Source organism: Agrobacterium sp. InxBP2, from assembly GCF_026191755.1.
GTDB classification, from domain to species: domain Bacteria; phylum Pseudomonadota; class Alphaproteobacteria; order Rhizobiales; family Rhizobiaceae; genus Agrobacterium; species Agrobacterium pusense.
The window spans coordinates 57,672-115,342 of the sequence record NZ_JAINDY010000026.1; the positions used below are offsets into that span (position 1 = coordinate 57,672).

The window sequence follows — 57,671 nt, forward strand, 5'->3', positions numbered from 1 at the left end:
TCAAGCCTTTGAATATGCTGGCTGACAGTAGATTGGCCAATGCCGAGCCGTTCGGCAGCAAGGGTAAAACTACCGGTTTGCTGGAGCATGACGAAGCTGGCAAGATGTTGAAGGTTCAGCATTATCTCAAATCATGATAACTGTTAATCTTTGCATCCGAAATCATGATGAGCGATAGTGGCGCGCGTTTCAAGCAAAACCGCTGCCGGAAAGACCTCCCATGACCCGCTTCCTGCCCGACCGTTTCACCATGATGCTGGTGGCCACCGTAATTCTGGCTTCCATCCTGCCGATCAGCGGCGAGCCGGCAGAATATTTCGGGCTTGCGACAAAACTCGCGATCGCTCTGCTGTTCTTCCTGCACGGCGCGCGGCTTTCGCGGGATGTGGTGATTGCGGGCATCCTGCACTGGCGTCTGCATCTGGCGATCCTGCTCGTGACCTTCGGCCTTTTCCCGCTTCTTGGTGTGGCGATAGGCTTCATTCCCGAAAGCATCCTGCCGGCACCGCTCTATATGGGCGTGCTGTTTCTCTGTGTGCTGCCATCCACCGTGCAGTCATCCATCGCCTTCACGTCAATGGCGGGCGGAAACGTGCCGGCGGCGATTTGTTCAGCCTCGGCTTCGAATATTTTCGGCATGTTCCTGACGCCGTTGCTGGTTGGCCTGCTGTTCACGGTCGGCGGCCATGGCGGCGGATTTTCGCTGGATGCTTTCCTGCAAATCTTCCTGCAGCTGCTTCTGCCTTTCATCGTCGGTCAGGTCCTGCAGCCCTGGATTGGTGACTGGATCAGGGCGCGCAAGAAATTGCTTTCTCCGGTCGATCGCGGCTCCATTCTTATGGTCGTTTATTTCGCCTTTTCCGATGCGGTCATCGAGGGCATATGGCACACGTTTTCGCTCCGGGATATCGGTGTGGTCATCGTCATCAATATCCTGCTGCTGGCGCTTGTCCTATGTGTGACGATGTTCGGCAGCCGGCTATTGGGTTTCGACAAGGCCGATGAGATCACCATCACCTTCTGCGGCTCGAAAAAGAGCCTCGCCAGCGGCGTGCCCATGGCCGGCGCGATCTTCGCCGGCCAGAGCATCGGTGCCATCGTTTTACCGATCATGCTCTTTCATCAGATCCAGTTGATGGTCTGCGCTGTCCTTGCCCAGCGTTATGCCCGCAAGGCCCATGAAAAGGCAGCGATAGCCGAAGCGGCTGCGGCAGAAGGCGCCGCAGCCTCCGCTCGATAAAACGCGCTCCCGCCAACAAAAACGGCCCCTCAAGGGGGCCGTCTGTCTTGCATGTGGAATACTTAGTTGACCTGAGCCGGGGTAACCTGGGCTTCGATGGTCTTCGGCGCATCGGCGCTGTCGGACGAGATCGCAATGCGGCGCGGCTTCATGGCTTCCGGAATATTGCGAACGAGATCGATGTGAAGCAGGCCATTCTTCAGGGAAGCGGTCTGAACTTCTACGTGGTCGGCAAGCTGGAAGCGGCGTTCGAAGGCGCGCGTGGCGATGCCGCGATACAGAAATTCGCCTTCCGTCGTCTTCTCATCCGTGGCCTTCTCGGCTTTCACGGTCAGCGCATTGGCGCGGGATTCGATGCTGAGTTCATTTTCATCGAAACCGGCAACCGCCATGGTGATGCGATAGGTATTCTCACCGGTCCGCTCGATATTGTAGGGCGGATAGGACTGGGCCTGCTCGGGCTGGCCGAGGCCGTCAAGCATCGAAAAAAGGCGGTCGAAGCCCACGGTGGAACGATAGAGAGGGGAAAAATCAACGTGACGCATGGTGTCCTCCTTAAGAAGCGACTGTTTGCGGTTAAGTCCGCCATCCCATTCTGGCGACGGTCGGACATTTGGCGCGGCCCCGCTTTGGCGACCGCATGAAGGAGATGGGAATGGCGTCGCGCGGCGTCAAGGGGTGGATGCAACATGAACCATGTCTGAACATCCGGTTCCGGCATCGTTCAGTTTGAGAGCCATAAAACTCCCGTCATCGGAGACATTCTCCGTGGACAGAAGCAATAACGTCCCTTCTTCTTCTGTCTTACTCGCCGGAACCGCGACTGCTTTAACCGACGGTTCCGGCAATTTTTTCTTTGACCTTCCCGCGCTGCCGACCTATCCGAAAAGAGTTGAAAAGCCGGAAAAAGACCGATGATCGAAGCCACATTGCGCGCCAGTGAAGACAATCCGGTTCCCGACAGCCATGTGGTTGGATATTTTTCTGGCCATGGCGGCAAACAGCTCCGCTATGCGATCTTTCGAACCCATCGTCATGTTGCCCGCGGAACGGTGGTTCTGCTGCATGGCAGAAACGAATGTATCGAAAAATATTTTGAAACAGTGGCCGATCTGACGGCCATGGGCTTCTGGGTCGCGACGTTCGATACGCGCGGGCAGGGCGGTTCCGAACGGCTGCTGAAAAGGCCGGGTGCCGGGCACGTGCGGCGCTTTTCCGATTATCAGCACGACATCAGCCTTTTTCTGGAACAGGTGGTGCTTCCGGATACGAGGCTGCCGTTCTTCATGATTGCACATTCTACCGGCGCGCTTGCCGCGCTTGCCGCAGCGCCGGGGCTCGCGAACAGGATTGATCGGCTGGCGCTTTGTTCGCCCTTCATCGAACTCGACAGTCAGCAATCCGTCCCGTCATCCGTTATCCGGCTGGTCGCCACGGCTTTGAGCCTTGCCGGCCTGGGAAGGGTTCAGCTTGGCAGGGACCAGCGCGAACGGGATTTTGACGGCAATCCGCTAACCTCGGACGCAAAACGTTTCGCAAGGAATCTCTCGCTGCACAGGCAGTTTCCGGAACTGTTCATTGGCGCGCCAACGGCCCGCTGGGTCTATGAGGCATTGAAGACCATGGGCCGCGTGACCCGTCAGGATCATCTGACGAACATAACCATTCCTACCCTCATTCTGGCGCCCATGCTGGATACGATAACGCCCTATAAGGCGCAGGAAGAGCTGTCGCGCAATTTCCGGGCAGCGCAGCTTCTTCCCATCACCGGCGCGCGTCATGAACTGCTGCATGAGCGGGATGTTTTCCGCAAGCAGGCACTGGCCGCCATCGACGCGTTTTTCGCGCCGGAGTGATGGCCGCCTTGCAGGGCAGGTCTATAGTCTGGAGAGAATGGCAAGCGCCTGTTCGTGTACGGATCTGGAGCCGGCGGCCAGAATGCGGCCGCCATTTTCAGGACGGCCGCCATCCCATGTGGTGATGATGCCGCCGGCCTGCTCGATGACCGGAATAAGTGCGCCCACATCGTAGGGCTTCAGGCCGGATTCAATGACGAGATCGACATGACCCGCGGCCAGCAGGCAATAGGCGTAACAATCCACGCCGTAGCGGAAAAGGCGGACCTGATCCTGCACCTTTTCGTAGAAGGGCTTTTCCTCGGCGGTGAAAATATGGGGTGTTGTGGTAAAAAGTATTGCGTCCGATAGCGAAGCGCAGTCACGCGTGCGGATGGTTCGTTCGCCCTCGGGTCCGAAATACCAGGCGGAGGTGCCGTCGGCAAAGTAACGCTCCCTGGTGAAGGGCTGGTCCATCATACCCATCGTGGCGCGGCCGGCAGACTGGAAGCCGATCAGAGTTCCCCATACGGGCACGCCGGAAATGAAGGCGCGTGTGCCGTCAATGGGGTCGATGACCCAGACATGCTCGCGGTCGAGACCGACATTACCATGTTCTTCCCCAAGGATGCCGTGCTGGGGAAAACGAGCCTCGATGAGCGCACGAATGGCGCTTTCGGCCGCTTGATCGCCTTCCGTCACCGGATCATAGCCGCCATCCTGCTTGTTGGTAACGGCAACGCCCGTGCGAAAGCGGGGAAGCGTTTCGGCGCTGGCCGCATCAGCAAGTTCGAAGAAGAAATTCCGGTCGGGCAGCATGCGAAACCTCATTGCGTGAATTGATGGCCTCAATTGTGTGGCGAAATGCATAGACCGGAATCACATCCGCCGTCCACTCGTATGGTGACGAAGCCGCGGTTTCCATATTTTCGGCAAAAGCACAAAAAACATGCAAAAAATAAAATGATTGACAATTGTGCAATTACTGCGTAGCGTGATGCTACAGTCTTTGACTGTAAATACCCTCCTTGGGTGTTTCCTCCCTAGACTTGACCGCGCCAAGGCGCGGTTTTTTTTGCCCGGCGCACAGCCAGGCAAGGGGCGAACGATTTAATTGAGAAGCTTGGCTGTGCTATTCGGCGGCGAGCGAAGTTTCGATCGCATATTCCGACACGAAAGCCCCGAGCTGGCGCATGAATATTTCCAGCGAAGCCTGAATGGCGGGGAAATCGCCTTTCTTCAAAAGCGTTTTTTCATCGACATAAAGCGACCGGTTGACCTCTATCTGCAGCGCGTGAAGCGAGCGTATGGGACGGCCGTAATGTTCGGTAATGAAGCCGCCGGCATAGGGCTTGTTGCAGACGGCGACGAAGCCAAGTTCTTCGAGGAAATGCAGGGCCGCACGCGAGACTTCCTGGGAGGCGCTGGTGCCGTAGCGGTCGCCGATAATAACATCAGGTCTGAGGTTTGACCCGGTGACCCGGATGTTGCCGGGCATCGAATGGCAATCAATCAGGACCGCCATGCCAAAATGTGCGTGCGTGCGGGACAGCAGGCGGCGCAGACAGGCGTGGTAGGGTTTGTATATGGTCTCGATACGGGAGAGGGCTTCATCCACCGGCAGGCGATGGGCATAAATATCCATGTTTTCCGCAACGATACGCGGCACGGTGCCAAGGCCGCCTGCAACCCGCATGGAGCCGATATTGGCGTAGGGCGGCAAGGTGCCCTCGAACATGCGGGGATCGAGCTCGTAGGGCTCTCGATTGACGTCGAGATAGGCGCGCGGAAAATTCGCTTTCAACAGCGGCGCGCCAATCTCTGGGGCGGCGCCGAAAAGCTCGTCGACGAAGTGGTCCTCGGAACGACGGATGTCATGCGAATCGAGCCGCGCCGACTCTAGGAAGGAGATGGGATAGCAGCGGCCGCTATGGGGGGAATTATAGACGAATGGCAGGGTTTGAACGGCAGGTTCCGTTACTTCGAACAGCTCATATTCACCTGTTACCCAGTCCATTCAGGCCATTTACCATGTCGCAAACTATCAGGAGGTTCATGTTGCCAGTTACGGTGCGGCAAGTCCATACTGTCGCCCAAGTAGCGCTATACCGATTCACGTGTTCACAGGATATTTACCGTGAAAATCCTATAATCGGGCTAGGGTATTCCAAACATTGAGCAGTTACGGTCACTTAACCATGAATCAGAAAATTCTTCTCGCTGAAGACGATAACGATATGCGCCGCTTCCTCGTCAAGGCGCTGGAAAAAGCCGGTTACAAGGTTTCTTCCTTCGACAATGGCGCAAGCGCTTACGACCGGCTGCGCGAGGAGCCCTTTTCCCTTCTGCTCACCGATATCGTCATGCCCGAAATGGACGGTATCGAGCTTGCACGACGCGCGACCGAACTCGACCCGGACCTGAAAGTCATGTTCATCACCGGCTTTGCAGCGGTTGCGCTGAATGCCGATTCGAAGGCTCCGAAGGACGCCAAGGTGCTTTCCAAGCCGTTCCATCTGCGCGATCTGGTGGATGAGGTCAACAAACTCCTTGTGGCGTAAGGCCTCTCAAAAAACCTTCACAAAACCGAAAAAAAGCAGTTGACGCATGAACCGGTTTTGTGGTCTATCCGCCGCCACGGAGGGCGTGTAGCTCAGCGGGAGAGCACTACGTTGACATCGTAGGGGTCACAGGTTCAATCCCTGTCACGCCCACCATCCGAATTCATAAAGGGGTTTCTGAGCAGTCGGAAACCCTTTTTTCGTTTCTCCTTCAGCCCAGCCCTTTTTCCTCGGAAGCGATTTCTGTCGCTGCTGGCTTTCGCCTGCGCACGAGCTTCAAGTCACTGCGATGGCGGGGTATGTTTGCAATAAATTTCGCATTGAAAAATAAAATTCAGTGCCGTTGACGTCTCCAGTTTTTCCAGCTATCCCATCAGCATGCAATAAATTACAGAGACTAAAATTTATTGCGCGACAAGTCATTATCCTTGGGAGGGGAATATGTTGGCTTTTCTGAAATCGACCGTCGCTGCGGGTGTATTGGCCGTGGCGCTTGCTGCTGGCCCCGGTTCGCCGGCCGCCGCCGCAGGCAAGTTTGCCTGTGAACCCGGCGAAACCTATGTGATGAATGTCATGGTTTCCAGCCATCCCTATTGGGTGCCGGTATTTGAAGGGTTCAAGCAGGCCGCCAAGGCGCTCGGCTGCGAAGCTGTTTTCACCGGCACGCCGGAATATGACATCACAAAGCAGATCGCGTCCTTCGAGCAGGAGCTGGTGAAGAAGCCGAAAGGCGTTCTCCTGCACCCGATGCAGGCCGATCCTTTCATCGAGCCGATCAACAAGGCGATCGCCTCAGGTGTATCCGTCACCACTTTTGCCGCCGATTCTCCGAAGTCGAAGCGCACCGCCTATATTACCTCGGACAATGTCGCAGAGGCGAAGTTTGCGGCTGACGAAATCGTCAAGAAGCTCGGCGAAAAAGGCGAATATGCCGTTCTGGAAAATCCGGGCCAAAGCAACCATGATCTGCGCGTTACCGCCCTCATAGACTATATGGGGCGGACTTATCCGCAGATGAAGCTCGTTGGCCGGCAAGCGACCAACCAGGATGCAAACGTCGCTTATCAGGCAACCGCCGCACTACTGCAGGCCAATCCCAATCTCGGTGCATTGTGGATCCCTGAGGCCGGTTCGGCTGAAGGTGCGACGACCGCCGTTCTCGAGGCAAAAAAGAAGGTCCTGATCCTGCATGCGGATATCACGCCGGCAACGCTGGAACACATCAAGCAGGGTAATATCTATATGGCCATCAATCCCAATCAGGGGGTTCAGGGCTTCATGGGTTTCATGAACACGTTTCTCGGTGCTCATTCGGACCTGATCGACCCGTTCAACGACTACAAGGTCTCCGGCTTCAACCCGATGCAGGTGCCTTCGATGGACAATGGTTTTGCAGTCATCACCAAGGCCAATGCCGCCTCCTTCGATCTCAACGAATATATGAAGGGGCGCTGAGGCGTCGATCTGGACCCGGCGAGGTTTACGCCTCGCCGGCCATGTGGGAAAGCCGGTTCGGGAGGGCGTTATGGGTGAGGTCATCCTCAGCATGACGAATATTCATAAGGCATTCGGGCCCGTGAAGGCGCTGCGGAGTGCTGCACTTGACCTGCGGCGCGGCGAAATCCACGCGCTGGCCGGGGAAAACGGTGCCGGAAAGTCGACGCTGATGCATATCATTGACGGCATTCTGCAGCCCGATGGAGGGGAGATCCTGCTGGATGGCAAGCCGGTCAAGATATCCTCGCCTAATGTGGCGAACCGGCTCGGCATCGGTTTCGTGCATCAGGAGATCGCTCTTTGCCCTGATATTTCGGTTGCCGAAAACATGTTTATGTCAGAGACCGGTCGAAGCCGTTCCTGGTTCATGAATTACCGCGACCTGGAAAAGCGGGCGGCAGCGGTGCTGCGGGAGATCGGCGACATCGATCCCGCCAGCCGCGCGGGCGGCCTTTCGATTTCGCAGCAGCAGATCGTTGAGATTGCCAAGGCGTTGACGCTGGATTGCCGCATCCTGATCCTCGATGAGCCAACGGCAGCGCTGACAGAGACCGAAGCCCAGACACTTTTCCGGATCATGCACCGGCTGGCCGAGCGCGGCATTGCCATCATCTATATTTCGCATCGCATGGCAGAGATTTTCGAACATTGCGACCGCATCACCGTCATGCGCGACGGTTGCCATATCAGGACGGAGAATATTGCTGATATTTCCCCTGAGGAAGTCGTTAACAGCATGGTGGGACGGGTACTCGACAAGCTCTACCCGCCGAAGCTCTCGGATGATGAGAAATCTGACGACGTCATTCTCTCTGTTCGGGGTCTGAATGAAGGAAAGCGCGTTTTCGACGTCGGTTTCGATCTGCGTCGGGGTGAAATCCTGGGGTTGGCTGGACTGATCGGTGCGGGAAGAAGCGAGATCGCGCGGGCGGTCTGCCGGCTGGAGGGCAAGCCGACAGGCGAGGTTATGTTACGTGGCCGGCGGCTTGGCCTGAAAGACTATCGTGACAGCATCCGGGAAGGGATCGTTTATCTTTCCGAGGACCGCAAGGGGGATGGGCTGTTCCTGAACATGTCCATCGCCGCCAATGTCTCCGCGCTCGACATTGGCAGGATATCGAATGGCATGGGTTTCATCGAACGGCGCAAAGAGATGAAGCGCGCAGATGAGCTGGGGCGCCGGCTGAAACTGCGGGCGAACAGCGTCGGCGATTCCGTCTCGACCCTGAGCGGCGGCAACCAGCAGAAGGTGGCGCTGGCGAAGATGCTGTCGGTGGAACCGAAGGTCATCTTTCTGGATGAGCCGACACGGGGGGTGGATGTGGGTGCCAAGGCGGAAATCCACCGCCAGATCCGGGAACTGGCGCGTGAGGGGGTTGGCGTGGTCGTCATCTCTTCCGAACTGCCGGAACTCATCGGCGTCAGCGATCGTGTGCTTGTCGTGCGCGAGGGGCGCATCACCGGCCAGGTCGAGGGGGACGACATGACGGAGGAGAAGATCATGCAGCTCGCGTCGATCACTATTATGCAAAATGCGGCGGAAGCCTGAGGGAGCGGGAAAATGGCAACATCGGAAACACCTTCAAGCCTTGCCGGGACGGCGGTTCGCCGCACAGCGTGGTGGGAGCCGGCGCTCAAGGCGCGGGAAACCGGGCTGGTCGTAATCATTCTCGCGCTTTTTGCCGTGATGTCCTTCATCTCGCCGTACTTCCTGACCGTGGATAATCTGCGGGCCATGGCCATGGTCTTCGCCATCGAAAGCATCGTCGTGGTGGGCATGACGATCCTGCTGATCTCTGGTGGCATCGATCTTTCGGTGGGATCCGTTACGGCGCTTGCGATGGTGGCAGCCGGCTGGCTTTTCCTCAACGGCGTCGACCCCTGGGTGGCGGCGGGGTTGGCAATCTGCCTGACGACATTGGTCGGCATGGTCATGGGATTTCTGACCACGGTCATCGGTCTGCATCATTTCATCGTGTCGCTGGGCGTCATGGTCATTGCGCGCGGTGTTTGCCTGCTGGCGACCGGCGGGCGGCCGCTCGGGCTCTACTCCCTGCCGCCGGAATTCAAGTTCATCGGTCAGGGTGTGATTGGCGGCATACCGCTGGTGCTGATCATATTTATGGTGGTGGTCGTTTCTTTCGATCTGCTGCTGCGGCGCGCGACTGCTTTCCGCAAGGTTTTCTACACCGGCAGTAATCCCAAGGCCGCGGCCTATTCCGGCATCCGTGTCGGCCGCGTGGTCTTCACCACCACAACGCTTTGTTCGATGCTTTGCGGTGTTGCAGGTGTTATCTACATGGCGCGCTTCGGTTCTGCCCAGCCAAGCTTCGGCATCGGCATGGAACTCAACGTCATTGCGGCCGCGGTCATCGGCGGCGCCAGCCTTTCGGGCGGTTCGGGTACGATTCTTGGCGCGATCCTGGGAGCCATCCTTCTCTCGGTGGTTTCCAGTTCGCTTGCCTTGCTCAATGTGTCTGTCTACTGGCAGGACATCATCAGGGGCAGCATCTTGCTGGCTGCGGTACTGTTCGACCACTATCTGGTCAGGCGCCGCCGTTGAGCGCCGTTCGCTCGCCCGAAGGTAACTGGAGAAAGACGATCATGCTGGATATCAAGGACGATTTCGATCAACAGAGGCAGATGTATTCCGTCCTGGTGCTGCATTTCATCGAAGGGGTGAAACAGTCCGAAATCGCCGAGCGGCTCAACCTTTCCCACACCAAGGTGAACCGCATGATTGCGGCCGGCCGCAAGGCGGGCATGGTGAAGATCAGCATCTCCAGTCCTTATCAGCGGCTTGTGGACCTTGAAAACGAGATCACCCGCCGGTTTGGCCTTAGACAATCCGTCGTTACGCCAACGGTATCGGACAATCCGGAAACAGCCTTGCAAATGGTCGGGCGGGTGGCCGCAAACCATTTGCTGGAAACGATCCGCGACGGCGATGTGATCGCGATTACGGGCGGCAAGGCGGTGAGTGCGGTTGTCGACAATCTGCAGGCGGAGCGCCGTTTCGATGTGCGGGTAGTGCCGCTCACCGGCGGGGTGCAGGGCAAGCATTACACCGATGTCAATCATCTCGCCACGCAACTGGCGGAAAAACTTGGCGGCAGCGCCTCGCTGCTGCACGCACCGTTATTCGCCGAAGACGAGGAACAGCGCGATCTCCTCATGAATGTTGCGTCGATCCGTGAGGTTTTCGATCTTGCGCGTCAGGCGCAGGTGGCGCTGGTCGGCATTGGTTCGGTGGAGGCGCCAGGCTCTGGCTATTACGATCTTCTGCCGGATGCCGCCCGTGGCGGACAGGCGCTGGTGGATGCCGGCATTGCCGGCGAGTTTCTCGCCCACCTCACCATGGCGGACGGGCAGCTTGCCCGGATCGATCTCAACTCGCGCGTCGTGGCGCTGGACCCCGGGCAGCTTGCCCGGTGCCCAAACATCATCGGTGTCGCAGCAGGCGCCATCAAGGCCGGCCCGGTGGCGGCCACGCTTGCCGGCCACTATCTGACCTCGCTGGTCGTGGATGAAGCGATAGCCGGCTACTTATTGGATCATGAAGGAGGGGAGACCTCGTGACGGACAACGCAATATTGACCCGGACGATAGGCAAAAGCGGTATCAACGCATCTGCCGTGGGGCTTGGAACCTGGGCCATCGGTGGCTGGATGTGGGGCGGCACCGAGGAGCGGCAGTCCATAGCAGCCATCCAGGCCTCCATCGATGCGGGGATTTCCCTCATCGATACTGCGCCAGCCTATGGCATGGGGCTTGCCGAAACCATCGTTGGCAAGGCAATTGCCGGCAGACGCGACAAGGTGGTGCTGGTCAGCAAATGCGGGCTTGTGTGGCATGTGAATGAGGGCGCTTATTTCTTCCATCAGGATGGCAAGCCGGTTCACCGTTATCTCGGCGCCGTATCCATCCGGTACGAGATCGAAGAGAGCCTGAAACGGCTTGGGACAGATTATATCGACCACTACGTCACCCATTGGCAGGATGCGACGACGCCGATTGCCGAGACAGTCGGGGCTTTGGTGCGGCTGAAGGAAGAGGGGAAGATCCGTTCCATCGGGGCAAGCAACGTCTCGCAGGCCGATCTGGAAGCCTATATCGCCACCGGGGCACTGGATGCCATTCAGGAAGAATATTCCATGGTAAAGCGCGATATCGAGACGACGCTCCTGCCCGTTTGCCGGGAGAATGCCGTCTCGGTTCTCAGCTATTCGTCCCTGGCGCTCGGTCTCCTCTCGGGCAAGGTCGGGCCGGAGCGGGTTTTTGCGGAAGATGACCAGCGCCATGGCAATCCGCGCTTCAGCCAGGCCAACCGTGAAAAGATCGCGCGTTTGATCGGCGTGCTGAAACCGGTGGCGGCCGCCCATTGCGCCTCAGTGGCACAGGTGGTGATTGCCTGGACGATTGCCCAGCCGGGTATAACATTCTCGCTGTGTGGCGCACGCGATCCGGCTCAGGCGGTTGAAAACGCCGCCGCGGCGCGTCTTCGCCTCACAGAGAGTGAGTTGGCGCTCATCAGCACTGGTATCGCGGAGCATCTCGTGGGTCTCGATACCTGATTATGTAGCTGGAACGGGGTTTCAGGCGCACATCGCATAATTTCGTTCCCTTTCTCATGTCGCTTAACGGTCAACAACATTGGGACGCTGGTCATCAGCCAGCGAACGGTATTCCTATGCCCAGTTTTCGCGAGGACGCTCTCCATCGCATCCGGCAAGACGGTGATTTCGACGCTGTGGTCATCGGCGGCGGTATCAATGGCATCGCCGCCTATCGTGATCTTGCCCTGCAGGGGCTGAGAGTTCTTCTGGTCGAGCGCAGCGATTTCTCCTCGGGCTGCAGCGCTGCTCCCTCGCGGATGATCCATGGCGGCCTGCGTTATCTGGAAAACGGCGAATTCGGCCTGGTGGCGGAATCCCTGCGGGAGCGCGATGCACTTCTGAGGCTCGCACCGCATATGGTTCGGCCGCTGCCGACCACGATCCCGATTTTTTCGACTTTCAGCGGCCTGTTCAATGCGGCAGCAACCTTTGCCGGCTCCGGTGGGAAACCCGCAAGCCGGGGCGCGCTCGCCATCAAGGCGGGTCTGATGCTCTATGATTTCGTCACCCGCAAAAACCGCATGCTGCCCCGTCACGTCTTTCGCGGCGCGGCCGATACTTTGCAGCATTGGCCGGATCTGACACTGGAGATCAGATATTCCGCCACCTATTACGATGCTTGGATAAGCCAGCCCGAACGGCTTGCTCTGGAGCTTCTGATCGACAGCCAGTCGGATGCGCCGCAAAGCGTTGCACTGAACTATGCCGAACTCGTCCGTGCGGGTGATGAATATGGTCTGCGGACGGAGGAAGCGGACGAAATCCTGCCGATACGGCCCCGGATCATCATCAATGCAACTGGAGCCTGGATCGACGAGACGATCGGTGTATTGGCCGATGGCCCGGCGTCGGACAGGGCAAAACCCACCGTTTCAGGCACCAAGGGATCGCATCTGATCCTTGCCAATGAGGAACTTCTCAAGGCGCTGAACGGCCACATGATTTTCTTTGAAAACACGGACAACCGGGTCTGCATCCTCTTCCCTTATCTCGACCGGGTTCTTGCGGGATCGACCGATATCAAGGTGGATCGGCCCGAGCGGGTGCGCTGCGAGCCCGAGGAACGGGACTACATTCTGGACGCGATCCGGCAGGTCTTTCCGCAGATTGCCGTCGATCGCTCCGACATCGTCTTCAGTTTCAGCGGTATACGCCCGCTGCCGCGAAGCGATGCCGCCTTCACCGGGAAAATATCCCGCAGCCATTTCATCCACCGCGTTGCGAGTGATCCGCCGCAGCTCTGCATGATCGGCGGCAAGTGGACCACTTTCAGAGCTTTTGGCGAACAGGTGACCGACGAGGTTCTGGCCTTTCTTGGACGAAAGCGACTGACCGGCACCATGGACCGCGCAATCGGCGGCGGCAGGAATTTTCCGGCCGGTGCAGGCGGCCTGCCTGCCTTGTTGTCGGAGGAGTTTTCGATTGCCGAAGACCGGGCGGAGCATCTGGCCCTGGCTTACGGCTCCCGCGCGTTTGAGCTGATGGGTTTTTGCCGGGATCGTTCGGATGACGTGTGGCTTTCAGAAAAATCGCCGATCACGGCAGCGGAAGTGGTCTGGCTCATCCGTTGCGAACAGGTGCGGCACCTGACCGATCTCGTCCTGCGTCGCACGACGCTCGCCATCACCGGCGTCATCGATGCCGATCTGATCGACGCGATGCTCGCCGTCGCAGCGCGCGAGTTGGGTTGGCTGCCAAATCAGGCGTCAGCGGAACGTCAGCGGCTCATTCACGAGTTGGAGACCTTTTACGGGGTCACGCCGGCAATGCTTCAACACAGATGCAAGGAGAATGCATGATGATGCGGATTTCGAAGAAGGCGCGCATGAACAGGCTGTTCCGCAATGGCGGCTGTCTGGATGTGGCCATCGATCACGGGGTTTGTAACGAGCCGAGCTTCCTCGTCGGGCTGGAGGATATGTCGCAGACCGTGGAAAGGCTGGTAGAGGCTCGCCCCGACGCCATCCAGATGGCCTACGGCCAGGCAGACCTGCTGCAGCAGCGGCGGGAGCGCGACAAGCCGGCGCTTGTCATGCGCATCGACATGGGCAACCCCTATAACTCAACACGCCACAGGACCATGTGGTCGCAGCTTCAGAATTATCATGACCCGATCATCGGCGCGCTGGAAATGGATGCCGCCTGCGTCGTCGTGAACCTGTTCATGCTGCCGGACGAACCTGAGCTCTTTCGTCAATGTGTTGAAAACATCAGCCGCGTGCGTGCCGATTGCCATCGTTTCGGCATGCCGCTGATGATCGAACCTTTGGTCATGCTGCCGAATGATGTGCGCGGCGGTTATCAGGTGGATGGCGATGCCGAAAAGATCGTTACGCTGGTTCGTCTTGCCTCGGAAATGGGAGCCGATATCATCAAGGCCGATCCGACCAGTAACCCGCAGGACTTTCACAGGGTGATCGAGGCGGCGCGGTGCCCCGTGCTGGTGCGGGGCGGGGGGCGTGAGGACTTGCGCAATGTATTGGCGAAATCGGCGGCTCTGGTGGCCGAAGGTGCAAACGGCATGGTTTACGGGCGCAATATTTACCAGCACGACAATCCCAAGGCCGTTGTTGCGGCGTTGATGGCCATCATCCATCAGGGTGCGGGTGGTGAGGAAGCATGGGATATCTATAATCGTGGCTGACAAAAATCACATATTGGGTCTGGATGTCGGCAACACGGTCATCAAGGCCGTGCTGTTCGACACGGCGGGCCGACAGGTTGCGCAACACGCGATCGACGGACAGTCGACATTCCCGCAGCCCGGCTATGTCGAGCGCGATCTCGAGGAATTGTGGCGCAACGGTTGCGAGGCGATCCGGCAGCTTCTGGTAAAAGCGGCTGTCGATCCTCGCAGCATCCTCGCGGTAGGCTGCGCCGGCCATGGCAATGGTCTTTATCTTCTAGACAAGAAACAACAGCCCCTGATCGGCATCCAGTCGCTCGACAGCCGCGCCGCCGATGTGGCGGCCGAGCTTGACGGGAAAAGCGGAGCGCAATTGCAGGCCCGCTGCCTGCAGCGGCCATGGCCTGCGCAAACCCCGAGCCTTTTGGCTTGGGTGAAGCGACATGCACCCGATCTTTACGCCCGGACCGGCACGGTGTTGTTTTGCAAGGATTTCGTCAATTTTCGGCTGACGGGATGCCTTGCCAATGATATTTCCGATCTCAGCGGCGCGGGACTTTTGGCTTTGCCGGAAGCGCGGCTCGACCGCGAGCTTCTGTCTCTTTACGATATCGAGGACGCGTTCGCGTTTTTCCCCCATCGCGTGGAATCGGCCGACATCGTAGGCCGGGTGACGGGCGAGGCTGCGGCCATCGCGGGGCTGTCCGAAGGCACACCCGTGATCGGCGGTTTCTTCGATGTGGTCTCCAGCGCCATGGGGTCGGGCGTCATCAATGCCGGGGAAGCTTCGATCATCGCCGGCACCTGGAGCATCAACCAGGTTTTCGCAGACAGGCCGGTCATCAGTCCCGATGTCTTCATGGTTACGACCTTTGGCCGCAACCGCTATGTCAATATCGAATCCAGCGCCACCTCCGCCGCCAATCTCGAATGGTACGTGCATCGTGTTCGCGGTGACCACGGCGACCACGCCTTCGAGCGCTGCAACGAATTGGTCGGCTCCGTTACCCCGCGCGCCGACGATCCGTTCTTCCATCCGTTCATTTTCGGCTCGCGGCTGGGTGCGGAATTTCGCGGCGGCTTTTACGGCCTCGCGGGATGGCATGGTGAAGGCCACATGTTGCGCGCCCTGTTCGAGGGTGTGTGTTTTGAGCATCGCCGCCACATCGGCGTCTTGCGCGAAGCGGGCTTGCCGGTGGAAAGCGCCGTGATGTCCGGCGGCGGTTCCCGCAGCCAGCATTGGCCACAGATCATGGCTGATGTCCTGGAAATTCCGCTGCGTGTCGCGGAGGCCCGCGAGACAGGTGCGCTCGGTGCTGCCATTGGTGCGGCCGTGGCGATTGGACTTTATCCCGATTATGAGGAGGCGGTTTCGGCGATGACACGGGTTGCGAATGCCTACCAGCCGGACGCTGCGCAAGTCTCGCATTATGCGCGGCGTTATGGTCTTTATGCGGAGTTGACCGCGCAGTTGCGTGGCTTCTGGAGCGCCTTGCGGCTGGCGCGAACCTGAAAGTGCACCACGTGCAGACGATCAACCGGGCCGCCGCCGGACAAAGCGTTGCTCCAAGACCTCGCTTCCCCATTGGCTGCCCGGATATTCCTCGACGCATGTAAAACCATGGGTTTCGTAAAGGTGGCGTGCGGTCGAGAGACCGTTGAATGTCCAGAGATGGGTTGCGGCGAAGCCATTTTTGTCGACAAAGGCCAGTGCTGTTTCGAGCAGTCTCCGTCCGACACCGCTGCCGCGCACACCGTCGTCGACAATAAACCAGCGCAGATGCGCAATATTCGCTCCGAGATCTTCACCGTCGATCGCGACGGAGCCGATGATTTGCTGGCTGCGCATTGCAACCCAGATCGCGTTCTTCGGGCTGTCCAGCCGGTTGCAAAAAGCCGCGAGGCCCTCTGCTACAACGGATTCGAAACGCTGGCCGAAGCCGGATGTCTGGGCGTAATAAAGCGCATGCATCTGCGTGATGCGAGCGATGAGCCCTGGCCTGTAGCCTTCGATGACCTCGACGGCGGGAGCCGTGACATCGCCCCTGTCTCCCAGCGCATCGGCATAAAGGCGTAGCCCTTCCAGAACCGTGAGAGCTTGCGCCGGGCCGATCCGTGTTAAGGCGCTCGATACCTGCCGATTTGCGAAGGCGTGAATGGTTCCCACCCTCTTCTGGCCGGGTTTAGTCAGGCGGAGCCGTTTGATTCGGCTATCGTCGATATCCGTCTCCTCCAGGAGGTCTCCTGAAAGGACGAGTTTGCGAAGCATTCGGCTGACGCTCGATTTCTCCAGCCTGAGCAACTTCGCCAGATCCCGAGCTGTGATGCCGGGGCACGCCTCGATCTCGATCAGCGCGTGCACGGCGGAGGGCGGCAGATCAGTGCCGGCAAAATCTCCTCCCATAAAGCCGAGTTCGCGAACAAGCCGCCGCGAGATGGAGCGGATATCGTGTATGGGAAGGGGCTGTTCAGGCATGGTTAATCCAATATGGTTGCATAATGCAACCATATACACATGCGGAACGGTCTGCCAAGGCCATCTCGGCATAAGGACTGGCTTTCTTGGCAAATATTGGCGATCCTCCTTCCATGCACCGATAAAGCGCCTCTCTGCCGCACCAGGGAGGTCAATAATCCGGTCAGGGAGCAGATATGCCCGATACGCCCCGCTTTTTCCGTTATGCCGTTTTGGTTGCGATGTTCCCCGTCGCCGCCCTCGGGCTTGTGGGAACGCCAAATGAATATCGCGCCGTCGGTATCGAGGCTATCGATTGCGACGGCCCCCTATCGGTTCTTGTCGCTGCCGTGCCGGCGTTTTTGGCCTATGCCGTCATCGGCTGGTTGTTTTTGTCTGGCGCCAGGCGCCATCGTTCGCTGATTTCCGGTGGCATTTGCGTGCTGGTATCCCTGGCGCTCACTTGGAACATCGGTCTGGCGCTTCAGGAACATCAACGAAACGCGGCTGAAATGGTCTGCGGTGGCAGTGGCAGGCTTTGACCTGCCCTGAGATCGTGGAACGCTTCCCTAGTCCCGGAACCGGAGGTTGCGGCGGGTCAACTGCTCGACAGTTGTGCAGCCCATCAGCTTCATGCCGCGCTCGATTTCGATACGCATTGTTTCCAAGGCCCTCTCGACCCCCGCCTGGCCTGCAGCGGCAAGCGGGAAAAGATAATAGCGGCCAAGCCCCACGGCTTTTGCCCCCAGAGACAGGGCTTTTAGTACATGGGTGCCACGCTGAATGCCGCCATCCATCATCACGTCAATCCGGTCACCGACCGCATCGACGATCTCGGCCAGCTGGTCGAAAGCGCTGCGGGAACCATCAAGCTGGCGGCCACCATGATTGGAGAGCACGATGCCGCTGCAGCCGATCTCGACGGCGCGCCGGGCGTCGTCCACCGACATGATGCCTTTCAGACAAAAAGGTCCGCCCCATTCGCGCACCATCTGCTCCACGTCCTCCCAATTCATTGAAGGATCGAGCATTTCGGTGAAATAGCGGCTGATGGATAGCGCTCCACCGTCCATCTTGATGTGATCGTCGAGTTGCGGCAGGCTGAAGCGCTCATGGGTCAGATAATTGATGCCCCATGCCGGCTTCATGGCAAATTGCGCAATGCCGGAAAGATTGAGCTTGAAGGGAATGGCAAAGCCGGTGCGCTTGTCGCGCTCGCGGTTTCCGCCGGTGATGCTGTCCACCGTCAGCATCATGGTTTCCACACCGGCGCTTTTTGCGCGCGCCATCATATCGCGGTTGAGGCCACGGTCCTTGTGGAAATAAAACTGATAGACCTGCGGCCCGCCGCTGATGCGGCGCGCTTCCTCCAGACTTGTGGTGCCGAGAGAGGACACGCCGAACATCGTGCCGAATTTGCCGGCCGCCGCAGCAACCGCCCGTTCTCCCTGATGGTGAAAGAGGCGCTGAAGTGCCGTCGGGGAACAATAGACCGGCATTGACAGCTTCTGCCCCATGACGGTGACCGACATATCCACATCGGCAACGCCGCGCAGCACGTCCGGAACCAGATCGCATTTTTCGAAGGCGGCCGTGTTTCGTCGATACGTCACCTCGTCATCGGCTGCGCCGTCGATGTAGTTGAAGATCGGTCCGGGAAGACGCTGTTTGGCCATGCGGCGAAAATCGTGGAAATTATAGCAGTCTTTGAGTTGCATCTGTTGCCCGACCGGTCAGCTTTGAAAGCTCGAAAAAGATCGAGTGAACCTATACCGGGTCTCAGGGGCGGGCAATTGCGTCCGGGGCGAATTTTGCAGTTCTCAGGCGGTTAGCGATCCCGGCGACCTAGGTCCTCGAGACGGCATGCAGCGCCTTGCCGGTATCAAGAAAGCTCGCAATGTTGGCGATTGTCGTGACCGCAATGTTTGTGAGTGCTTCCTGTGTGAAGAAACCCTGATGACCGGTTACCAGAACATTGGGAAAGGTCAACAACCGCGCGAAAACGTCATCGCGCAACACGTCATTGGACAGATCCTCGAAAAAGAGATCGGCTTCCTCCTCGTAGACGTCAATGCCGAGGGAACCGATTGTGCCGTCTTTCAATCCGGCAATCGCGGCCTGCGTGTCGATGATGGCGCCGCGGCTGGTATTGATGAGCATTACGCCCTTTTTCAGCAGCGGCAGCGTTTCGCTACGAATGAGATGGCGGGTCTCCGGTGTCAGCGGGCACATCAGTGTGAGTACGTCCGACGCGCGGAACAGCTCCTCTCGCGTGACATAGGTCATGCCCAGCGCCACGCAATCCGGATTCTGGCGGATATCGTGGCCGAGCAGACGGCAGCCGAAGCCGGCCGCGATACGCGTGAAGATCGCTCCGATCTTTCCCGTCCCCACAACACCAACCGTCTTCCCGTGAAGATCGAAGCCAAGCAGCCCGTCAAGTGCGAAATTTCCCTCGCGAACGCGATTATAGGCGCGGTGAATCTTGCGGTTGAGCGACAGGATGAGCGCCATGGTGTGTTCCGCCACCGCATAAGGCGAATAGGCCGGCACCCGCGCAATGGTGAGGCCGAGCTTTTCGGCGGCCTGAAGGTCCACCTGATTGAACCCGGCGCATCGCAGGGCGACAAGTCGCACACCCATTGCCGCAAGTTTCTCGAGCACCGGTCCGGACAGGTCGTCATTGACGAAGGCACAGATCGCCATCGCTCCCTCCGCCAACGCCACCGTTTCGGCAGACAGGCGCGCTTCGCAATATTGCATCTTCATGCCAGGGTGGGCGGCAGCGTCAAGGAACTGCCGGTCGTAGGGCTTGGCGCTGTAAACCACGATCCGCATCTGCTTCTCCAGTCTCCAAAAGAAAGCTGCCGTCACGGGGCGGTGCGTTCGGCAGATGGCTCAGCTGTGAAGGCCCGGGGCTTCCTGTCCGGTGCTTTCGACATATTCGGTGTACCCGCCACCATATTGATGGATACCATCGGGCGTCAGTTCCAGAACCCGGTTCGAAAGGGCGGCCAGGAAATGACGGTCATGCGAGACGAACAGCATCGTGCCTTCATAGTCCGAGAGCGCCTTGATCAGCATTTCCTTGGTGTCGAGATCGAGATGGTTGGTCGGCTCGTCCAGCACGAGGAAATTCGGCGGATCGAACAGCATGGCAGCCATGACGAGACGGGCCTTTTCCCCGCCGGAAAGAACGCGGCAACGTTTTTCCACGTCGTCGCCGGAAAAACCGAAACAGCCTGCAAGGGCGCGCAACGGCGCCTGCCCCGCCTTTGGAAAGCGCTCTTCCAGCCATTCCAGGATGGTGCTGTCACCGTCAAGAACATCCATGGCGTGCTGGGCGAAGTAACCGAGCTTGACGCTGGCGCCGAGGGTAACCTTGCCCGAATCCGGTTCCGCCGTGCCGGTCACGAGCTTCAACAGCGTTGATTTTCCTGCACCATTGACGCCCATGATGCACCAGCGTTCCTTGCGCCGCACCATGAAGTCGAGATCGCCATAAATGGTGCGGCTGCCATAGGCCTTGTTCACCTTCTTCAGCGCCACGACATCCTCACCCGAGCGGGGCGCCGGCGCGAATTCGAAAGCAACAGTCTGGCGCCGGCGTGGCGGCTCGACGCGATCAATCTTGTCGAGTTTTTTCACGCGGCTCTGCACCTGCGCGGCATGCGAGGCGCGCGCCTTGAAACGCTCGATGAACTTGATTTCCTTGGCGAGCATGGCCTGCTGGCGTTCAAACTGTGCCTGCTGCTGCTTTTCATTCTGCGCGCGCTGCTGTTCGTAAAAGCCGTAGTCGCCGGAATAGGTGGTGAGACTGCCGCCGTCGATTTCGATGATCTTGTTGACGATGCGGTTCATGAATTCCCGGTCGTGCGAGGTCATCAGCAGCGCGCCGTCATAATTCTTCAGGAAATCCTCAAGCCAGATTAGGCTTTCAAGATCGAGATGGTTGGAGGGTTCGTCGAGCAGCATCACGTCCGGCCGCATCAAAAGGATGCGGGCAAGCGCGACGCGCATCTTCCAGCCGCCGGAAAGCTTGGAAACATCGCCGTCCATCATCTCCTGGCTGAAGCTCAACCCGTCCAGCACCTCACGCGCACGGCCTTCCAGCGCGTAACCATCAAGCTCTTCGTACCGCGCCTGCACTTCGCCGTAACGTTCGATTATGGCGTCCATCTCGTCCATCCGGTCGGGATCGGACATGGCGGCTTCCAGTTCCCGAAGCTCCGCCGCGACCTCGCTGACCGGGCCTGCACCCTCCATAACCTCGGCCACGGCAGAGCGGCCGGACATTTCACCGACATCCTGATCAAAATAGCCGACCGTCATGCCCTTCTCGACGACGACCTGACCCTCGTCCGGCTGCTCCTCGCCGGTGATCATCCGGAAAAGCGTGGTCTTGCCGGCACCGTTCGGACCGACAAGGCCGATCTTCTCACCGCGATTGAGCGCGGCGGAGGCCTCGATATAGAGAATGCGGTGACTGTTCGACTTGCTGATGTTTTCGATGCGGATCATGACAGGGCCTGTGAATGGGAGCGGCCCTCCTATGCCACGGGCCGCCGCCGCTGTCACCTGCCGCACATGTTCTGTCAGCCATGCAGCGGACAAGGCGCTCCGGCACGGCGGCGCCGGAAGCCGATCAGTTGGTGAGCGTGGCTATGCTGCCTGCAGCCTTGCGGGCGATTTCGCCAAAGGCTGTTACGATCTGCTCCATGTTTTCAGGGGCGTAATAATTGTCAGCGCTCGATGCGCAATATTGCAGCAGCGCCTTGCCCTTGTCCGGCGCCATGAAGGCGACGCTGAAAATCTTGATTCCATCTTTCTTGGCAGTCTCGCAGGTGGTGCGCACCGACTGGTCGATGCTGGAATTCCACGAGGCGCTGTTTCCCGTCATTTCGCCATCGGTCATCAGAACAATATAGCGCTCGAAGGATTCGTTCCCCTGCGTTTTATGTGCCTTCGCCTCGTCGGGATTGGCTTTCTTGAGTGCGTTATAGGCGGCGTTCAGGCTGCTGCGGGCATCCGTGCCGCCGGTGGGAAATTCCGGAATCTGTTTGTCCACATAGCTGACAACACTGCTCGTGCCCCAGCTAAGGGGCTGGACGGCATAGGTCTCGTGCGTATAGACCGAGGCACCTGTCCGCACCAGTTGCGAACTGCCGTTCGCAGTGTAAGTCGGGTCGGCCTTGTTCAATGTGGCGACGAGAAATCCGACCGCGGTTTTGAGCGACGTGGCCTTGTTGACATAGCAGGGGGATGTCTTGCCCAGATTGGGATATTTACCCCAATTATCAGCCGTGTAGTTCTGGCATGACGTTTTTTTGGTATCGATTGTATCCGTCTTGAACGACATCGAGCCGGAACGATCAAGCGCCAGATACATGGAGATCGGAGCACCCTTGTTGACGGTGCTCTTTGCGGTGCCGGTTACCGAAAGATCGAGTGTTTTTGCGCCAATGAACCCGAGCAGCGGATTGAGCTGAACCTTGTGGTTGATCGTGGTTTCGATCGTGTAGGTCTTGCCGCGGGCATTTTCCGTCGTCGTGATGCTGGTTGGAGAATTCTCCTCCAGTTTCTTCTTTTCTTCTTCGGTCAGGCTTTTTTCCATCTGCGCCGCAATGAAGCCTTTGGCGATTTCCTTGATCTGCTCATCCGTCAGATCGCCCTTTTTCAGCCGCGCCTCGGTTGCCGCCGCAAGGGCGGCTGAATCCGCAGTGTTCTGCATGTCCGCTTTCACCTGCATCACATTCGCCAACTCCATGCCGGCACCGGCAAAACCGAGCAAGACAGGCAGCAGGATTGCCGTCATGATGCCGAAATTGCCGCTCTTATCGGTCAGGAAACGGCGCTTCAATTTGTCAGGTGCGGAGGCGGTCATAGGGGGCTCACCGATTAGAATATTCGACTGAGCGCAGGAAACCCGCAAACGATGTAAAATCCGCTAAGGTGATCGGTTCAATTTTACGCAGTGGTCAAATTGACGCAGCTTTCAAAGTATTTTCAAGAATTGTCGTCGCGAAGGTCTGGAATAATACACGTTGTGTCATTGCTGGACGGGGATCACGTCGACCGCCTGTTTTATCTGCTGATTGCCGTAGCTCTTCAATACCCCGATAACGGGGGCGACATCGGAATAATCCCTGCCATAACCGACGACGATATGGTCGCTCCCCGCCACGATGTCGTTGGTGGGATCGAGCTCCAGATAACCGGCAGCCTCGCCGCACCAGATGCGCACCCAGGCGTGCATTGCGTCGGCGCCTTCAAGCCGTTCCTTGCCGGGCGGAGGAATGGTACGCAGGAAACCGCTGACATAACCGGCGGGAATGCCGAGGCTGCGCAAGGCCATGATCATGATATGCGAAAAATCCTGGCACACGCCGCGCTTTAGTTTGAAGGCTTCCGCAGGTGTCGTATCAACGGTCGTCGCCTCGCCGTCATAGGTGAAGTCCTTATGGATCCGTTTGCACAGAGAGAGCGCAATTTCGCGAATGGTCATTCCGGGCTTCAGCACTTCCCGGGCATAGGCGGATATCGCCGTGTCCATTCCGATCCTTGGACTAGCGCCGATAAAGTGGTGCGGCGACTGGAAATCGAGCGACCACACACCGGCGAGGTCCTGCGGCAGGCGGGAAAGCTCGGGCGAAAAATCCGCCGTCAATGCCGGGGCTTCCACCATCACCCGCGCCTGCATGCGAATATCGAGCTTTTCATGCGGTGCGCGCAGATGCACCGATGTTGCCGAGAGATGAAAGAAATCCTCGAAGACGGCCCGTTCTTCCGGCGTCGGCGAAACGTCGATGGAGCCGGCGACGAGCCGCTGTCGACCCGGGATGGAGAGCGGCAGGACGCGGATGATGTGGCGTGCGCCATGTGCCGGCGTGTCGTAGGTGTAACCCATATGCAGGGAAAGATCATAGAGCATAGGATTATCCGAGATAGGTCCGGGCCAGAACATCGGAAAGATGCTCCATGTCGGTTTCGAGCTGGCGGTAGATCGCGCCATTCATGTTTTCCGGCGTCATGACCGCCAACCCGGAATGCAGACGCATCGTCTCGCGGTAGAAGGGCGACATCTGGCCGTTGACGAAGGCGTTTGGAAGCTGCTCCACCTCGGTGCGGATCTCGTTCAGCTGAAACAGGATCGAGCGGGGATTGAGCGGGTCGAGTGCCAGAAGATCGGTCACGGTCAGACCTGCCGTATTGACGTTATACCGCCGGCGATGGGTCATGACGCTGTCGCCGATTTCAAGCAGCATGTCATAGGATCCATCTGGCGCGTCCGGGCCGGTCATATGGCCGAGAAGACGCGTCATATGCAGTCCACGTTCGAGATAACGGCCGATCGACAGGAAACGCCAGCCGGTAAAGCGATACATGTTTTCGTGCACCAGGCCGGCAAAGCCCGCAAGCTTGCGCAAGAGGACCGTCATGGCATGGGTCGCGTCGTCGCCGGGAGCCACTTTCGCGTGGAAACGGCGGGCTGTCTTGGCAAGATCGTTCAGCGCCAGCCATCCGTCCGGTGAAAAGCGGTCACGAATGTTGCTGGCGGAATAAAGCGCGCTGTTGATGTTGGTAAGCAGGCTTTCCGGCACGGCATCGTTCATCTCCACATCAAGCGCTTCGAGATACCGCGTGACATGCGCGAGCAGCGGCTGGCGCGGATCAGCGGATTCGGCATAACGCCCATGCCAGGCGCGAAGGATGCGCAAGGCGCCTTCAGAGCGCTCAATGTAACGACCCAGCCAGAAGAGATTGTCGGCCGCGCGGCTTGGCAGGCTGCCCGGCATGTTGCGGGTGAAGCTCTCTTCCGCCGGCAGAAGCGTGGTGCGCTCCACCGGTCTGTCGCTGACGATCCAGACATCAGCCGCGCTTCCGCCCGATTGCATGGCGATGGCGGACACGTCGTCACCGCTGCCGATCCGGGCAAAGCCACCCGGCATGATCTGCCAGCCATCCTGGGTACGGGCGGCAAATACACGAAGGCTCATCGGGCGCGGCACGAGCTTGTTGTCGATATAGGCCGGGGTGGTTGAAAGCTTCACCACTTCCTGGCCCACCAGCCTGTGGCCATCGGAGGCAAGCCAGTCGCTGATCGATTCCTTTGCAGTTTCTCTCAGGGAAGAGCCGAGCACGGACTGGCCGTTATCGTCGAAGAATGGAAGCCGGGAATAGGCCGGGCCAATGACCATGCCTTCGATATTGCCGGCGACGTGACGGCGTTCAGCCTCCTGTCCGCACCACCAGGTGGCGATGGACGGCAATTTCAGTTCTTCGCCGAGAATGTGGCGGCAGATGCGCGGCATGAAGGCAAGCAGCGCCCGCGTTTCCAGAATTCCGCTGCCGAGCGCGTTGACGATGGTGAGCGCTTCATTGCGCAATGCCTGTACCATGCCCGGCGTGCCGATATGGGATTGCTGGTTGAGCTCCAGCGGATCGGAATAGGATGCGTCGAGACGCCGCCAGAGGACGCCGATCGGCTTCAACCCGGCAACCGTTCTGACCATGACGCGGCCATTGACAACGGTCAGGTCTTCGCCCTCCAGCAGCATGAAGCCAAGATAACGGGCGATATAGGAGTGTTCGAAATAGGTCTCGTTGGCCGGGCCGGGCGTTAACACGGCGATCCGGTCGTCGGGGTGTTTTCTTTGCGCCTGCAGCGTGTCGCGGAAAGCACCAAAAAACGAGGCCAGACGGTGAACATGGGTTTCGGCATAGATGTCGGAGAGCGCACGCGTGGTCGCTACCCGGTTTTCGAGCGCGAAACCCGCACCGGAGGGCGCCTGTGTCCTGTCGGCCAGCACCCACCAGTTGCCATCTGGCCCACGCCCGATCTCGAAGGAACAGAAATGCAGGTAATGACCGCTTGCCGGCTTTACGCCGACCATGGGGCGCAGATATTCGGGATTGGAGGCAATCAGCGCTGGCGGCACATAACCTTCCTTCACCAGTCGGTTTTCGCCGTAAAAATCGGCGACCATGGCTTCCAGAAGATTGGCGCGCTGCTTCAACCCCTCGGCAAGAACCGTCCATTCCCGGTCGTCGATCAGCACCGGAATATGGGAGATCGGCCAGTTTCTTTCGCTGCTGCCCTTGCCGTAATCGCGGTAGAACACGCCGGCATCGCGCAGATAGCGGTCAGTGCGGGCAAAACGCTCATGCAGCTCCCGCTCAGACATGCGCGAGAGGGCCTCGAGCAGGGTCTTCCAGACCGGTCTCACCGTGCCGTTGTTATCGAGCATTTCGTCGGCAACGCCAGGCAAAGGGGAATATTCAAGCCCGCTTGGTCGCGCGCTCGTTTCCGTCTTGCGTTCCGTTGCCGGGGCTTTGGACAATTTATACTCCGTAAGGCCGGCGCAGATCGAGCGTCAGCGGAAATTCTGGCGACACGGTTTCCGCCCGAAGCGGATATTGCCCTGCCGTATGCCCCCATGGTTCGAAACGGGCGAGGCGGCGTGCCTCCGCCTCATTGCCGTTGACGGGAAATGTCTCGTAATTGCGCCCGCCCGGATGAGCAACATGATAGATGCATCCGCCGATCGATCGCCTCGACCATGTATCATAAATGTCAAAGGTCAAGGGTGAATTGACGGGCAGCACGGGATGCAGGCCGGAAGCGGGCTGCCATGCCTTGAAGCGGACGCCGGCAACCGCGACGCTGCGGTTTTCCGTCGGAGTCAGCGGAACGGCGCGGCCGTTGCAGGCCACCGCGTAGCGGGCGGGATTGGACGTTTCGAGCCGCACCTGCAGGCGCTCGACGGAGCTGTCGACATAACGCACGGTGCCGCCGATGGCGCCCTGTTCGCCCATCACATGCCAGGGTTCCAGCGCCTGGCGCAATTCCAGCTTTGATCCTTCATATTCCACCTCCCCGAAGAAGGGGAAACGGAATTCCTGCTGGGCGGTGAACCATTCGGGCTTCAGGTCGAAACCGTTTTCCCTGAGGTCTGCAAGCACATCCAGGAAATCCGCCCAGATATAATGTGGTAGCATGAAACGATCGGCGAGTGCCGTGCCCCAGCGCACGAATTTGCCGACGGCCGGGTTTTTCCAGAAACGCGCGATGAGAGCACGCACCAGCAACTGCTGGGCAAGCGACATGCGCGCATTTGGCGGCATTTCGAAACCGCGAAATTCCACCAGCCCGAGGCGGCCGGTCGGTCCATCAGGCGAAAACAGCTTGTCGATGCAGATTTCGGCGCGGTGGGTATTGCCCGTTACATCCGTCAGAAGATTGCGGAACAGGCGGTCAACCAGCCATGGCAAGGGCGGAACGCCTTCACCGGGCAGCGGCACCTGCGCAAGCGCGATCTCCAGTTCGTAGAGACTGTCGTGGCGGGCTTCGTCGATACGTGGCGCCTGGCTCGTCGGGCCGATGAAGAGCCCTGAGAAGAGATAGGAAAGCGAGGGGTGCCGCTGCCAGTGCAGCACAAGACTTTTCAGAAGATCGGGTCGGCGCAGGAATGGGCTGTCATTGGGATTGGCGCCGCCCACCACCACATGGTTGCCGCCGCCGGTGCCGGTATGACGGCCATCGATCATGAATTTGTCGGCACCGAGACGTGACTGGCGCGCCTCTTCGTAGACTGCGGTGGTAATGTCGACACAGTCCTTCCAGCTTGAAGCGGGGTGGATGTTGACCTCTATTACACCTGGATCGGGCGCGACGCGGATTACATTGATACGCTCATCATGCGGCGGCGCATAACCCTCTATGTGGACTGGCAATCCAAGCTCGGCGGCAGCCGCCTCCGCTGCTGCAATCAGCTCGAGATAGTCCTCGATGCGTTCCACTGGCGGCATGAAGACGCAGAGCCTGCCATCACGCGGTTCCACCGACATGGCGGTGCGCACCGCGCCGCCGATTTCGCCGATCGTCTGCTCTACGCGTTCCTGCCCCGCGGCTTCGCTGGCATGGAAAGAAGCTTCGGGCATGGCGCGGCCCGATGGCGTGAAGACGTCGGGAAGCGGACCGCGAGGGATCGAGGGGTCTGCCTCGTGAATATAGGGATAGGCGGATGGCGGCACATAGGGCAGGGTGCCCAGTGGCAGGCGGTAACCCACCGGGCTGTCGCCCGGAACGAGGAATATTTTACCGCGCCGCGTCTTCCATTTTTCGCTGATCCAGCGCTTGCCGGCGGCGCGCGCATTCCACGCCTGAACGGGAAGAATATAGCCGGTCGGTGTCGTCAGTCCCCGCTCGAAGACGCGGGCTATGCGGTTTCGCTCCTCCGGGTCCTTCAGCTTGGAATTTGACGGGTCAACATTGTCGGGAAGGCTTCCTTCCTTGATGATCCATTCCGCCGGATCCTCATAGGCCGGCAGCACCAGCTCCCGTTCGATGCCGAGATGGGAGGCGATGCCGCCCAGCAGTTTCTGCGCGTCTTCCGCCTTTGCGCCGGTATTCGCGCCCTCCTCGGCGATAAGCGCCGGGTTCTGCCAGATCGGCAGGCCATCCTTGCGCCAATAGAGCGAGAACGTCCAGCGCGGCAGGCTTTCGCCCGGATACCATTTTCCCTGGCCGTAATGCAAAAACCCACCCGGTGCGAAACGCTCGCGCAGGCGGCGGATCAGAAGGTCGGCCTTTTCGCGCTTTGTTGGCCCCACCGCACCGGTGTTCCACTCATCGGATTCGAAATCGTCGATGGAAACGAAGGTCGGTTCGCCGCCCATGGTCAACCGGACATCATGGGTATTCAGAACCTCATCGACCTCCTGGCCGAGCGCATTGAGTTCGTCCCAGCTTTCGTCCGAAAAAGGCTTGGTGATGCGCGGCGTCTCGGCAACCCGCCGGACCTGCATGTCGAAGGCGAATTCCGTGTTGGCATGGCCGTAATAGCCGCCAGAAATAGGCGCGGCGTTGCGGTAATGCGGTGTTGCCGCCAAAGGAATATGGCTCTCGCCGGTCAATAGACCGGACGTGGGGTCGAGGCCGATCCAGCCCGCACCCGGCATATAAACCTCGGCCCATGCGTGCAGATCGGTGAAGTCCACCTCGGTGCCGGATGGGCCGTCCAGCGCCTTGAGGTCCGGTGTCAACTGGATGAGATATCCCGACACGAAACGGGCAGCGAGGCCAAGATGCCTCAGGACCTGCACGAGCAGCCAGCTGGTATCGCGGCAGGACCCCTTGCCGGAAGCAAGCGTCTCCTCAGGTGTCTGGACGCCGGGTTCCATGCGGATGACGTAACCGATCTCCTGCTGCAGGCGGGCGTTGAGGCCGACGACCATGTCCACCGTCTGTTGACCTGGAGTGCGGTCGACAGTGGCCATGAAGGCGGCGAGCAGAGGACCGGTCGGTTCCGGCTTCATGTAGATGGAGAGATCGTCGCGCAGTTCCTGTGGATAGTCGAAGGGCCACTTTGTCGCCTCTTCCTCCACAAAGAAATCGAACGGATTATAAACCGTCATATCGGCGACAAGATCGACCTCGATCTTGAATTCGCTCACCGGTTCCGGAAAAACGAAGCGGGCAAGGTAATTACCGTAGGGATCCTGCTGAAGGTTCACGAAGTGATTGGAGGGTGAAACCTTGAGAGAATGGCTGATGACGCTGGTTCTGGAATGTGAGGCGGGCTTCAGTCTGATGATCTGTGGTCCAAGGCGAACCGGATTGTCGTATTTATAATGCGTCAGATGATAGATGCTCGCTTTGATCGCCATTAATCTGCCTTGCCCGGTTTTCCGGCTTATGCGGTTTGTCCGCCCCTCTGAAATTACTCGGATTTTGTGCAATGCAGGAAAAGAAAGCAAGGATCATTTCCTGGGGCAATCGCATTGTTGGTCGAAGCCGCTTCATTCGCCTGCACGAAGAATTGCGCGGGCCTTCAGGTTGTCGCCGCGGAGATTTCGCCGGCATTGTGGACATGGTCGAACGGCGTGTTATTGCTTGGCATCGAAAGGCGCAGAATCGCGACCGGCTTTCTTTGCCCACTGACGTTTCGGAATGGATGAATGGCAACATCGGTAAGCGACGATCAGCGCAAGGGCGCGGCTAACCTTTCGGGCTTCGATCTCGATTTTCCGGCTCAGCTGCGCGTGATGGGGCGCGCCTTCTGGACATCGCCGGTGCGCAACCGTCTGATCTTGCTGTCGATGGCCCTTCTCACGGTGATATTGCTGACGGCCTACGGGCAGATCAGGCTCAATGAATGGAATGCGCCGTTTTATAACGCGCTGGAACGGCGCGATCTCGACGCCTTCCTTCATCAGCTCGAGGTTTTCGCGGTCATCGCCGGGCTGTTGCTGCTCCTCAACGTCATTCAGACCTGGCTCAACCAGATGACGGCGCTTAACATGCGCGAGGGTCTTGCCAAGGATATGGTGGACCAGTGGCTGAAGCCGGGTCGAGCCGCCCGCCTCGCCAGTTTCGGTACGATAGCCATCAATCCGGACCAGCGGCTCCATGACGATGTCCGCAACCTCGCCGAAAGCAGTACGGCGCTTTCGATCGGTCTTGTGAACGCGACGATCCTGCTTGTCAGCTTCATCGGCGTCCTCTGGTCGCTCTCGGCGGGCTTTGCCATTACCATCAGCGGCGATACCTATGCTATCCCCGGCTATATGGTCTGGGCGGCAATCCTTTATGCCGGTTCCGCTTCCCTGCTCAGCAACCTCGTCGGTTATCGGCTGGTGGGGCTGAACGCGGAGCGTTATTCCAAAGAGGCTGAGCTTCGCTTTTCGTTAATGCGGGCCAGCGAAAATCTTGCCGCCATTGCCCTTGCGCGTGGCGAAAAAAATGAGAGGCGGCGGATTGGCGTCGATATCGATGCCGTCCTCGGTGTCATCCGGGGACTCGCCATGGCGCTGACACATCTGACCTGGGTCTCGGCGGGGTATGGCTGGCTGGCGGTGGTGGCCCCGATCCTGATCGCGGCTCCGGTCTATTTTTCCGGCAATCTCACTTTCGGCGGGCTGATGATGGCGGTCGGCGCCTTCAATCAGGTGAATACGGCGCTACGCTGGTATATCGACAATTTCGGGCCGATCGCAAGCTGGAAGGCGACGTTGCAGCGTGTCTCCGTGTTCCGGAACGCTTTGATCCAGATGGACAGCGTGGAACAGCACGGCCTGACGATCGATCTGCAACGCAGTGCGGAAAATGACAGAATCCGTCTTCAGTCGGTTACGATCTGCCGCGATGCGGGTGGGCAGGACATTGAACGCGGGTTCATGCTGCATGAGGCGGATGTCAAGGTCGGGCCGGGCGAACGGCTGATGATCAATGGCGAGCAGGGTGTGAACCGGCGGCTTTTGTTCGCAGCTATGGCGGGGCTGTGGCCCTGGGGCCAGGGCAGGATAGAGATGCCGGATCAAACCGACACGCTTTTCATTGCTCAGCACGGTTATCTGCCGGCAGGAACGCTGCGCGAAATCATGGCTTATCCGCGTGCACCCCAGCGCTTTGCGGATGAGGATTATGTTTCGGCGCTCGCCGCATCGGGTCTCGGCGAGATGGCCTCTCGTCTTGATGAAAACATCCGTTGGGACAAAAAACTGGATTCGGACGAACAGGCCAGCATCCGGGTTGCCAATGCGCTGTTGCTGAAACCGAAATTCATCGTCATTGACGATCTGCTGGAAGGCTTGGAAAAACAGACGCAGGACACGCTGGCCGGGGTTTTGAACGGGATCGAGGGCGCGGCGATTGTTTATATCGGCCGGTCCGAGACTTTTCTGTCGATTCTTTCTCCGGCGGTCGCCCATCTAGACCACGTCTCCCAGAAGGACGGGACGGACAGGCGCGATGGGGGCGCCGTGCAATAGCTCAATGGTCGTGCTGCCGGGTGTGCCGATCGAGGCGTATCAGAGCCGCAAATGCCATTTTTCAGAGTTGAGCCGCTGTTGTTTGGCGATACTTATGGTGTTGTTCGGCTCCACCTGTGAGCGGAAAGCCAGTGTACCTGTTGCCAGGCTGATGGCGACAACGCTAGCGACCGCCAGAACTATACGATCGTAACGCTGCTGTATCGTGTTGTTTCCACTCCAGTCATAGGCCATTTGTACGCCCCCGCGCTTTTTTGGAATCGTGCCCCATCATGGTTAACCGAAGCTTACGATGCCCCTGTGATTCCTTGCGGTTTTGGAAGGGCTGCCGCGACAAATCGGCTATTGGCGGAAGGGGTGCGGTTGTTTAAGTCCGGCAGCGGGAGGTTTGTGAAAGGAATTTGACGATGGATCAGCAGCCGCCCGCCGATATGGAACTGACGCTCAGAACGCTTGCCATGCCTGCCGATGCCAATCCGGCCGGCGATATTTTCGGCGGCTGGGTCATGTCGCAGATGGACCTTGCCGCTTTCGTCCGCGCCAATGATGTGGCCGGGGGCCGAACCGTCACCGTCGCAGTCAACGAGATCGTCTTCAAGAAGCCGGTCAAGATCGGTGATACACTGTGCGTCTATACTCGCATCGAAAAGATTGGCCGCACCTCCGTCACGCTGAAGATCGAAGCCTGGACGCGCCGGCACTATCGGGATTCGCGTGAAAAGGTGACGGAGGCCGTCTTCATCATGGTCGCCGTCGATGAGAACGGTGAGCCGCGCCCGGTTCGGAAAGACGTATGAGGCGTTGATTTTCCCTCCGGATGCTGTCTGGAACGCATCGTGGAGAGACCGGCAGCGCAAGCGCCTTGGCCTTTCCGCGACCCCCATATTTCGGAAATATCGAATTTATTTATCAATTTTTGCGATCAAGATATGGAGTAGGACGGGGATCAGGCTTTGACCATTCCAGGTGTTGTTATTGTCGGCGGCGCTCATGGCACGCTCGCCCTCGCGCGCAGCCTCGGGGCCCTGAATGTGCCTGTTTATTACCTCACCCATGACTCACCCCTGCCTAGCTGGTCGCGTTTCGTGCGGGAGACAATACGCTGGGCCGGTCCGCACGACGCAGGGGCAATGTCTTTCCTGCGGCAGATGGCCGACAGGCATCATCTCAAGGGTTGGCTGCTGGTCCCATCCGGCGATGGTGAGGTTCAGCTCGTTTCGCAGCATCACGATGAACTTTCGGCTCTCTACAAGATCGTTCTGCCGGACTGGGCGGCGCTGCAATGGCTGTGCGAAAAACCGCTGCTATACAGGCGTGCGGCGGAACTCGGCGTCAGAATTCCCAGGACCTATGCGCTCGCATCAGCCGCTGATATCGATGCGCTTGACGTGCTGTTTCCCGTCATTCTCAAGCCAAATATGGGCGGCGGCGATACTGCGATCGCCCGCGCCAAGGTCGTCCGCGCCGAAGATCGGCAGGCCCTGAAAGCCGCCTTTGCCGAGGCCAGCGAAGAGATCGGCGCCGGCAATGTGGTGGTGCAGGAACTCATTCCAGGTGGCGGACGAAACCAGTTCTCCTATGCTGCCCTGTGGCTGAACGGAGAACCAGTGGCGGAATTCACCGCCCGTCGCATCCGTCAGTATCCCGTCGATTTCGGTTACACCAGCACTCGCGTCGAGATTGTCGACAACCCGTCGGCGATCGATGCCGCCCGGACAATATTGAGGTCCGCCGGTCATAGCGGACTGGTCGAGGTGGAATTCAAGTTCGATGACCGGGACGGGACGCTGAAACTTCTCGATGTGAATCCGCGTCCTTGGTCGTGGTTCGGCCTCTGTTCTGCTGCCGGCATTGATCTTGGCGCATTGTTATGGCGTGCCGCCAACGAAGAGCCGACCGGCGAGCCGGTCAAGGCCCGCAACGGCACGTCGTGGTCCTATCTTGTCCGTGATCTTGTTGCCGCATTTACCCTGGGACGGAGAGGGGAGGTGCGGGCTGCCGACTATCTTGCGGCCCTCGCCAAGGTCCGCAGTTGGGCTGCATTTGCGCTGAATGACCCGCTGCCGGGCCTGATCGACCTGCCGCTCACAGCCTTCAGGGTGTTGAAAAAGCGGATATTACCCGGCCTGTCGTCGCGACAACCGGCGGGACTTTTTCTGCAGCCGGTAAAACGCCTTGTGAAATACACCGTCATAAGGGCCGGGCTGGAGGTGAGTTCCCTTCCGGCTGTCCGCTCGGCATTCCCTTCGCTTGCCGGGCGAGGTGTCATCTTCACGCTTCACCACGTGCGTCCGGGCGGCGCTGTTTCGGCTTTCGCGCCCAATGTACAATTGTCCGTCACGCCGGAGTTCCTCGAAGAGGCCATACAGGCGGCGCTCGAATCGGGTCTCGTTCCCGTGCACCTGCATGATCTTCCGGCACTGCTTGCCGGCAGCGGAGAAGACCGCTCGTTTTGTGCCTTCACGCTTGATGATGGCTATCGCAACAACGCAGACTACGCCGCGCCGATCTTTCGCAAATATAACGTTCCCTACACGATCTTCATCACGCCCGGTTTTGTCGAGCGTAAACGCGGCTTGTGGTGGGAGACCGCCGCCGCCTTGACGCAGAAGGCGGCGTCGTTCGATTTCGATTTCGGGGCAGGGCCGGAGCACGTGACATGCGGAACGCCCCTGCAAAAAGCGGATGCATTCGCGCGGCTGGAAAATTTTGTCCAAAGTGCCGCCGAAGATGAAGCGGTGGAGAGGATCGATCGCGCCGCTCGACAGTGTGGAATCGATCCGGTTGCCATCGTGGACGAACTCATCATGGATGCGGCAGAACTCAGGGCGCTGTCGGAGGATCCTCTGGTGCATCTCGGCGCCCATACCATGACCCATGTGAATATGCGCAAGATCGACGCTGAACGCCTGGCTTACGAGATTGCGGAATCGAAGCGCCGCGTAGAGGAATATGCGGGCCATCCACCGCGCTCCTTTTCTTATCCCTATGGTTGGACGAAGGCGGTGGGCGAGCGCGAGGCGAAGGCGGTATCGGACGCAGGGTTTTCCGCGGCAGTCACCACACAGGCGGGGGTTCTCGGCCTCGGCAGTCTCGAAAAGCCCACACTCTTGCCGCGTGTTTCACTGAACGGCCGCTTTCAGAAAAAGCGCTTCGTCAAAGCCCTTATCTCCGGTCTGCCTTTCCGTTTCGTTTAGCGACGCGGGTTTGTCATCCTTGCTGGCACCCCGCTACCGGTGGGCATGGCTGATCTTGCTTTCCATTTCTCTCCGGCGACTTGAAAGGTCCGTGCGATCAATTTTGTTATTCACATCTCTTTATCTATTGAATATAAATAAATTTATCGACGTAAAACCTTACAACTTTTTGAAGGCGATGCCGTGCTGTTGATTTTTGCCGATGATCTGACCGGCGCGCTCGACGCGGCCGCCCCCTTTGCCGGGCGCGGAATGGTGACAGAGGTGGCAACGGGGCTGGAAGGCGTGCATGCGGCGCTGGCCGCTGCCCCTGCCGTTCTCAGCGTCAATCTTGGATGCCGCGATGGGAAGGCGGACGAGGCCCGACGTCGCACACAGGAACTACTGGCACTGGTTCCAGCCGACACGATCCTGTTCAAAAAGATCGATTCCCGCCTGAAGGGACATATTGCGGCTGAAATGGATGCAATTTCTTTCCGGCGCGCTCTTGTCGTGCCGGCAATTCCGGATTTCGGACGTATCGTCAGCGGCGGCGCCGTCTCGGGCTTTGGGGTTGAAACCGCCATCGCGATTGATGAAAAACTGGGAAGACATGCCCTGCGTTGTTCAATACCCGATACGCGAACGACTGAGGATATCAGGCAGGCCCTTTCTGCCGCGCAGGCTGAAGGGGTTGATCTTTTCATTGGCGCGCGTGGTCTTGCAGAGACGCTGGCTTCGGTGATGGCGGCGCGCGTCCTGCCCGATGTTGCAACCGTTCCACCTGGCAAGGGGATCTTTGTCATCGGTTCCCGCGATCCGATTACATTGGAGCAGATTGACGTCCTCAAGAGCGCGGATCTGGTGTCGATCATTGAAGCGCCCAACGGTGCCGTTCCTCGGGACGCGGATGAAGACGTCGACCTTTCCCTCATTCAGGCAACCCAGGGGGATCAGTATCTTTCTTCGCTTGAAGTTTCAGACCGGCTGGCGGAAGGGGTCGTTCCGCACTTCACGGCCGGCGCGGGCAGGCTGCTTCTGTCGGGCGGGGCAACGGCCGAGGCGGTGCTGCGCGCGATGGGCATTTTGCGGCTGCGTCTTGCCGGCGAGTGCCTGCCGGGCCTCGGTGTCGGCTGGGCGGGAAACCAATGCATCATTGCGAAATCGGGCGGTTTTGGGCAAGCTGACACACTGAAACGTATCGCGAAAATGATGCTTGGCGCGACAGATGCTGGAGAGAGCTGACCAGATGGGGCTGATGAAAGAAACGGCGCGCAAGGCACTTCCGGACATTATTTTCGAAAGGATGCACCGGGCGATAAAATCCGGCGCCTACAAGCCGGATGAAAGATTGCCGACCGAACATGAACTCGCCATGGAATTCGAAGTGTCCCGGCCGGTCGTTCGCGAGGCACTACGGCGATTACGCGAGCAGGGTTTCATTTACTCCCGCAGGGGTTCCGGCAGCTATGTCCGGGCCTTCGGTTTGCGTGAACCGCTTGGCTTCGGACAGCTGGAAAACGTTGCGGACCTTCTGAATTGCTACGAATTCAGGCTGACGCTCGAGCCCGCGGCGGCCGCTGCCGCGGCATTACGGCATGACGCCGAAAGACTTGCGGCCATCAGGAAGGCGCTTGAGCTGATGCGGGATGCGACCAACCGCCAGTCCCACCGCGAGGATGCCGACTATCAGTTCCACCTTGCCATCGCGCGGGCGGCGCGGAACAGCTATTTCTCCACCGCGATGGAGGCTCTCAAGGATCATATCGCGGTCGGGATGAAATTCCACGGCATGTCCGTAAAGCGCGAGGCCTCAGGCCTGACCCGCGTTTTTGCCGAGCACGAGGCCATCGCAAAGGCGATCGCGGATGGAGATGCCGATTCAGCCCGCCAATTGATGCTGCAGCACCTGACAGGATCGCGCGACCGGCTTTTCGAGTCATCGCACGGAGATTAGGCGGCTCAAGTAAACGGCCCGAGAACCGATGCGCGGTCACGCGCATCGGTTCTGCTTCAGTAGGCGTGACGGTAAATTCCCAGCACGTCCTGCAGGGTCATGTCGACGGGGTTGTTATCCATCAACCTGCGGATGGCATGGGCATCCTCGGCATAGCGGGTCAGATCGGCCTCGGCTGCTCCGTGTTTGGCAAGCGACATTTCGATGCCGAGCGCCGCGCAGAAATCGGTTGCTGCCTTGCGCAGATCACCGGGCGAGAGATGGTCACGAAGCCCCAGCGCTCTGGCCACTTCCGCCGTCTTCGCGGAAACCGCAGGCTGATTGAAGGCCAGCACATGTGGAAAGACGATGGCGTTGGCCAGCCCGTGCGGCAGGCTGAGACGCGTGCCGAGCGGATAGGCGATGGCGTGGCCGGCCGCCGTGTTGACCGGCCCGAGGCAAATGCCGCCATAATAGGAGGCGAGCATCATGCCTTCCCGCGCTTCCGTATCCGATCCGTCGCGAACGGCGCGGGCGAGATATTTCCCGACCAGCGTGAAGCCCATGCGGGCAAAGCCGTCAATCATCGGATGGGCCTTGCGGTTGGTAAAGGCTTCGACGCAATGGGCCATGGCGTCGATGCCTGTTGCCGCAGTTACGGCCGATGGTACGGAGTAGGTGAGTTCCGGATCGAGAATAGCGAAATCCGCGATCAGATATGGGCTTTCGACGGCGATCTTGGTGCCCTTGAGGGGATCGGTGATCAGTGAGCGGATGCCTGCTTCCGAGCCGGTGCCGGCCGTGGTTGCTATCTGCACGAGGCGCGTATCGCGACGGGCGACCTTGTTAGGTCCGGCGACGTCCTCGAGCGTCTGATCTGAATTCCACAATGCGGCGACAAGCTTTGCCACATCCATCACCGAACCGCCGCCGAGGCCGATGATGAGATCGGGCCTGGCAGTGCGCGCCGCGTTGAGAGCGGCGTCCAGTGTCGCCGTATCCGGCTCACCCGGAATGGCGTCGAAGACGGCAAAGGGCCCTTGCAGTTGCAGACGTTCGGCGAATTTTGCCGTCAGCGGCGTTGCGATTACCAGTGTTGAGGCGGTTTTGCCGGCCCAGTCACCAACCTGCGTGACGGTGCCTGCGCCAACCGCGAGCCTGCGCGGCTGGTGGATAAGAATGGGAGCCGTAGACATGGTGCTCATCCCTTTCCACCCTTGCCTGCCACGAGCTTGCGCGCATAGGCGATGGCCGCATTCATGTTGCCGTGATTGGCGATGCCCTTGCCGGCTATGTCGAAGGCGGTGCCGTGATCGACGGAGGTACGGTCTATCGGCAGGTCGACGGAGACATTGACGGCGGTGTCAAAGGCGACGAGTTTGATGGGGATATGCCCCTGATCATGATATTGCGCGACGACGAGATCGAAAGCGCCTGAATAGGCGCGATGAAATACGGTATCGGCGGAAACAGGACCCTGTACTTCGATGCCTTCGGCGCGTGCGGCCGCAACCGCCGGCGCGATCTGATCGTCATCCTCGGTGCCGAAAAGACCGTTTTCGCCGCAATGCGGATTGATGCCCGCCACCGCGATGCGGGGTCGTTCGTAGCCGATGCGCTTCAAGTGGGCGTTGCCGGCGCGAATGGTGGCCAGCACCCGCTCCGTCGTCGCCCGGCGTATGGCCTCCTGCAGCGAAACGTGGGTCGAAACATGAATGACCTTCAGCCGCTCGGACGCGAGCAGCATATAAGCGGCCGAGGCACCTGTCAGGCTGCGCAGCATGCCGGTGTGGCCGTCATAATGATGGCCCGCAAGGTTCAACGCTTCCTTATTGATCGGCGCGGTGACGATGCAGCCGATCCGCCCTGCCTCGGCGTCCCGCACAGCCGTTTCGATGAAGCGGAATGCGGCGTCGCCGGCCACCGGTGAAAGCGTGCCCCAGGGCAAAGGCGCACCCTCAACGGGCAAGTCTGCCACGTGCGGGGCAAGATCGATATCGAGACCGAGCGCCTGCCTTGCTGCCTCCAGCGTGGCGAGGTTTCCGTAAATCCGCGTTGCGGCCTGGTCGGAAGCGGACATTTCAGCAAATGCCCGGACAGTGATCTCGGGGCCAACCCCGCAAGGATCGCCCATCGTGATGCCGATAATATTGCTCATCTTTTTCTCCCGTCCGCAGTTTCGGCCCAGCCGGGCTCCAGCCGCACATATTTGATGGCGCGACGATGATAGGTGTAGCTTGCGTGCAGCGCACCGTCAGGTGTCTCCAGAAGCCATGGATAGGACATTTCCAGGTTTCGGCCATCTGTCGAATCGTTCGACAGACACGTGCCCGGCCCGTCCTCGATCAGGATACGGGTCGGAAAGCTGCGCCCGTCGTCATCGGAAAGGCAGATTGTGACGGGTGCGCGCGGCACACCCCAGACGGGCACGCATCCGCCGCTTGGATCAGCATCCGGCCTGCCATCGTCCTCTCCGAGTTCGTCATAAAGCGAGGCGCGGCGGTCGCTCGACTGGGCGGCGTTGACGGGATTGCAAATCATTGCCAGCCGGCCGCTACCGAGCCTTGTCACGGCGATGGAAGAATTGTTGTTCGGCACATCGGTCGGATGCGGCCTTGACCATGAGCGACCGCCATCCTTGCTTTCGGTGCGGTAGACAAAATCGGCCTGGCGGCGGCGGAAAAAAGCGGAGTGTTGCCCGTCCGTTCCCGCCACCGGGCTCATATGCACGCAGCCGATCGAGTCCGGCAATTCCTGCAATGTCCATGTCTCGCCATCGTCCGTGGAAATGCCGAGCCCTGCCGTATCGTGGCTGCCGTTCCATTTCTGTCCGGGTCGCTGAACGCAACGGAAGATCGGCAACAGCCATGCTCCATCGTCGCGGATGCGCAGCGGCGCGCGGATGAAACAGCCCTTGGGAAGATCGAGAAATCGTCCATCCTCTGAAATGAGCTTCTCCGGTTCCGACCGATTACGATGGATTTTCGCCATGCGGATGCGGCACTCATCTTGATTGCCGGAGGGCTGGGCGGTGTGAAACAGCCAGAGAGCGCCATCCGGCGCGGTGAAAAGAACAGGATTCTGTTCGGAGCGGGCCGTATCATGACTGAGGCGCTGCGGCGCTCCCCAGCGTCCGGCTCCGGGCGTCAGCACGGATGCGAAGATGGAAATATCCGACTTTCCCTCGAGCGTTCCCCCGAACCATGCGCAGAGCAGCACGCCATCGTCCAGAAGATGCAGGAAGCTCGCATGGTTCTGGATCATGGGCGATGGCAGAAAGGCTTCACGCCGTTTTTCTGACGTGACGTGGATATCTCCGGTCATGGCCTGAGCGATGTCATCAGGGGTCATCTTGATCTCCTCTTGGGCAGATGAAAATGACATATTCAAAAAGTTGTCAAGTTTATTATGAAAAAAATATCGTGATATTCATTCGCAGTTTTATATCTAATATATTGATTTACAACAATAAAAATTATAAACAGAGACTGATCTGAAATCGGTAAGGAAAAATAAATTGACAAAAAATGCGATAGCGTCGATGCTTTGATGACGGGTGGAGGAGATGATCATCCGCACGCCATGCTCCCCGATGCGGGAGACGGGGCCTTCAACTGCCTCTTGCGGTCCACCGCCATGTTGCTGAATTTCTGATCTGGGAGGAGAACGGAATGAAGAAGTCATTGATTGCGGGCGCCCTTGTTTTGGGTTCCCTCAGCGCCGCCGGCTCGCCGGCGTTTGCAGCTTCGGGGCCGATCAAGATCGTGCTGGCGGAAGAAGCGGACCTGCTTGAGCCCTGCATGGCCACGCGCTCCAACATTGGCCGTATCATTATGGAAAATGTCAGTGAGACCCTGACCGAGCTTGATGTGCGCGGCAAGAACGGCGTTCAGCCGCGCCTTGCTGAAAAATGGGAGCAGAACTCGGATGGCAGCTGGCGCTTCCACCTGCGTCAGGGCGTGAAATTTTCCGACGGTACGGATTTTGACGCCAAGGATGTGAAGCACAGCTTCGAGCGCATCATGAGCGACAAGAACGCCTGCGAGTCCCGTCGCTATTTCGGCGGCATGACGGTGACGCCGACGGTTGTCGACGACCATACGATCGATTTCAAGACGGATCCGGCCCAGCCGATCCTGCCGCTGCTGATGTCGCTCGTGACCATCGTTCCCGAAGAAACCAAGATGGAATTCATCCGCGAGCCTGTCGGCACCGGGCCCTACAAGCTGACCAACTGGACTCCCGGCCAGCAGATCGTACTGACGTCGCGTGATGATTATTGGGGCAAGAAGCCGCAGGTCACGGAAGCGACCTATCTCTTTCGCGCCGATCCCTCGGTGCGGGCCGCCATGGTGCAGACTGGCGAGGCCGATCTCTCCCCCTCCATTTCACAGCTAGACGCGACAAATCCTAAGACCGATTTTTCCTATCTCGACAGTGAAACGGTCTATATGCGCCTCGATCATAATATCGCGCCGCTGAACGATGTCAGGGTGCGCCGCGCGCTCAACCTTGCCATCGACAGGCAGGCATTTCTCGGCACGCTGGTTCCCGAAGGAGCGGTCCTGGCGACGGCGCTGGTTCCGCCGACCACGCTCGGCTGGAATCCCGACGTCAAGGTCTTCCCCTATGACCCTGAGGGTGCAAAAAAGCTGCTCGAAGAGGCAAAGGCCGCCGGCGTAAAGGTGGATACACCGATCACCATCATCGCGCGCACGGCGAATTTCCCGAACGTTACCGAGATCATGGAAGCGATCCAGCAGCAATTGCAGGAAGTCGGCTTCAAGATCGACCTGAAATTCGTGGAAGTGGCCGAGCACGAAAGCTATTATTCGAAGCCATTCAAGGAAGGCCGTGGACCGCAGATCGTCGCCGCCATGCATGACAATTCCAAGGGCGACCCGTCCTTCACGATGTTCTTCAAATATGCCACCAAGGGTACCCAGTCCGGCTTTTCTGACAAGAAGGTGGATGATCTGATCGAACGCGCCTCCGCAGCCGTGGGTGACGAGCGCGCCAAGCTCTGGTCCGAACTCATCGCTTATCTGCATGATGACGTGGTAGCGGATGTGTTGCTGTTCCACATGGTCGGTTTCTCCCGTGTCTCCGAGCGGTTGGACTTCAAGCCGACCATTGCCACCAACTCGATGCTGCAGCTTTCGGAAATCGGCATCAAATAAGGTCCCGTGTCCTGTCAATGAAGAAGCGGCGGCGCGGCGGAAGCTTCGCCGCCGCATTGAAAAACCGGAGGCAACAATGCTGAGCTTCATCCGAAAACGTTCCTTTGCGAGCCTGATCTCCCTGATCGGCCTCATCGTGATGGTTTTCTTCCTGTCCCGTCTGACGGGGGACCCTGCGGCGCTGTTTCTGCCGGTGGAAGCGTCCGAGGAATTGAAGCAGCAGTTTCGCGCCTTGCACGGTTTGAACGACCCGCTGATGGTGCAGTTTCTGCGCTATGCCGGCGATGTGATGACGGGTGACCTGGGTGAATCTCTCCGAAAGGCGCGCCCGGCGCTGGATGTGGTGCTGGAGGCTTTCGTCTGGACGCTTTGGCTTGCCGTTATCACCATGTCGCTGGTCACCACGGCGGCCATCATCATCGGCTCGCTCGCGGCGTTCCGTTCCGGCGGCTTTTTTGACCGCGTCGCTTCGAGTATCTCACTCATCGGGGCATCCGTGCCGGATTTCTGGCTGGCGATCGTCGCGATCGTGGTTTTTTCCGTCAACCTGGCCTGGCTTCCCACGTCGGGCACAGGGTCCGTGCTGCACTGGATATTACCTATCGCGGTTCTGTTTGTGCGCCCCTTCGGCATTATCGTGCAGGTGGTGCGCGGCGCGATGATCGGCGCTCTGTCCTCGGCCTATGTCAAAACGGCGCGCGCCAAGGGTGTGAAATCGGGTCCGATCATCTTCATCCACGCCTTGCGCAACGCCATGTTGCCCGTGATCACCGTTATCGGCGATCAGGCGGCGAGCCTTCTCAACGGCGCCGTCGTGGTTGAAACCATCTTTGGTTTCCCTGGTGTCGGCAAGCTGATGATCGATTCCATCCTTCAGCGGGATTTCAATGTCGTTCTGGCCGCCATCCTCGTCACGGCGTTGGCCATCTTCCTGATGAACCTTCTGATCGATATCGCCTATGCGCTGCTCGATCCGCGCATCCGGCACTGAGGAGGTCGTCCAGCCATGAGCCTTATGAACGCCGATACTGAGATCATCGATGAACCGTCTTTCGCAACCCGCATGCTGCGCATGTTGTGGGCGGACAAGTTTGCGCTCTGCGCGGCCATCTTTCTCGTCATTGTCGTCATTCTCGCTTTTGTCGGCCCGGCCTGGCTCGGCGATCTCGCGACAAAACAGAACCTGCGCGGGCGCAACCTGGCACCGTTCGACTGGCAGCGCGAGTGGTATTTCTGGCTGGGGGCGGATGCACTCGGCCGCCCGCTTCTCGCGCGCATCGTCGCCGCCACACAAAACACGATGATGATCGCCGCCGGCGCGGTTTTTCTCTCCGCCGTCACCGGAACTGTACTCGGCCTCATCGCCGGTTTTTCCTCCAGCCGCACCGGCCAGATCATCATGCGGCTTGCGGATGTGATCATGTCCTTTCCATCGCTGCTGATTGCGGTCATCGTGCTTTATCTACTGGGCTCCTCCATCCTCAACCTGATGCTGGTACTCGCCATCACACGGATTCCCGTTTATATCCGCACCACCCGGGCGGAGGTGCTGGAGGTGCGCGAACGGATGTTCGTGCAGGCGGCAAGGGTCATGGGCGCTTCGGGAAAACGCATCCTCTTCCGCCACATCCTGCCCGTGGTGCTGCCGACACTGACGACCTTGGCAACGCTTGATTTCGCTTATGTCATGCTCGCGGAAAGCGCGCTGTCCTTCCTCGGCATCGGCATTCAGCCTCCGGAAATCACCTGGGGCCTGATGATTTCGCAGGGGCGGCAATATCTCACCAATGCCTGGTGGCTGTCCTTCTGGCCGGGGCTCGCCATCATTCTCACCACCCTGTCGCTCAACCTGCTGTCCAACTGGCTGCGCATCGCGCTCGACCCGGTGCAGCGTTGGCGGCTGGAAATGAAGGGCCGTAAAAATGGCTGACCATCTTCTCGAGGTGCGCAATCTTTCCGTGGAATTCCACACCGTAAGCGGTGTCGTGCATGCGGTGAAGGATGTCTCCTACCATATCGACCGAGGTGAGACGCTGGCGATCCTTGGCGAAAGCGGTTCCGGCAAGTCGGTATCCTCGTCGGCCATCATGAACCTCATCGACATGCCGCCCGGCCGAATCGGCGGTGGAGAAATATTGCTCGACGGCAAGGACCTGCTGACCATGCCGACCGAGGCGCGCCGCGAGATCAATGGCCGGCGCATCGCCATGATCTTTCAGGATCCGCTCAGCCATCTCAACCCGGTTTACACTGTTGGCTGGCAGATCCGGGAGGCAATGACCACGCATGGCATGGGCAAGGCCGCGGCAGAAGCGGAAGCGAGGCGGCTTATAGCGCGTGTGGGCATTCCCGATCCTGACAGGGCGCTGACGAAATATCCGCATGAATTTTCCGGCGGCCAGCGCCAGCGCGTGATGATCGCCATGGCGCTGGCGTTGCGCCCCGATCTTCTGATCGCCGATGAACCCACCACCGCGCTCGACGTGACGGTGCAGGCGGAAGTGCTTTCGCTGCTCAGGGAACTGCAGCGGGAAACGGGCATGGCAGTGCTCATCATTACCCATGATCTCGGCGTAGTCGCCGAAATTGCCGACCGGGTCGTGGTGATGGAGAAGGGCGTTCTGGTAGAGGCCGGCACAGTTCGCGAGGTTTACAGCAATCCGCAGCACCCCTACACCCGCAAGCTGATCAACGCCGCCCCCGGCCGGGGCGAGATGCATGAGCCGAACGCAACGGGTGAGCCATTGCTCAGCGTGCGCAATGTGCGCAAGCGTTACGGCGCCTTCGAGGCGTTGAAAGGTGTCTCTTTCGACCTGATGGCCGGAGAAACCATCGCCGTCGTCGGCGAAAGCGGTTCCGGCAAGTCGACGCTCGCCCGCATCCTGCTGCGGCTCGATGAGCCGGATGCCGGCAGCGCCGTCTGGAAGGGGCGCGACCTGTTCAGGCTGTCGCCAGCGGAGCTTTATGCGCTTCGGCGCGATCTGCAAATGGTGTTTCAGGACCCTACCCAGTCGCTCAATCCCCGCATGACGGTGTTCCAGCTGATTTCCGAAGCCTGGGTCATCCATCCGGACATAGTGCCGAGGGCGAAATGGCGCGAACGGGTTGCCGAATTGCTGCAGCAGGTGGGTCTTTCACCGGATCATATGCGCCGGTATCCGCATCAGTTTTCCGGCGGCCAGCGGCAGCGCATCGCCATTGCCCGGGCGCTGGCGCTGGAGCCGAAGCTGATCATCTGCGACGAAGCGGTTTCTGCACTCGACGTTTCGGTTCAGGCGCAGGTTATTGCGCTGCTGGACAAGCTGCGCCGCGAAATGGGCCTCTCTTTTATCTTCATCGCTCACGACCTGCCGGTGGTGCGGGATTTTGCCGATCACGTCATGGTCATGCAGCGCGGGGAGGTGGTGGAATTCGGCACCGTCCGCCAGATTTTCGAAGCGCCGGGCGAGGCTTACACGCGCGCGCTCCTTTCAGCCAGTCTCGACCCCGACCCCGATAGGGAGTCCGGACATAAGGCTGCATCGCCTGTCCAGGCCACCGGAAATTCAAGCGGAGTTCTTTCATGAGCAAACAAGCCTTCGTTGCGCTCGTCACCTGTTTTAATGAAGACGAAACCATCAATTATGAGGCGACGCGTGCGCAGGTGCGCCGCCAGGTAGCCGCCGGCAACAACATCATGTGCGCCGGTACCAACGGCGATTTTACCGCGCTGACGTATGATGAAAAGATCCGGCTGACGGAGGAGGTGGTGGATGAGGTGGCCGGCCGCGCCAGGGTCATCGTGAATGCCGGCATGCCGGCCACCTTCGAAACCCTGCAGCTCGCGAGATCCTTCGACCGTATTGGTGTCGACGGCATCGCCGTCATCACGCCCTTCTTCATCGCCTGTACGCAGGATGGCCTGATCCGCCATTTCTCGACGGTGGCCGACGCTGTCGACACGCCGGTCTATCTCTATGACATTCCCGCCCGCACCCAGAACCACATAGAACCGGAAACCGCCCGCAAACTCGCCACTCACGGCAATATCGCCGGCATCAAGGATTCCGGCGGTGCACAGCAGACGCTCGAAGCCTATCTTCGGGTGGCGAAGGATGTGCCCGGCTTCGAGGTCTATTCCGGCCCGGACCATCTCGTTCTGTGGTCGCTGCAGAACGGTGCGGCAGGCTGCATTTCCGGTCTCGGCAACGCACTTCCGGACGTCCTCGCCGGCATTCTTGATGCTTTCAACGCCGGCGACATCGCCGAAGCCGAACGCCAGCAGGCCATTTATGCGGCTTTCCGCACCGATCTTTATGCCCTCGGTTTCGCGCCGGCCATGGTAAAACGTTCGCTTTATCTCCAGGACCCTTCCGTCGGCGCCAGCCGACAGCCGGCGCTCCTGCCGGATCCTGATCAGGATGACCGGATCATTGACATCCTCCGGCGCTATCAGCGCCTGTAAACCCGATCAATCAATCACACGCGCCTGGCAAAATCCGAGGCGTGTCATCAGTAAATATCGGCAAAAACAATCAAACTCCAACCCCATTCCGTGAGCTCGTTCAAGACGAATAATTTGTGACACAAACGCGAAATTCCGCTTGTCAGCCCGGCCATTGATGTTTAAGAGGAGCGCGCAACGCAAGCGTTCGCGCATGCGGAGAGGTGGCAGAGTGGTCGAATGCACCGCACTCGAAATGCGGCATACCTGCAAGGGTATCGTGGGTTCGAATCCCACCCTCTCCGCCATTGATGCAAAAAAGCGTAATTTTATCAATGTGTTGTAATTAATTTGCGCCTTCGCCTCACAAAGTGACCCACATAATTGTTGTGTGAGGATCATCATCGTTGGCTTGGCTGTTAGATAAGTGTCGCGAACGTCGCACCGTGGGTAAAGTCTTCGTGCCTAGGCCTCGAAAAAGTTCGCTTTGCGCTCTTGGTTGACCAAAGAGTGCAGTGGCGTTTTCTTCAGCCTCGACTTATCTCATGCAAAAGTAGCTCTGCCTGTGCGAGCACCATTTGTATGGCCTCCTGCTCCAGGTCTGGCGGATATCCAAACTTCTTGAGGATGGGTTTCACTAGGATGCGCCAGTTCGTGGGCGATCACACGCAACTGTTCGCTACCCATGACCTCGACGGCCGTCTCATTGCCAGCAAGCGCGTCATAAAAGGCGATCTCCTCCGGAGAGAGACCAAGCTCATCACCACGTGCGGTCGCCGTTTGGATCTCCTTCGCCAGCGCGATCAGTTCCTGAATCATTTCGACCGTCGAAATCGCATTGGCATGATACCGGGCCACCGCCTCCGCAAGGCGTCGAGAGAAGGTCTTGGACTGAACGACGTTGGTTTTGGACTGGCTCTTGATCTCCCCGTTCAGAAGCTTCTTCAGAGCTTCCAGCGCGAGGTTCTTCTTTTCCATCTTCTGGACGTCCATCAGGAACTGGTCAGAGAGAACAGAGATGTCGGGCGACTGCCGCCCCGCAGCCTTCAGGATGTCTACGATCTCGGCGTTGGCTACGGCCTGGTTGAGAAGCTGCTCCACCGCCATTGATTTGGCCTTGTCGGACATCTTGCCGGTAGCCGTGGTTTTCACCAGAGCGGCGCGAACGGCCTGGAAGAAGCACACCTCATCACGAATTTCCGTTGCCGCATCGCTGGCGGAGGCAAGGGCATAGGCCTTGCTCAGCTCCAAAACCGCATCCTGATATCGGCGATGCGCCTGCTTCTTGACCTCTGGGCTTTCGACTTTTGCTGCTTCCGCCTGCTGCCACTTCAAGATCCAGTCGATGCCGTCTGCCAGCGCCTTCAGCCGCTCGATAGGCTTGCCCGTGACACCCAAGGCTGTAGTCATGCCCGGTGAACATGCCCCGGACGATCTCGTATTTCTCCAGGAGGACGGCGACGGCTTCCTCTTCATCAATCCCTGTCTTGTCTCGATCGGATTGGGAATACTGCGCGAGCGCCTTCTTCAGGTTGGTGGCGATGCCGATGTAATCGACCACGAGGCCGTCTGGCTTCTCCTTGAAGACACGGTTGACGCGGGCGATCGCCTGGATCAACCCATGACCGCGCATCGGCTTGTCGATATACATCGTGTGCATGCAGGGCGCATCGAAGCCCGTCAGCCACATGTCGCGCACGATGACCAATTTCAGCGGATCATCGACCTTTCGCGCCCGCTTGGCGAGATCGTCGCGGCCGGACATTGCCTTGGCGACCCTCGCCGTCCGGATGCAAATCGACTGTCATGTCTGCTAACAGGATAGATCAATCCGGTGCTTGGGTGAAGCCAGTTTATGTCAGGCAATACTTACGATCGATCATCGAGTGGGAAGACGATCGTCTTTAGTCGGTCGAGGGCGTTCAACGGCTGATGAGGGCGGAAGTTTGCATGGTCCGATTGCCGGTCTTTCCTGGCATTTCCACGTCATCGAACATTCGAAGAGCGAGCAAAAAAATGATAACCAGCGGCAGGCGGGTAATAACGGGCTCCTGTGCTCCTAAGGGATGACGCGTGGTCGTCAGCTCGCACGTCCGCAATGGCGAGGCGCCCTGAGGTTTGTGCGAAATCAGCACCCTCGATAGTGCCCGGCGTTCAATACCGGTTGCAATGACGCGCGCAACGAGCGCATCGACCTCTCAACGGTCGGCAAGGCTCTGACAAGTCGCGAGCCTCACAATTGAGCGACTAAGGAGGTGCTAACCCCGATATGTTGCACTGTGCCACCCGCGCCGGACGTCATAGCCTGATGAGCACCTGCCCAAAAGCAACTGGTTTCGCGCGGGCGGGACTACGGCGCTGCGGTCTGCGTGCGCTCCTTTTTTTATCTACGGCACGACGGCGGGCGAAAAAGCTGATTTGATAAGTGTTCTAGTGTACTCAGCCGAAGGCCGGTTGAAGATGGCGTTTGTCTCTCCCTCCTCGACAATCTTTCCGTTTCTCATGACGATGACGTAATCCGAAATGGCCTTGATGACGGACAGGTCGTGGCTGATGAAGATATAGGAAAGGCCGTGGGCCTTCTGTAGATCACGCAGGAGGTCGATAACCTGGCCCTGAACGGACCGGTCCAGCGCCGACGTGGGTTCGTCAAGAATGATGACCTCTGGTTTGAGAATAATGGCGCGGGCAATGGCGATACGTTGGCGTTGCCCCCCGGAAAATTCGTGGGGGTAGCGGTTGCGGGCGGCGGGATCGAGGCCCACTTCCTTCAGCGCCTCGATTGCGCGCCTGTCCCGTTCCGTACGGTTGAGGTTCTGGTCGTGGACGAAGAGCCCCTCGGTGATGATCTCGCCTACTGTCTGTCGCGGCGAAAGCGAACCATAGGGGTCCTGGAACACCAGTTGGAGATGCCGCCGTAGCGGCCGCATGGCCTTTCGATCAAGCCCGGTGATTTCCTGTTTTCCGAAGAAAATCCGGCCATCGGCCTGGATCAGGCGCAGCAGAGCGCGACCGAGCGTGGATTTGCCTGACCCGGATTCGCCAACAATGCCGATCGTCTGTCCCTGATGAAGATTGACGTTCACGCCATCAACGGCCCGGAACTTGCTCGATTTCGACAGGAAGCCGCCCGGAATTGTGTAATCGATCGTTACGGTCTGGCCGGAAAGCACGATCGGAGCCTCTCGGCTGACTGCAGGCTTGTTCCCTCGGGGCTCGGCATCGAGAAGCATCCGGGTATAATCCGCCTTCGGGCGCTCGAAGATATCCTCCGTTGTCCCAGCCTCCACGATTTCCCCCCGTCGCATGACCGCGACGCGATCGGCAAAGTGGCGGACGACACCGAGATCATGCGTGATCAGCACGATCGCCATCCCGAAACGCTGCTGCAGCGACTTCAAAAGATCAAGGATCTGGGCCTGGATCGTAACGTCGAGGGCGGTGGTCGGCTCATCCGCAATCAGGATGTCCGGCTCGTTCGCGAGCGCCATGGCGATCATGACGCGCTGGCGCTGACCACCGGAAAGCTCGTGAGGATAGCTGTCTATACGCCGCTCGGGCTCCGGAATTCCGACGAGCCTCAGCAGTTCGAGAACGCGTGCGCGCGCCTCCTTTTTACTGCCACCGCGGTGGTGAATGATCGGCTCGGCGATCTGCGCACCGATCCGGTAGAGAGGATCGAGCGAGGTCATCGGCTCCTGGAAGATCATGGTGACTTTCGCGCCACGGATTTTGTTCAGCTCGCCGACAGGCAGTCCAAGAAGTTCCTTTCCGCGATATTTCGCCGAGCCGCTGATGGCGCCATTGGATGCAAGCAACCCCATGATGCCCATCATTGTCTGGCTTTTGCCCGAACCGGACTCGCCGACGACTGCGAGCGTTTCGCCCTGTTTAACGTCAAGGTCGATGCCCTTGACGGCATGGACAGTGCCATCCGGCGTGGTGAAATCGACCTTGAGGTCGCGAACGGAAAGAATGGTGTCAGTTGTCGTCTTCATGTCAACGATCCTTGGGATCGAGTGCATCACGCAACCCATCGCCGACGAAATTCAGCGAAAACAGGGTCAGCACGAAAAAGATCGCCGGGAATATCAGAAGCCACGGGGCGGACTGGATATTGTTGGCACCTTCGGAAATCAGCGCTCCCCAACTTGTCAACGGCGCCTGAACGCCGAGCCCGAGGAAGGATAGGAAGCTTTCCAGAAGAATGACTTTGGGCACGACGACCGTAACGAAAACGACCACGGGTCCGATTGTATTGGGGATGATATGACGGCGGATAATCTGCCAGTCGCTTAGTCCCAGAGCCTGCGCCGCACTGACAAACTCCCGTCGTTTCAAGGCGAGTGTCTGGCCACGCACGATGCGCGCCATGTCCAGCCATTCCACTGCGCCGATGACGAGGAAGATCAGGATGAAGCTGCGGCCAAAAAAGACGACCAGAACCACAACCAGGAAGACGAACGGCAGTGAATAGAGGATTTCGACGAAGCGCATCATCACGTTGTCGACGCGCCCGCCGATATAGCCCGCTGTTGCACCGTAGACCACGCCAATTCCCAAGGAAACGAGGCTCGCCAGGACACCGACCGCAATCGAAATCTGACCGCCAAGCATGACGCGCGCAAGCATGTCGCGGCCGTTGGAATCTGTACCGAAGAAAAAGTATTCGCGGTTGACGTCGCCTTCCAGCTTCAGCGTGCGTCCGTCGTCTTCGGTCGCAGTCACCCTGGTATTTTTGAATTCATTTGCACGGTCGAAGTAGCGTGTTGCGCGCGGATCGATTGCGCTGCTGGAGGCGATGGTCGCCGTGAAAGTCTGGCCTTCAACGGCAAATTCCTTCAGCTCGACGCGGGCCCGGCTCGCAACACCCTCCATCACGTCCTGAAGGTTATTCACATCCGGGCGTGGCTCGAGACTGGGCGCCACCGAGACATAGGAGGAAAACACCTGATCATAGGTATGTGCCAGGAAATGAGGCCCGACGAACGAGAACAGAGTGATAAGGAGCAACATGACGGAACCCGCCATGGCCGCCTTGTTGCGTCTGAAACGCAGGGCTGCCAGCTGGAACAGGCTGCGGCTTTTGATTTGTTGCGAATGAGGGTTAGTGCCGGGGCTATCAGTCATGTCTGACCCTCGGATCAAGAAGGCCGTAGAGAATATCGACGACTAGATTGAACAGGATGACGAAAATGGCGACGAGAACAACGGTGCCCATCACCAGCGTATAGTCACGATTGATGGCGCCGAGAACGAAGTAGCGGCCGACACCGGGAATGGTGAAGATCGTTTCGATGACTGCCGAGCCAGTCAAAAGCGCGGCGGCGCAGGGAGCGAGATAGGAAACGACCGGCAGCATTGCCGCGCGCATGGCGTGGAAAACGACGACGCTGCGCGCGGGAAGGCCATAGGCCTTGGCCGTGCGGATGTGGTCCATTCGCAGTGCCTCGATCATGGCACCGCGCGTCAGCCGGGCAATGACCGCAAGCTGCGGCAGCGCAAGTGCGATCATCGGAAGAATGAGGTAGCGTAGCGACCCGTCACCCCAGCTGCCTGCCGGAAGAAGCCCGAGCAGCACGGCAAATACAAGCGTGAGAACAGGGGCCACGACGAAGTTCGGGACGGTGACGCCCACTGTCGAGATTGACATGATCGAGAAATCGAAAGCGCTGTTTTGCCTGAGTGCTGCGAGCGTGCCGGCGAGCACGCCGCCCACCAGAGCCAGCAACAGAGCATAACAACCCAGTTCGAGCGAATAGGGTAGGCCCTTGCCGATCAGCTGCGCGACGGTGTTGTCCTTATAGATGTAGCTTGGGCCAAAATCGCCGGTGACGGCATTGCCGAGATAGATGAGATACTGGCGCCATAGTGGCTCATCCAGATGATAGGTTCTCATCAGATTTTCCATGGTCTGCGGGGGGAGAGGACGTTCGAGATTGAACGGACCACCGGGCGCAAAACGCATCAGGAAAAACGAGATCGTGACGACGATAAACAACGTCGGCACGGCGCTCGCCAAACGGCGCAGAATAAACGAGATCATGTTTTTGGGCTCCGGCATGGCACGGTGGCGGGGCCACCGTGCCAGTGCTGCTTATTCGGAAACGCTCAGGAAGCGGCTGAGGTGTTGATTGGCAGCGTTGTCCACCCAACCCTTGACGCGGTTGGACACTAGCCAAAGATCGGCCTGCGTCAGAAGCGGCGCTACCGGCTGTTCCTTCATGAGGATTGCTTCGGCCTCGTGCAGCAGCTTGGAGCGAGCTGCCGGATCCTTTTCCTCATAGGACTTCTTCAGCAATGCATCATACTCGGCGTTGTTGAACTTCGAGTAATTGAAGGTCTTGTTGGACGAGATGGAGAGCGCAAGGAAGTTTTCCGCATCCGCATAGTCAGCGACCCAGCCAGCACGCGCCACATTGAACCTGCCGCCTTCCTGGAGGTAGCCGTAGTGCGAGGCAACGTCGAGGTTCACGAGGGAGACCTTGGCGCCGAAGGTGTTTTTCCACATGTCGGCAATGGCGGTCGCAACGCGTTCGTGGTTGGGGTTGGTATTGTACCGGATTTCGATGGATAAAGGCTTGCCGCCTTCACCGTAACCCGCCTCCTTCATGAGCTTTAGAGCTTCGTCTTCGCGATCAAGCTGCGACAGGGTTGCAAAGTCGGCCTTGGCGGGCTCACCGTAGGAATCCATGCCGGGTGGAACCATCGAATAGGCCGGAACCTGCGAGCCGCTGTAGATTTCCTTGGCGAGGAATTCGCGGTCGACAGCCATGGATAGCGCCCGGCGCACGCGGACGTCGTCATATGGCGCTTCGCGCGTATCGAAGGTGTAGTAGTAGGTCGCGAGCGTCGGTGAAACGTGCACCTGGTCGCCATAGGATTTGCGCAGACGGTCGATCTGGTCAGCTGAAAAATTGTAGGCGAGGTCCATTTCCTTCGCCTCGAAACGGCGAACGGAGGCGGCCTGGTCGTCAACCGGGTAGAAGATCACCTTGTCGATCTTGGTATTGGCAGCGTCCCAGAAATTGGTGTTCTTGACCACAGTGAGGCTGTCGTTCGGAACATGAGCTTCGAGTTTGTAGGCGCCGTTCGACACCATCACGCCCGGTTTCACGAAATCCGCGCCGTTCTTTTCGTAACTCGCCTTGGAAATGGGCAGAGCCGTTTGATGGGCGAGCAGTTCAAGGAAGAACGGCGTCGGCCGCTCGAGCGTGATCTCCAGGGTCTTGTCATCCACCGCCTTGACGCCAAGCTGGTCAACAGGCGTTTCGCCCTTGTTGATCTTTTCGGCGTTCTTGATCGGGTAGAGAATATTGGCGTATTTCGCTGCGGTCTTCGGGTCTTCGACGCGCTTATAAGAGAAGACAAAATCTTCCGCCGTCACGGGTGTACCGTCCGACCACTTCGCATCGGCGCGCAGTTTGAACGTGTAAACGGTACCATCGTCAGACAGCGTCCAGCTTTCGGCCGTGCCCGGAATGATCTTGCCGGTCGCGTCATAGATGGTCAGACCTTCATAGAGATCCTTGACGATGAAGGCCTCGATGTTGATGGAGGTCTGTGCCTGATCGAGCGTCTGTGGTTCGCCGGCATTACCGCGGTGTAACACTGTTTCTGCAAGCGCAGAGCTCGCCCCCAAGAGAAGCGCAGCCATCACCACCGCGACCCGAGACCTAGCATTTATCGACATTTTTTCTTTCCCCGTGACTATTGAGCCGACAAATATGGCCAAATCGCCAGGAAGCGCAACCGAGACGAAATCATCAGGTAAAATTGCCACTGCAGAGCCAGGGGTAGGAGAAGCGGACGCAGCGCGTGCCCGAACTTCAAATAACGAACCTCAAAATGCGCACGCCCGTGAAGCGACGGTGCTCCACCGTTTTGACCAGTCGCCCAAATTTTCTGTTATTTTGGTGCCTCATCGCGTCTGGCAACTTTGCAGTCGGGCTGAGCGCCGGCAAGCCAAGAGGTTGCCATCGTAAGCCAAGTTGGAAGCGGACCGGCACCGGGTGTTACTCCTGCGGAATGAAAATACCATCGTTACAACCATGTCGGTGGAGAGATTGCCAGGTCGCTCCGTGACAGCGCAATCCCTCTTTCGAAACCGTTTTGTGCGGCACCGTACGAAAGCGATTTCGACCGGACTTAACCATGTTGGTTCCAGCCGCTTTAAGTTTCGTTCACGTAGTCTGGACGAAACACAGGCGGATATGAAACGATGCAAACCCTTCTGCAGTCGAAATGGTTTTGGAGATTTAGCCTGCCCGTCATGGCGTCATTCGCCATCTGCGGGCTGCTTCTCTTGTCACTCTATTTTGCGGCGATCGCAAGCGACGGTATCGCAGTTGCAAGGCAGCGTGACGTGGTCGCCCTGACGGTATCGAAACTCAAGTCATCGATTGCTCATGATCAGGAAAGCGCCACTGTCTGGGATGACGCCGTCACGAACTCCCTTGCCCGTAATCCAGACTGGATGGAAACCAATCTCGGCGTATGGATGAATACCTATTTCGGACACGATGCAGCAATCGTGCTGACAGCGGACCTTGATCCGATCTATCAATTTCTTGTCGATCACAATGACGCGTCCACCGCCGATGGTTTGCGGACCGCCTATCTCCCGTTAGCGACGAAGCTGAAGGAACGCCTTATCGCAGGCGATCAGGACGGAACGAGTAGCAAGGTGCTCTCCATAGGAGAAGCCGACATCGTCTACGTTGGCTCACGTCCGGCGATCGTAAGCATAAAACCGATCGTTTCCGACACGGGTGATATCGAGCAGCAACCGGGGCGAGAAAATCTGCATGTTGCGGTCCGATTTCTGGACGGAGATCTCGCAGCAACGGTGGGGCAGGAATACCAGTTCGAAAATCTTCGATTTGCCCTTCATCAGCCAACGGACCCGCGTTTTTCTTATCTTGCGTTGCATTCAACATCCGGACAGGTCGTTGGCTACTTCGAATGGCAGCCGTTCAGGCCCGGCCAGCAAGTCCTTGAAGCTACCATTCCCGCGATCGCATTTGCTTTTTTTGCCATATTCAGTGCAGCGAGCGTCGGCGGAAACGCCCTCTGGAGACGGTCGAACCGATTGAAGGCGAACCAGGAGCAGTTGCAGTATCAGGCGGCACACGACATTCTAACCGGCCTTGCCAATCGATCGGAATTCAATGCGAGAGTTGCGACCGCCGCGCAAAATGCGAGGGAAGACGAGGCACACGCCGTGCTGTTCATCGATCTCGACAGGTTCAAGGAGGTGAACGATTCACTTGGACATCCTGCAGGCGATAGATTGATATCACTTGTCGGGGCGCGGCTCACGAGCCTTTTGCCCGACAGTCTTGTTGCGCGGATCGGTGGTGATGAATTTACCGTCCTTGTCACATCGAACGATTTGCTAAAGCCCGAGCATGTTGCAAAAGCCATTGTGGACGACCTTCGATTGCCTTTCGAGATCGAGGAGACGCAAGTCACAATTGGTGCCAGCGTCGGAGTGGCCGTAAAGAACGGCGCCTTTGATGCAAACGAGGCGATACGTCAGGCCGACATCGCACTGTATCACGCCAAAGCAGCTGGCAGGAATACTTACGCAATATTCGGCGAGCACATGGACGAGTTGCTTCGCAAGAGAAGGGCTATGGAAGCTGACCTGCGGAAGGCGGTCAACGGCCGCGCGGAGATAGAGATATTCTATCAGCCAGTCTTCTCAGCACGGGACGGGATGCTCTGTTCCCTCGAGGCGCTGGCCCGATGGAACCACCCCACACTTGGATACGTAAGCCCCGGAGAGTTTATTCCGCTGGCCGAAGAGTGCGGTTTGATCCACGAAATCGGAGCCATTGTGCTAGAAGACGCCTGTTCCATGCTGGCGCACTTTCCCGACATCGACATCGCGCTCAACGCCTCCTTGCTGGAACTGTGTTCGCCGGCCTATCCGCTGAACGTGATTGCTGCGCTCGAAAAATGGAAGGTTTCGGCTAACCGCCTGGAAATCGAAATAACGGAAAGCGCAGCTACCGGAGAGGACGGCCGATCGGAACGGACCATTGCGGCCCTGCGCGCAGCCGGAGTCAGATTTGCGATTGATGATTTCGGAACAGGATATTCGTCATTCTCGCGGGTTCAAAAGATTGAGGTGGATCGCATCAAGATTGACAGATCATTCATCGAGGAAATCCACAGAAGCGACAACAGGGCCCTCGTCACTGCCATGATCAATGTCGCGCGGGCCAAGGGGTTGAAGATTACGGCTGAGGGTGTTGAGACAACGGAGCAGCGCGATGCTCTGGAGAGCCTCGGTTGCCATCATCTGCAGGGCTTTCTACTCGCACGGCCCTTGTCGCCGAATGCTGCTCGCGCGCTGCTCTCGACCCCTGATCCCGTCTCGACGCTGCCCGGTCACGCGGGTTTCTGGCCTGACCGACAGTCGTATAACGTAAACTGCTGATCAACCGTCGCACTCCGCGGCGGGCGGAGCCAGGTAACTCTGCTCCCCCGCTTGTTCCTCGCCCTGTTATCGCAAAACACGACCTGCTTTTGGCGAAATGCTTCGTTCGTCTCAACACCAATGGGATGCAAGCCTTCCAAGCTCGTCACATTGGCTCCGTGCAGGAACGAGGTTGGTCGCGATGCCTGGCAGATCCGAATTCGCGACCTCACGCCGAAAAAACAACCCCTGATAATCGGCAGATTGCTCGCCCGCCGGCCGTTATCTAGTTTCGGTCGAGGTTGACACGACAAAACGCGCGGGTGTCCATGTCCAATGAACCAAAAAGTCGCCTGCCATCGTTGAGTGCGGTCACGGCGGGCTTCATGTTTGCCTGTATCCTCGTCGGTGCCGCGATTGTGTTCAAGGTGATTGACGATCGAATGCTCAGTTTCCAGGAGGCAAGTCTGCGTACTGCCGTGGAAACCAGGGTACGGGGCGTTCAAACAGCCTTCGCCGCTTCCCTTTATCGAGAATGGACAAACCTCGAAACGCTGGGAAGGTCGCTTGCGGTGAGCCAGCCTGAAGAGATCCAGGACGATCTTTCAACGCTCGTGGGAAGCGGACGGGTTGTGTCGTGGGCAGGTTATGCCGGAAATGACGGCAAAGTCCGTGTCGCGTCAAACGGTCTGTTGGTCGGCGCCGACGTGTCATCCCGTCCGTGGTTTCAGAGGGGACTTCAGGGCAACTTCGCCGGGGATGCGCACGAAGCGGTTCTTCTTGCGGCTAAACTTCCTGCTCCCGAAAGTGGGGAGCCGTTACGGTTCCTCGACCTGGCAGCCCCTGTAACCGGTGTTGGTCAGTCAGTAACAGGAGTTCTTGGGCTTCATCTCAATCTGGAGTGGGCAAAAGCCTACATTCGTGAGCT

Annotated in this window: 46 protein-coding genes, 2 tRNA genes and 2 pseudogenes (2 of these 50 cut by a window edge); 28 read left to right on the plus strand and 22 right to left on the minus strand. The window is 58.7% G+C overall.

Going from position 1 to position 57,671, the window contains the following annotated elements:
• Positions 1–122, minus strand: the 5' portion of a protein-coding gene (locus tag K7A42_RS08300) for a LysR family transcriptional regulator (RefSeq protein WP_044459571.1). It extends 739 nt beyond the left edge of the window; only the first 122 of its 861 coding nucleotides appear in the window; it begins with the start codon at positions 120–122; the stop codon falls past the left edge of the window.
• A gap of 98 nt (positions 123–220) precedes the next feature.
• On the opposite strand from K7A42_RS08300, the gene K7A42_RS08305 reads away from it, so the two are divergent.
• Complete coding sequence (locus K7A42_RS08305; RefSeq protein ID WP_282455068.1) at positions 221–1,240, plus strand: bile acid:sodium symporter family protein; 1,020 nt, start codon at positions 221–223, stop codon at positions 1,238–1,240.
• A 62-nt stretch (positions 1,241–1,302) separates the two neighbouring features.
• On the opposite strand, the gene hspL is transcribed toward K7A42_RS08305, so the two are convergent.
• Positions 1,303–1,785, minus strand: coding sequence for a heat shock protein HspL (gene hspL, locus K7A42_RS08310; protein WP_004437287.1), 483 nt, complete (start codon positions 1,783–1,785; stop codon positions 1,303–1,305).
• 223 nt (positions 1,786–2,008) lie between these two features.
• Here hspL and K7A42_RS08315 point away from each other — a divergent pair, with 223 nt between their 5' ends.
• On the plus strand, positions 2,009–2,158 hold the full coding sequence (locus tag K7A42_RS08315; RefSeq protein ID WP_162719215.1) for a hypothetical protein: 150 nt from the start codon (positions 2,009–2,011) through the stop codon (positions 2,156–2,158).
• The gene (locus K7A42_RS08320) at positions 2,155–3,096 is read left to right on the plus strand and encodes an alpha/beta fold hydrolase (protein WP_045534631.1); all 942 of its coding nucleotides are present in this window, start codon (positions 2,155–2,157) and stop codon (positions 3,094–3,096) included. Before K7A42_RS08315 ends, K7A42_RS08320 begins: the two co-directional genes overlap by 4 nt.
• Before the next feature lie 21 nt (positions 3,097–3,117).
• On the opposite strand, the gene hisN is transcribed toward K7A42_RS08320, so the two are convergent.
• Positions 3,118–3,894 (minus strand): histidinol-phosphatase, encoded by a 777-nt coding sequence (gene hisN / locus K7A42_RS08325; RefSeq protein ID WP_035207365.1) that lies wholly within the window; start codon positions 3,892–3,894, stop codon positions 3,118–3,120.
• A 313-nt stretch (positions 3,895–4,207) separates the two neighbouring features.
• On the minus strand, positions 4,208–5,092 hold the full coding sequence (locus tag K7A42_RS08330; protein ID WP_037090410.1) for an N-formylglutamate amidohydrolase: 885 nt from the start codon (positions 5,090–5,092) through the stop codon (positions 4,208–4,210).
• Between the two features lie 181 nt (positions 5,093–5,273).
• On the opposite strand from K7A42_RS08330, the gene cpdR reads away from it, so the two are divergent.
• From cpdR to K7A42_RS08380, 10 genes are all read left to right on the plus strand, one after another.
• The gene (gene cpdR / locus K7A42_RS08335; RefSeq protein WP_003497910.1) at positions 5,274–5,636 is read left to right on the plus strand and encodes a cell cycle two-component system response regulator CpdR; all 363 of its coding nucleotides are present in this window, start codon (positions 5,274–5,276) and stop codon (positions 5,634–5,636) included.
• 81 nt (positions 5,637–5,717) lie between these two features.
• Positions 5,718–5,792 (plus strand) — tRNA-Val (locus K7A42_RS08340).
• 285 nt (positions 5,793–6,077) lie between these two features.
• Positions 6,078–7,091 (plus strand): substrate-binding domain-containing protein, encoded by a 1,014-nt coding sequence (locus K7A42_RS08345; RefSeq protein WP_112555200.1) that lies wholly within the window; start codon positions 6,078–6,080, stop codon positions 7,089–7,091.
• 70 nt (positions 7,092–7,161) lie between these two features.
• Positions 7,162–8,682, plus strand: a complete 1,521-nt coding sequence (locus tag K7A42_RS08350; RefSeq protein ID WP_282455069.1) for a sugar ABC transporter ATP-binding protein — start codon at positions 7,162–7,164, stop codon at positions 8,680–8,682.
• A gap of 12 nt (positions 8,683–8,694) precedes the next feature.
• Complete coding sequence (locus K7A42_RS08355) at positions 8,695–9,696, plus strand: ABC transporter permease (RefSeq protein WP_112555202.1); 1,002 nt, start codon at positions 8,695–8,697, stop codon at positions 9,694–9,696.
• A gap of 41 nt (positions 9,697–9,737) precedes the next feature.
• The gene (locus K7A42_RS08360) at positions 9,738–10,712 is read left to right on the plus strand and encodes a sugar-binding transcriptional regulator (protein WP_004437314.1); all 975 of its coding nucleotides are present in this window, start codon (positions 9,738–9,740) and stop codon (positions 10,710–10,712) included.
• Entirely contained in the window at positions 10,709–11,707 is a 999-nt protein-coding gene (locus tag K7A42_RS08365) for an aldo/keto reductase (RefSeq protein WP_112555204.1), read from the plus strand. The genes K7A42_RS08360 and K7A42_RS08365 overlap by 4 nt, the downstream gene beginning before the upstream one ends.
• A 116-nt stretch (positions 11,708–11,823) precedes the next feature.
• Complete coding sequence (locus tag K7A42_RS08370; protein WP_112555206.1) at positions 11,824–13,548, plus strand: glycerol-3-phosphate dehydrogenase/oxidase; 1,725 nt, start codon at positions 11,824–11,826, stop codon at positions 13,546–13,548.
• A 2-nt stretch (positions 13,549–13,550) separates the two neighbouring features.
• Positions 13,551–14,393 carry a class I fructose-bisphosphate aldolase gene (locus K7A42_RS08375; protein ID WP_174150542.1) on the plus strand — a complete coding sequence of 281 codons (843 nt, stop codon included), beginning with the start codon at positions 13,551–13,553 and terminating at the stop codon, positions 14,391–14,393.
• A complete protein-coding gene (locus K7A42_RS08380; protein ID WP_162719217.1) occupies positions 14,386–15,888 on the plus strand; it encodes an FGGY-family carbohydrate kinase in 1,503 nt (500 codons plus the stop codon). Before K7A42_RS08375 ends, K7A42_RS08380 begins: the two co-directional genes overlap by 8 nt.
• Before the next feature lie 21 nt (positions 15,889–15,909).
• Here the strand turns inward: K7A42_RS08380 and K7A42_RS08385 are convergent, their stop codons facing one another.
• Complete coding sequence (locus K7A42_RS08385; RefSeq protein WP_162719218.1) at positions 15,910–16,851, minus strand: bifunctional helix-turn-helix transcriptional regulator/GNAT family N-acetyltransferase; 942 nt, start codon at positions 16,849–16,851, stop codon at positions 15,910–15,912.
• A gap of 176 nt (positions 16,852–17,027) precedes the next feature.
• On the opposite strand from K7A42_RS08385, the gene K7A42_RS08390 reads away from it, so the two are divergent.
• Positions 17,028–17,372 (plus strand): hypothetical protein, encoded by a 345-nt coding sequence (locus tag K7A42_RS08390; RefSeq protein WP_006699943.1) that lies wholly within the window; start codon positions 17,028–17,030, stop codon positions 17,370–17,372.
• Between the two features lie 27 nt (positions 17,373–17,399).
• Here K7A42_RS08390 and K7A42_RS08395 read toward each other — a convergent pair whose 3' ends face one another.
• The 7 genes from K7A42_RS08395 to K7A42_RS08425 all read right to left on the minus strand — a co-directional run bounded on the left by K7A42_RS08395 (position 17,400) and on the right by K7A42_RS08425 (position 29,499).
• A complete protein-coding gene (locus tag K7A42_RS08395) occupies positions 17,400–18,548 on the minus strand; it encodes an alpha-hydroxy acid oxidase (protein ID WP_022563314.1) in 1,149 nt (382 codons plus the stop codon).
• 127 nt (positions 18,549–18,675) lie between these two features.
• Positions 18,676–19,668 (minus strand): 2-hydroxyacid dehydrogenase, encoded by a 993-nt coding sequence (locus K7A42_RS08400; protein WP_022563315.1) that lies wholly within the window; start codon positions 19,666–19,668, stop codon positions 18,676–18,678.
• A gap of 60 nt (positions 19,669–19,728) precedes the next feature.
• On the minus strand, positions 19,729–21,351 hold the full coding sequence (locus tag K7A42_RS08405; protein ID WP_112555208.1) for an ABC-F family ATP-binding cassette domain-containing protein: 1,623 nt from the start codon (positions 21,349–21,351) through the stop codon (positions 19,729–19,731).
• A gap of 124 nt (positions 21,352–21,475) precedes the next feature.
• A complete protein-coding gene (locus K7A42_RS08410) occupies positions 21,476–22,714 on the minus strand; it encodes a vWA domain-containing protein (protein WP_037090436.1) in 1,239 nt (412 codons plus the stop codon).
• A 165-nt stretch (positions 22,715–22,879) separates the two neighbouring features.
• A complete protein-coding gene (locus tag K7A42_RS08415) occupies positions 22,880–23,761 on the minus strand; it encodes a transglutaminase family protein (protein ID WP_045534650.1) in 882 nt (293 codons plus the stop codon).
• 4 nt (positions 23,762–23,765) lie between these two features.
• On the minus strand, positions 23,766–26,171 hold the full coding sequence (locus K7A42_RS08420) for a circularly permuted type 2 ATP-grasp protein (RefSeq protein ID WP_282455070.1): 2,406 nt from the start codon (positions 26,169–26,171) through the stop codon (positions 23,766–23,768).
• A gap of 1 nt (position 26,172) precedes the next feature.
• Positions 26,173–29,499, minus strand: coding sequence for a DUF2126 domain-containing protein (locus K7A42_RS08425; RefSeq protein ID WP_112555210.1), 3,327 nt, complete (start codon positions 29,497–29,499; stop codon positions 26,173–26,175).
• 71 nt (positions 29,500–29,570) lie between these two features.
• On the opposite strand from K7A42_RS08425, the gene K7A42_RS08430 reads away from it, so the two are divergent.
• Positions 29,571–29,834, plus strand: a complete 264-nt coding sequence (locus tag K7A42_RS08430) for a hypothetical protein (RefSeq protein WP_112555212.1) — start codon at positions 29,571–29,573, stop codon at positions 29,832–29,834.
• The gene (locus tag K7A42_RS08435; protein ID WP_112555213.1) at positions 29,791–31,602 is read left to right on the plus strand and encodes an ABC transporter ATP-binding protein/permease; all 1,812 of its coding nucleotides are present in this window, start codon (positions 29,791–29,793) and stop codon (positions 31,600–31,602) included. The genes K7A42_RS08430 and K7A42_RS08435 overlap by 44 nt, the downstream gene beginning before the upstream one ends.
• 39 nt (positions 31,603–31,641) lie before the next feature.
• On the opposite strand, the gene K7A42_RS08440 is transcribed toward K7A42_RS08435, so the two are convergent.
• Positions 31,642–31,836: a hypothetical protein gene (locus K7A42_RS08440; protein ID WP_004437341.1), complete on the minus strand. Its 195-nt coding sequence runs from the start codon at positions 31,834–31,836 to the stop codon at positions 31,642–31,644.
• A 173-nt stretch (positions 31,837–32,009) separates the two neighbouring features.
• Here K7A42_RS08440 and K7A42_RS08445 point away from each other — a divergent pair, with 173 nt between their 5' ends.
• The 4 genes from K7A42_RS08445 (at position 32,010) to K7A42_RS08460 (ending at position 36,735) form a co-directional block, all read left to right on the plus strand.
• Positions 32,010–32,399: an acyl-CoA thioesterase gene (locus K7A42_RS08445; protein ID WP_004437343.1), complete on the plus strand. Its 390-nt coding sequence runs from the start codon at positions 32,010–32,012 to the stop codon at positions 32,397–32,399.
• 156 nt (positions 32,400–32,555) lie between these two features.
• Positions 32,556–34,799, plus strand: a complete 2,244-nt coding sequence (locus tag K7A42_RS08450; protein WP_112555215.1) for a polysaccharide deacetylase family protein — start codon at positions 32,556–32,558, stop codon at positions 34,797–34,799.
• 183 nt (positions 34,800–34,982) lie between these two features.
• Positions 34,983–36,023 (plus strand): four-carbon acid sugar kinase family protein, encoded by a 1,041-nt coding sequence (locus K7A42_RS08455; RefSeq protein ID WP_100911292.1) that lies wholly within the window; start codon positions 34,983–34,985, stop codon positions 36,021–36,023.
• A 4-nt stretch (positions 36,024–36,027) separates the two neighbouring features.
• Entirely contained in the window at positions 36,028–36,735 is a 708-nt protein-coding gene (locus tag K7A42_RS08460) for a FadR/GntR family transcriptional regulator (RefSeq protein ID WP_004437348.1), read from the plus strand.
• A gap of 56 nt (positions 36,736–36,791) precedes the next feature.
• On the opposite strand, the gene K7A42_RS08465 is transcribed toward K7A42_RS08460, so the two are convergent.
• Genes K7A42_RS08465 through K7A42_RS08475 form a run of 3 tightly spaced genes read right to left on the minus strand, consistent with a single transcriptional unit; the run spans position 36,792 to position 40,065 of the window.
• Positions 36,792–37,919 (minus strand): iron-containing alcohol dehydrogenase, encoded by a 1,128-nt coding sequence (locus tag K7A42_RS08465; protein ID WP_112555217.1) that lies wholly within the window; start codon positions 37,917–37,919, stop codon positions 36,792–36,794.
• A complete protein-coding gene (pdxA, locus tag K7A42_RS08470; protein ID WP_044459553.1) occupies positions 37,916–38,872 on the minus strand; it encodes a 4-hydroxythreonine-4-phosphate dehydrogenase PdxA in 957 nt (318 codons plus the stop codon). The genes K7A42_RS08465 and pdxA overlap by 4 nt, the downstream gene beginning before the upstream one ends.
• On the minus strand, positions 38,869–40,065 hold the full coding sequence (locus tag K7A42_RS08475; protein WP_112555221.1) for a sialidase family protein: 1,197 nt from the start codon (positions 40,063–40,065) through the stop codon (positions 38,869–38,871). The genes pdxA and K7A42_RS08475 overlap by 4 nt, the downstream gene beginning before the upstream one ends.
• 320 nt (positions 40,066–40,385) lie before the next feature.
• Between K7A42_RS08475 and K7A42_RS08480 the strand changes: the two genes are divergently transcribed.
• The 6 genes from K7A42_RS08480 to K7A42_RS08505 all read left to right on the plus strand — a co-directional run bounded on the left by K7A42_RS08480 (position 40,386) and on the right by K7A42_RS08505 (position 46,625).
• Entirely contained in the window at positions 40,386–41,894 is a 1,509-nt protein-coding gene (locus K7A42_RS08480; RefSeq protein ID WP_112555225.1) for an ABC transporter substrate-binding protein, read from the plus strand.
• A 76-nt stretch (positions 41,895–41,970) separates the two neighbouring features.
• The gene (locus K7A42_RS08485; RefSeq protein ID WP_044459550.1) at positions 41,971–42,885 is read left to right on the plus strand and encodes an ABC transporter permease; all 915 of its coding nucleotides are present in this window, start codon (positions 41,971–41,973) and stop codon (positions 42,883–42,885) included.
• 15 nt (positions 42,886–42,900) lie between these two features.
• Entirely contained in the window at positions 42,901–43,824 is a 924-nt protein-coding gene (locus K7A42_RS08490) for an ABC transporter permease (RefSeq protein ID WP_022563330.1), read from the plus strand.
• Entirely contained in the window at positions 43,817–45,460 is a 1,644-nt protein-coding gene (locus K7A42_RS08495; protein WP_112555227.1) for an ABC transporter ATP-binding protein, read from the plus strand. The genes K7A42_RS08490 and K7A42_RS08495 overlap by 8 nt, the downstream gene beginning before the upstream one ends.
• A complete protein-coding gene (locus K7A42_RS08500; RefSeq protein WP_112555229.1) occupies positions 45,457–46,338 on the plus strand; it encodes a dihydrodipicolinate synthase family protein in 882 nt (293 codons plus the stop codon). Before K7A42_RS08495 ends, K7A42_RS08500 begins: the two co-directional genes overlap by 4 nt.
• A 197-nt stretch (positions 46,339–46,535) precedes the next feature.
• Positions 46,536–46,625 (plus strand) — tRNA-Ser (locus K7A42_RS08505).
• 219 nt (positions 46,626–46,844) lie between these two features.
• Here the strand turns inward: K7A42_RS08505 and K7A42_RS08510 are convergent.
• From K7A42_RS08510 to K7A42_RS08535, 6 genes and pseudogenes are all read right to left on the minus strand, one after another.
• Positions 46,845–47,793: pseudogene (locus K7A42_RS08510) on the minus strand (DUF3387 domain-containing protein).
• A gap of 133 nt (positions 47,794–47,926) precedes the next feature.
• A pseudogene (locus tag K7A42_RS26100) lies at positions 47,927–48,082 on the minus strand (type I restriction enzyme subunit R domain-containing protein); the annotation flags it as partial.
• Positions 48,083–48,704: 622 nt separating this feature from the next.
• On the minus strand, positions 48,705–50,315 hold the full coding sequence (locus K7A42_RS08520; protein ID WP_162719221.1) for an ABC transporter ATP-binding protein: 1,611 nt from the start codon (positions 50,313–50,315) through the stop codon (positions 48,705–48,707).
• Between the two features lies 1 nt (position 50,316).
• Positions 50,317–51,447, minus strand: a complete 1,131-nt coding sequence (locus K7A42_RS08525; protein ID WP_112555261.1) for an ABC transporter permease — start codon at positions 51,445–51,447, stop codon at positions 50,317–50,319.
• Positions 51,440–52,363: an oligopeptide ABC transporter permease OppB gene (gene oppB / locus K7A42_RS08530; RefSeq protein ID WP_004437372.1), complete on the minus strand. Its 924-nt coding sequence runs from the start codon at positions 52,361–52,363 to the stop codon at positions 51,440–51,442. The genes K7A42_RS08525 and oppB overlap by 8 nt, the downstream gene beginning before the upstream one ends.
• A 51-nt stretch (positions 52,364–52,414) precedes the next feature.
• The gene (locus K7A42_RS08535; RefSeq protein ID WP_112555263.1) at positions 52,415–54,010 is read right to left on the minus strand and encodes a peptide ABC transporter substrate-binding protein; all 1,596 of its coding nucleotides are present in this window, start codon (positions 54,008–54,010) and stop codon (positions 52,415–52,417) included.
• A 528-nt stretch (positions 54,011–54,538) separates the two neighbouring features.
• Here K7A42_RS08535 and K7A42_RS08540 point away from each other — a divergent pair.
• Both K7A42_RS08540 and K7A42_RS08545 read left to right on the plus strand, forming a co-directional pair.
• Positions 54,539–56,764: a putative bifunctional diguanylate cyclase/phosphodiesterase gene (locus tag K7A42_RS08540; protein ID WP_112555264.1), complete on the plus strand. Its 2,226-nt coding sequence runs from the start codon at positions 54,539–54,541 to the stop codon at positions 56,762–56,764.
• Positions 56,765–57,072: 308 nt separating this feature from the next.
• Positions 57,073–57,671, plus strand: partial view of a cache domain-containing protein gene (locus K7A42_RS08545; RefSeq protein ID WP_112555266.1) — the 5' portion only. It continues 508 nt past the right edge of the window; only the first 599 of its 1,107 coding nucleotides appear in the window; it begins with the start codon at positions 57,073–57,075; the stop codon falls past the right edge of the window.

Coding starts and splice junctions, on each gene's coding strand:
- K7A42_RS08305 (WP_282455068.1), top strand. CDS start 221: ATGACCCGCTTCCTGCCCGACCGTTTCACCATGATGCTGGTGGCCACC.
- hspL (WP_004437287.1), bottom strand. CDS start 1,785: ATGCGTCACGTTGATTTTTCCCCTCTCTATCGTTCCACCGTGGGCTTC.
- K7A42_RS08320 (WP_045534631.1), top strand. CDS start 2,155: ATGATCGAAGCCACATTGCGCGCCAGTGAAGACAATCCGGTTCCCGAC.
- hisN (WP_035207365.1), bottom strand. CDS start 3,894: ATGCTGCCCGACCGGAATTTCTTCTTCGAACTTGCTGATGCGGCCAGC.
- K7A42_RS08330 (WP_037090410.1), bottom strand. CDS start 5,092: ATGGACTGGGTAACAGGTGAATATGAGCTGTTCGAAGTAACGGAACCT.
- cpdR (WP_003497910.1), top strand. CDS start 5,274: ATGAATCAGAAAATTCTTCTCGCTGAAGACGATAACGATATGCGCCGC.
- K7A42_RS08345 (WP_112555200.1), top strand. CDS start 6,078: ATGTTGGCTTTTCTGAAATCGACCGTCGCTGCGGGTGTATTGGCCGTG.
- K7A42_RS08350 (WP_282455069.1), top strand. CDS start 7,162: ATGGGTGAGGTCATCCTCAGCATGACGAATATTCATAAGGCATTCGGG.
- K7A42_RS08355 (WP_112555202.1), top strand. CDS start 8,695: ATGGCAACATCGGAAACACCTTCAAGCCTTGCCGGGACGGCGGTTCGC.
- K7A42_RS08360 (WP_004437314.1), top strand. CDS start 9,738: ATGCTGGATATCAAGGACGATTTCGATCAACAGAGGCAGATGTATTCC.
- K7A42_RS08370 (WP_112555206.1), top strand. CDS start 11,824: ATGCCCAGTTTTCGCGAGGACGCTCTCCATCGCATCCGGCAAGACGGT.
- K7A42_RS08375 (WP_174150542.1), top strand. CDS start 13,551: ATGCGGATTTCGAAGAAGGCGCGCATGAACAGGCTGTTCCGCAATGGC.
- K7A42_RS08385 (WP_162719218.1), bottom strand. CDS start 16,851: ATGCCTGAACAGCCCCTTCCCATACACGATATCCGCTCCATCTCGCGG.
- K7A42_RS08390 (WP_006699943.1), top strand. CDS start 17,028: ATGCCCGATACGCCCCGCTTTTTCCGTTATGCCGTTTTGGTTGCGATG.
- K7A42_RS08395 (WP_022563314.1), bottom strand. CDS start 18,548: ATGCAACTCAAAGACTGCTATAATTTCCACGATTTTCGCCGCATGGCC.
- K7A42_RS08400 (WP_022563315.1), bottom strand. CDS start 19,668: ATGCGGATCGTGGTTTACAGCGCCAAGCCCTACGACCGGCAGTTCCTT.
- K7A42_RS08405 (WP_112555208.1), bottom strand. CDS start 21,351: ATGATCCGCATCGAAAACATCAGCAAGTCGAACAGTCACCGCATTCTC.
- K7A42_RS08410 (WP_037090436.1), bottom strand. CDS start 22,714: ATGACCGCCTCCGCACCTGACAAATTGAAGCGCCGTTTCCTGACCGAT.
- K7A42_RS08415 (WP_045534650.1), bottom strand. CDS start 23,761: ATGCTCTATGATCTTTCCCTGCATATGGGTTACACCTACGACACGCCG.
- K7A42_RS08425 (WP_112555210.1), bottom strand. CDS start 29,499: ATGGCGATCAAAGCGAGCATCTATCATCTGACGCATTATAAATACGAC.
- K7A42_RS08430 (WP_112555212.1), top strand. CDS start 29,571: ATGCAGGAAAAGAAAGCAAGGATCATTTCCTGGGGCAATCGCATTGTT.
- K7A42_RS08435 (WP_112555213.1), top strand. CDS start 29,791: ATGGCAACATCGGTAAGCGACGATCAGCGCAAGGGCGCGGCTAACCTT.
- K7A42_RS08440 (WP_004437341.1), bottom strand. CDS start 31,836: ATGGCCTATGACTGGAGTGGAAACAACACGATACAGCAGCGTTACGAT.
- K7A42_RS08445 (WP_004437343.1), top strand. CDS start 32,010: ATGGATCAGCAGCCGCCCGCCGATATGGAACTGACGCTCAGAACGCTT.
- K7A42_RS08460 (WP_004437348.1), top strand. CDS start 36,028: ATGGGGCTGATGAAAGAAACGGCGCGCAAGGCACTTCCGGACATTATT.
- K7A42_RS08465 (WP_112555217.1), bottom strand. CDS start 37,919: ATGAGCACCATGTCTACGGCTCCCATTCTTATCCACCAGCCGCGCAGG.
- pdxA (WP_044459553.1), bottom strand. CDS start 38,872: ATGAGCAATATTATCGGCATCACGATGGGCGATCCTTGCGGGGTTGGC.
- K7A42_RS08475 (WP_112555221.1), bottom strand. CDS start 40,065: ATGACCCCTGATGACATCGCTCAGGCCATGACCGGAGATATCCACGTC.
- K7A42_RS08480 (WP_112555225.1), top strand. CDS start 40,386: ATGAAGAAGTCATTGATTGCGGGCGCCCTTGTTTTGGGTTCCCTCAGC.
- K7A42_RS08485 (WP_044459550.1), top strand. CDS start 41,971: ATGCTGAGCTTCATCCGAAAACGTTCCTTTGCGAGCCTGATCTCCCTG.
- K7A42_RS08490 (WP_022563330.1), top strand. CDS start 42,901: ATGAGCCTTATGAACGCCGATACTGAGATCATCGATGAACCGTCTTTC.
- K7A42_RS08495 (WP_112555227.1), top strand. CDS start 43,817: ATGGCTGACCATCTTCTCGAGGTGCGCAATCTTTCCGTGGAATTCCAC.
- K7A42_RS08500 (WP_112555229.1), top strand. CDS start 45,457: ATGAGCAAACAAGCCTTCGTTGCGCTCGTCACCTGTTTTAATGAAGAC.
- K7A42_RS08520 (WP_162719221.1), bottom strand. CDS start 50,315: ATGAAGACGACAACTGACACCATTCTTTCCGTTCGCGACCTCAAGGTC.
- K7A42_RS08525 (WP_112555261.1), bottom strand. CDS start 51,447: ATGACTGATAGCCCCGGCACTAACCCTCATTCGCAACAAATCAAAAGC.
- oppB (WP_004437372.1), bottom strand. CDS start 52,363: ATGATCTCGTTTATTCTGCGCCGTTTGGCGAGCGCCGTGCCGACGTTG.
- K7A42_RS08535 (WP_112555263.1), bottom strand. CDS start 54,010: ATGTCGATAAATGCTAGGTCTCGGGTCGCGGTGGTGATGGCTGCGCTT.
- K7A42_RS08540 (WP_112555264.1), top strand. CDS start 54,539: ATGCAAACCCTTCTGCAGTCGAAATGGTTTTGGAGATTTAGCCTGCCC.